Genomic DNA, 53,026 nt, shown 5'->3' on the forward strand with positions numbered 1-53,026 from the left:
ATCACTGGATTAGCCATTTTAGAACCGTGTGTTTATTAGTTTAAAGGAAGCAATCATGCTTGTACCTTTGACCTACGTAGGTCGACAAGCCAGTCGAAGTGATGGCCAGTCAAGGCGCATTGAGATATTGGAGGCAACATTAAGGTTAATCGTCGCTGAGGGCGTTCGTGGTGTGCGTCATAGGGCTGTAGCAGCAGAAGCAGGGGTTCCTTTAGCATCAACCACCTATTACTTTAAAGACATTAAAGACTTGATTAGTGATGCCCTCACTTTTTTTGCTGAAAAAACCTTGTGGATGAACAAGGCACTAGAAGAGCAATGTTATGAGTTACTCAATAACATGGCTCAAGTGAGTCAAAGCTTGTCTAAAGAGGCATTACAGGCATTGATCGTTGAAGGTTTAGCTGAATTTGTATGTGGGCATATAAGAGAGCAGCTAACGCATCCTGATGATCGTATTTTGGAGAATGCTTTTCATGAAGAAGCATTACGTAATCCACAACTTGCTACGTCGATTACCTTACTTGATGAAACGTTACTGCAAAGCATAAAAACATTTTTTAGTGCTTTGGGCTCTAAAACTGCTTACGAGGATGCACATCAAATTTTGGCTATTATTCGGTTACTTGAATATCAATTTTTACTCAGAAAAAGGGTAGATGAAGTGGTACTGAAAAGTGTGGTAGAAACTACGGTTAGTCATATCATTAGCGCAATAAAACCCCCACTCTAGTGCGTTAATATTGAAAATAAAAGCTTTCTGGTATTTTTCCATTTCTGTTTTATAAGTCTGATTTTAGTGATCGTATACCCCTCTCTATCAATTCTATAGGGCGTCGTGAGAGGGAACATTGATCAGGTTTGAGTTGGTTGATAATGTCAACAGATTGGGAAGCGGACATAAAAAATCCGAGACCTGAAAATAGGACTCGGATTTTGCAATATTTAGAAATTCAGTTAACTGCTTGAAAAATATAAATGATCGGCATTAACTCGATGAATGTCTTTTTATATCTCTGTTTAGCTAAACAAACTTAGAAAGCTTGAGTGAATGATACCCAGTAAGAACGACCAATAAGGTCATAAGTATTGTGATCATAATCACCACTAGCATCAAATCTTGGGTCTTCGTCGGTTAAGTTATTAACACCAGCCGACACACTGTTGTTCCAAGGCATATTGTATGTGTAGCTCACCGTATGGTACACAATAGAATCAATTTGATAGCTGCTGCCATCTTCGTTGTCATCTGTCGTTGATTGATGATCAATATAATCTGCTTGATAGAATAAACTATGATCCCCGACTAAGTAGTTAGCGGTAAAGTTGACGCGATCATCGGGGTAGTCTTGAGTACCGCTCCAGTTACGAGAGATAGTTTGTACGCCACCTTCAGGGCTTGAATCGGTATACTTAACATAATGCGACCAAGCAAGATCGAGTTTAAAATCACCCATTTCAGTTTCAAAGGTAGACGCAAACTTAGTATCAACACCTTGACGCTCACTAAGACCAATATTTTGTAAAACATTACTGATTGCCGTTAGCTTACCAGCACCATTCTGGCTCACTGATGTACCAGGGTAGATAGCACTGACATCTGATCGCGGTTGACCAGCATCATCAGCAGCTTTCCATAATTCAGCTTGAGTACGGGTGATCTCACTATTATTCAAAGAACTAATCAAACCATCAGTTTCTAGTGACCAGTAATCCACTGACATATTGAAGTTATCAGTGATATCCCACACCACACCGACGTTATAGCTTTCTGACTCTTCAGGGCCTAAGTTTTCATTGCGCTCAATTGAAACAGGAACATTGTCTTCAATATCACAACCATCAATGCCTAAGCCATCTTCATAGCACTTAAGATAGTTAGTTACATCATTATAGCCAACACTGGTCGATTGATTCAGATCTTCCAGCGTCGGTGCTCTAAAGCCAGTTCCCCATGAAGCACGAAGTAACAACGGCTCTAATACGTTATAGCGGACAGATACTTGTGGGTTAAACGTACCACCAAAATCAGAGTAATCATCATAACGAGCAGCAAGGTTTAGTTCTAAATTGTCGAGAATAGGGAAAGCCATTTCCATAAATATAGCTTTAACATCACGCTCACCACTGCCACCAGCACCGCCGCTACCACCGGCGATTAATCCTGCTTCATCAAGCGCATCAACTTGTGAGTCGAGCTTTTCTTCACGATACGATGCGCCAACATACAAACCTGTAGCGCCGCCAGAGAGTTCGAACAGTTCGAAACTTAGGCCGCCATCAACTTCTAATGCGCTACTTGTTAGGCGAGCATCTGAGTTGGCTGTTGCGCCACCTGGCATCTCTGAGTTTGGATCGCGTGGATCCCAACCTTCAAATGAGTTACTAGTATCATCCCAAGCACCGACAAGATCGGTTGTTGCACCAATCAATTGATAACCCGTTCCCCACTTAAATACATCATACTTGTTGTATGACACGGACGCGTTCCAATCGAAACTGTCTGTTGTGCCATCAAGACCCACTAAGAAATCATAGATATTATCGGTACTTTCACGAATACGATTACCCGCAGTATCAAAACGGTACAACATTGCACCGCCTTCAGGTACTGCACGAAGATCTAGCCCTTCAGCCGTTGTATACGCAGGCATTGCTTGTGGGAAGCTAACATAACCAGGAATAGGAGCAGACACGTCAGTTGTGGTATTTGACGCCCAATAGGCACGCGCTGTTAGCTCAATATCATCACTGATGTTGTATGAGTAATTTAGCAGCGTTGAAGTACGCTCTTGATCAACATCGTTATACGCAGCCTTAGTATAATCGTAGGCGCAAGAGGTTTCACCTGCATATTTACTATCTGTTAGTGGGCCTGTGAAGTTATCACCATACACATCTGCACAGTTTAAATCTGTATTAGTAAATGGAGTTTGGTATTCCCAGCCGCCATTAGGCCCCATGTCAATTGTACGGCCTGTTTGGCTTAGGCCAATCCAGCTTCTGTAGTCGCTTGGATCTTCTCCATCTTTTACATGAGCTGCTGTATATGGGCGATCAGCAAAGGTAATACCTGTTTTCTTGAAATGCTCAATAGTGAACATCAAGTTGCCTTTCTCTGAGCTCAGACCACCGGTAAATGATGCTGAGTGATTATCACCACCACCGTCGGCAGAAGGTTCTTCTGCGCGAAGCTTAACTTCGACACCTTCAAAATCTTTTTTCAAGATGATGTTGATCACACCTGCGATAGCATCAGTACCATAAATCGCAGAGGCACCATCAGATAAAATCTCAATACGTTCAACGGCTGCAGTTGGAATGGTATTGATGTTAGTGGCACCGCCACCTAAGACTGGAGACTTAGCCATACGCTTGCCATCAAGCAAAGTAAGAGTGTGGCTAGCAGATGCACCTTTAAGCTGAATTGTCGCTTGAGATGACCAACTGTTGTTTGATGTGCCGCCGTATGAACCAAATGAGTTCAGCGTTGATGCTCTAAGTGCATCACCTACAGTAGAGAAACCCGCAACGGCCATATCTTCAGCGGTAATGGTTGTTATAGGGCTTGCGCCTTCCATATCAACACGCTTTAGGCGTGAACCAGTAACTTCAATGCGTTCTACAGTATCATCACTTTCTGCAGCATAAACAGGTGTAGACAGGGCTACAACACCACCACATACCAAGCTAACTAGCTTAGCCACTTTATTAAATTTCATACTTCCATCTCCAATAATATATTTTTTATAAGTCCAATGTTCAGTCAACTTTGATGGTAAAGACCAAAAAAACACAACTAAAGAACATGGCTGCAACATTAGTAGCACATATTGTATTTTGCATGCAATATATTGTATTCCTTTGCGTTTGTTTTTATGCGTAAAAATGGAGTGATTATGCAATGGCTATTTGTTGGTGAAATATAAGCGTTTGATGAAATGCATTGTTAAAAACAATCAGTAGCCGCCGTCCAGTAAAGTGAATGGCAGTTATTCAGGGGGAATGGGAAAGGCTGTTTATTTGATGTTGTCTAGATTGAATGTAACTAGAAATGCAGTCTGAATAAAAAGTATTAAGATATGTCGGAATGGAATATACGAGATTTTCGAGGGTTAAAGTTTAACAAATGTAATAATAAAAAGGATCCAAGTACGCTAATGCCGATAGATTAAGCATATTCACTTTTCTCAAAGGGTTACGCCTGATTGCCGGAGGAAAGACCGAGTTCATCGAGGTTCTAGGAGCCAGCTCCGAGCCATGTTTAAGAATGATTTAAGGTGTCAATAAGGGCAAACCGACTTACAGCCTCATAATATGAGCTAAAACTCAACGGATACGGTAGATAGTCCCTTTAGCGCGTTAACTGCCACTTCTAGCGGTTTTTTGTCATTAACTTAATGTGCTTGGAGCAACAAATCGTTCGTTTTCTCTATCGTCTATGTAGATTATAGTAACAACATTAAACGCCAATTTATCCTTATATATTAGATCGTTATGCTAGATGTAAAGTTGTTAACTATAATCGTAATATCTATTTTTATCAGCGAGGTGGTTGGAGTCTGAATACATTTGTTTTTTCGATTATAAGAGGGCGCCAGTTAGTTAGGTCTTAATTTGATGAGATTTGCGTTGTTGATAGCCTCAATAGCTTGAAAGCTGGAATAAAAAAACCGAGACCTAGAAATAGGACTCGGATTCTGAAGCATCTAGAAGAGCAGTAGGCTGAACGATAAATGATCAGCTCTGATGCTTGGGTTTTAGTCTATAGGCTTATTGTTTACTGAAGGTTTTCAGCATCACTAAATTCGCCTTGGAACAGAGCTGAAGAAAGGTAGCGCTCTGCAGCTGATGGTAATATAACCACAATATTCTTACCTTCAAACTCTGGTAATGCGGCAATGCGGTTAGCAGCAACTACAGCAGCTCCCGATGAGATCCCAACTAAAATCCCTTCTTCTTGCATAAGACGATGCGCCATCTCAATCGAATCTTCATTAGAAACCGCTTCAACACGATCAATAAGGTCAAGATCTAAGTTACCTGGAATGAATCCGGCGCCGATACCTTGAATTTTATGTGGTCCAGGTTGAATCGTTTGACCCGCGAGCGTTTGCGCGATGACCGGTGAATCAATCGGCTCAACCGCTACTGAGGTAATCGCTTTGCCTTGGGTGTTCTTTATATAGCGGCTAATACCGGTAATTGTGCCACCAGTACCTACGCCAGCGACAATGACATCAACTTCGCCGTCAGTATCATTCCAAATTTCAGGGCCGGTCGTTTTCTCGTGAATTTCCGGGTTTGCAGGGTTATTAAACTGCTGCAATAGCACGAATTTTTCAGGTGCCGACTGACGAATTTCTTCTGCTTTGTCGATGGCGCCCTTCATTCCCTTAGCGCCCTCAGTCAGCACAACATTTGCACCTAATGCTTTAAGCAATTTACGGCGTTCTAAACTCATGGTGTTAGGCATGGTTAATGTCAGCTTATAACCTCTTGCTGCTGCAACGTAAGCAAGCGCGATACCTGTGTTACCTGATGTGGGTTCGATAAGCTCTTTGTCTTGGGTCAATATGCCTTTTTTCTCTGCGTCCCAAATCATATTCGCGCCAATACGGCACTTAATGCTAAAACTTGGGTTGCGCGCTTCAATCTTGGCAAGAACATTACCATTGCTAACACGGTTTAAACGGACCAGTGGGGTGTTACCGATTGTGTATGAATTATCTTCAAAAATTTTGCTCATGGGCTGCTTGCTCCTTAATATGCATGGGTAAAGCATAATCGTCTTTCGCGGCAATAGAAGTGATTGTTTGTTCTTCGTTATGCTTTTTGGTTATTAAAGGTATTACTGTTATATGTATTCAATAGTATTTCTATTGGATTCAATTGTTAACCTAACGTTAACGCGGTGGTAGTATACGCTTTTGAGTAAACAATCCGCCCTAGTGACTGGAAAGTATAGATGAATAAATCACACACCGATAATGCGATAGATCCTAAATCATTAGTCACTCCTTATGCCTTTAAAATAGCCCCAAATGTACTTTACAAACCGTTAGCTAGCCCTTTAAAACGTATATTAGCAATTATTGTCGACGGTTTGCTTGTTGCTGCTTTGGCCGAAAATGCGGGTTGGGTCTTTGTATTAATGGTCGCTATCACTGTGGTGGTCCAAAAAAGAAGCCGCACTATGGGGAAGGCTGTAAAGTGGGCACTTTACGCTTTGATGTTGGTTGGAATGATATTTGCGCTGGTAAATTACCAAGAGGAAAACCGCGATAGCATACAACAGAGCGGAGAAGTCCAAACGATAAACCCTCAAGGAGGTTCTGGTTCTGAAACGTTGCAAACATTGACAGAATTAAGCAATTACTTGCCTGAGATAATTTTTGCTAGTCAGTGCCAAGACTATGAATGCGCTCAACAACGTTTAGTTTCTGTTAAAGATGCGTTATCACATTCCAACCTATCGGCAATTGAGCAAACCCGAATATTACAAGAACTTATCAATGATCTGCCTTTATCTGAGCAAGAAAATAATGCATTGAATGCTCAGTTAATAGAAACAGCCATCAAAGAATTGCCGATAAAGAGCAATGATGAGTCTATCGCCGCTGAAGCCTTCATCGGAGACAGCGTAACAGATGCACCAGCGAAGGTTGATCAAGACGATTGGCAGGCAGAGGCTGATGATAGTGACTCAGGTTCGAACAGCGCTGAAGACCCCAAATCAAGCCCATTAGCTTGGTTAATCGGTTCACTCAATGATCTGGGATTAGGCTTTGGTTGGGCTGCTTTTTACTTCACGGTGTTTACGGCGTGGTTTGATGGACAAACACTGGGTAAGAAGCTGTTGGGGATCAGTGTTATTCAGCTCGATGGTTCCAAAATTACCTTATGGGCGGCCTTTGGGCGATATGGCGGTTATGCCGCTGGTTTTACTACTGGCTTATTAGGTTTCATCCAAATATTTTGGGACGCTAACAGACAAGCGATACAAGATAAGATTTCTGCCACCGTTGTTATTGATTTAAGAAAGATCCCACTTGAACATCCAGAGGACAAAATAACGGTTAACACGCTAAATGCACCCACTCATACAAAAGTTGCAGCTAAGTAGTATTATGTATACCGTTTCAGGCAAGTAAACGTTAAGCTGAATACGAAAAGAGACAACATGTTTCGTATGATCAACTATTTAATGGAATTGGTATTACAGATGTAGTTTTCCCTTTCGATATGGAAACTTAATCATTAAAGAGTCTTTTATAAAGGCCGATTAAGGGACGTAGAGAAGCTGTAAGGGATTTAAGGAGAGTGAAGTTGCGGATCTTAGTGGTTGAAGATAGCCAAGTTGTATCAAGGGTAATGCGTCATTTAATAACCCAAGAATTAGATTGTGTGGTCGATGTCGCTCCCGATATGGCGAGTGCGAAAAAGCTATTATTAGAAAATGATTACTTTGTCGCGGTAACGGATCTCAATCTTCCAGACGCGCAAGACGGAGAGATAGTAAAGCTGGTGCTTGCGCAGCAACTCCCTTGTATCGTATTAACGGGGAGCTGGAACCCTCAAGAACGTTCACGACTTTTGCAATTGGGTATCGTCGATTATGTGCTAAAAGAGAACCGCTTTAGCTATGAATATACGGCCAAGTTGGTAAAGCGTTTACAGCGTAACCAAAGCGTTAAAGTACTGGTAGCAGACGATTCATTAGTGAGTCGTAAGTTTATTCGCAGTTTATTAGAGCAGCATCTGTTTCAGGTTATCGAAGCCGATGACGGCTTAGCCGCGCTCGATATTCTCAAAGGTAACGCCGATATTAAACTGCTTATTACCGATTACAACATGCCACGATTAGATGGTTTTGGACTGATCATTAAAGTTAGAGAGCAGTTCAGTCGAGAAGATATGGCGATTATTGGTTTGTCGAGTGACAGTGATGAAAGTCTGTCGGCTCGATTTATTAAAAATGGCGCGAATGACTTCTTACAAAAGCCCTTTGTTCATGAAGAGTTCCATTGTCGGGTGCTCAACACGCTTGATGCCTTAGACATGATGGCAAAACTTTGGGAACAAGCCAATTTAGATTATCTTACCAATGTATTTAATCGACGTTATTTCTTTAGTTTATATGAAGACAAGTTACCTGTAATCGTTCGAAATCAAAGGATGCTGTCTTTAGGGTTAATGGATATCGACTTTTTCAAAAAAGTGAATGATACCTATGGCCATGATGTCGGTGATGAAGTTCTTATAGAATTCGCGGCGCGATTAAAGCAGTCTTTTTCACAGCACTTTACCGTAGCTAGATTCGGCGGTGAAGAGTTTGTTATTGGTTTTAAAGGACTTAGTGTCGAGAAAACATTTGCATTGTTAGACCGATTTAGAATGCAGCTGGAGAGCAAACCTGTAACGACCAGCAAAGGAGACTTGACGATTACTGTCAGCACTGGAGTCGCAAGTTTTATTGTGGGTGAGAGCGTTGACGACATGCTACAACGCGCTGATGTCGCATTATATGAAGCAAAATCGAGTGGACGTAATTTGGTGTGTATAGCGTAATATTAACCACGTGATTAAAATGATTAAGGGCTTAACGATTTTGTTTAAGCCCTTTTTGTTGGCTGCTTTATATTTTCAAAATACTGATTTATAATGTTATTATTTAAAGTTCTAGAGGATCCAGGCATAACTCATTTTCATGAAATAGGTTTCTTCAGTTTTCATTAATGAGTCAATAGAATCGTTAGATTTTAAGCCATCAGAGTAGCCTACATAAAATACGCTCTGTGGGTTAAGCTTGTAGCCATAAAGGATCTCGTTACCCAAGTCTTGCTGCACCTTATTCGGTGAGCTGTACAGGTAAAGGCTCGGATCTCTTTCAATATGGGTGTAAACGCTAGATAGTCGAATAAAGTTGTGAATATCGATATACCAGCTCAATCTTAGGTCACTTAAATTGGCGGTGAACAAGCGTGCGTCATCCACATCCATGGTGCGGTAGACATGCGACACATCGAGTTCTATCGAATCGGTTACATTCCAACTAACGCCTGGATTAAGCAGGAACTTAGTCCCCAATTGGTCATTAGCAAAATCGATACTATCACCGTAATCAATGTCCACTTCTAGAAACAATGTGCGAGTGGGTTTCATATTGGCGTAGAACCAGCCCATTGTTTCGTCAAACATCTGGCTGTTATTATTGACCGCTAGACTGGCGCTATCATGGCGTCTCCCCACACGTTGACGATTCGTTAACCCAAACGCAGTGTAGCTTTGCCATAACCCCTCAAATTCAAGCTTTCCTTCGGCTTCTTGTTCTAGTTTCTCACCCGCTTGATTATGGCTAATGTCCCAATCTCCACTGAGTCTAATTTTGTTGAAGCTGCTGTCTTGTGGATACCAGGTGTAGCCCCCCCCAATGACTAGTTTACTAAAATCGACTTTTTCAATAAAGCCTAAGTCAGCTCTAAAGTCCTCAGCCACTGACTGATACTGCGCTACAGTGTTCCAATTGCGGGTTTCATGCTCATACTTTGCTAAATACATATCACCATTAATGGCATCGGCACTATTTGTGCGCAAAACTCGCTCATTAATACCGCAGTCATTTAAATCACAATCGGTTTCCGGTAAACAGTCGCTGTTACTGCATAAGGTTTGTGACAACCCCAGTGGATACTGAGTATCAGAAACTACATATTGTCCGGTAAATGTATCTTGATCTGTGGGTTGGTACTTAACGTCAACACTGGTGACATAGTTATGATAGTTATCACTGGTTTTGGCAGTGACCAAGGCGCCCATTGACAGCTCCTTACCGACGTCATAACGGTAACGGCCTGCAAAGTTCTGACTTTTTTCATCAATAGTGGCGATATCAGAGCTTAAGTTGCCTGGTACCAGAAAATTAGTGGTGCTGTCGTTGGTCGCCAGTGTGGCAAAGGTATGGTCACCGACTCTACTCGTGAGTTTGAGTCCATAATCGGGGGAGACAATATTGCGGGTATGCAGCAGGTTTAATTGCGTATCAAAGTAATCTTTATTATCGAGGAAAAAGGCACGCTTCTCTGGATAAAATAGTGCAAAAGTGCTGTTAATATCGAGCTGACCAGCATCTGCTTCTACTTGGGAAAAATCAGGGTTTATGGTTGCACTTAATAAGGTACTTGGGGTGATCCCCCAGCGAATATCTAGACTAGGTTCAACGTTGTTTTCACTGTCCCAATCACTATTTAATGCATGTGGACGCAGGCTATTTCGATTAAAAACGACGGATGGAGTGATCTGTAAATCGTTGCCTTGCTCTAGATTCGTCATGCCGCTCATCACCCCAAATTGACACAGCTGACAACTGTTGTTTCGGTCAATTTTGTGGCTTGATATTCGATGCTGCTCATTTCGTGGGTAAAATCTAACCAGTTCGATGCCCCACTTTTTCTGGTCGGTATTATCAAAATTGAGAACTCTAAAGGGCAGTTCAATTTCAACTTGGTAGCCGGTTGCTGTTCGTGTTGCAGCAGAATACCAAATGCCATCCCAAGCATCACTTTCATCTCCGGTGAGTTCATTCTCAATCGAGTCGATTTGCACACCGTAGGCGTTAACAAAGAACTGATAAGCCAATCGAGCATCATTAAAAGTATCGAGCTTTATACCGACTAAATCATCACCCCAAACATTGTCACGATCACTCAGATTGGCTCTGATCTGAGAGGGGTTGGAGTCATAGGCAGTAAATGCTAGAAATAGGCTGGTATCGGTTGAGTAGAGCTTAACCTCCGTTTTTACGGGGGCGGTAATGTTTTCCCCAGGGCTGGTTTCGATTGTTATTTGAGTCGACACAGCATTTTTCCACTGTGGCTCATTAAATTCACCATCTACCTCAATGTTACCTGTGAGCGATGGAATTTGAATATTGAATTGACTTTCTTGTCCGGCGTTTGCCTTCAAGGAGCAGGTCGAAATAGCGACAAGCAGTGACGTCGCGAAAATAGTGGCTTTATTCATTTGTTTTTATTATTGAAAGCTAGGCGTTTAGGTGGGTGAATTGTAAAGGAAGTGCGTGTTAAAAAGGTAGGCTATTTGTTACAAATGTTGTCTGAGGGTAGGCAGTTGCTAACATTAGAGTAAACAACCGTTAAGCCATGAATCAACCTGGTTTAACGGCGTTAATCGGGTATTTACAGCGAGTTACTCTGGTGCGATAGCGCTGTTTTTGTATGCTTCACGATATTTATCAACCCACATTGAAGTAGCACCACAAATCGCTACTGGCATCACAACGAAGTTGAGGATTGGGATCATCGAAAACAGAGTGACTGCAGCACCAAAGCTGAAGCTAGTGCCTTTTGTTTGATTAAGGGCAAATTTCATCTCAGGGAAAGGCACTTTATGGTTATCAAAAGGATAGTCACAGTATTGAATTGCCATCATCCATGCACTAAAGAGAAACCATAAAACGGGCGCGACTGTTTGACCGACAAAAGGCAGTAAAAACAGCAGCAAAAAAACAATGGCGCGCGGCAGATAATATTTAAGTTTTATCCATTCTCGACCAAAAATCCGCGGTAAATCTTTGATTAAATCGATTCCCCCCCCAGTATTGAGCGGCTTGCCCGTTAAGAGCTGTTCTACCTTTTCCGCCAGCAAACCGTTAAACGGAGCCGCTAGCCAGTTCATCACTGAGCTAAACACAAAAGACAACACCACTAATAATGTCAGCACTGCTAGTGGCCATAAAAGAAAATTCAACCACGTTAAGTATTCAGGGAGTTGGCCCGTTAGCCAAGCGAATACTTGCTCCAATTGCCCGAAAGCAAAATAGATCAAGCCTGCAAAGATCACTAAGTTGATAGCAAGCGGGATAAACACAAAGCGCCTTAGTCCGGGTCGTTTAATTAAACTAAAGCCTTCTAAGAAGTAATTAACACCGCTTTTTTTTGTTACTGGATTGGTTTTATTCATAGAATTCTTTTTAGCTAAAATTGCGCATTAGCACGATTGTGAGTCAGTCGGATTTTATCCGCAAGTGAAAAGCCGTTAATCACTGATAAAAAACGTTACAAAATGCTGTTAGCTTTGGTAAAGTTAGCATCGGAATAACCCCATCAAACTTAGTCGCTAAATAAATTAGCGTGGAAGTGACCAAAACGGCATCATGAGACTTAAACAGATAAAACTTGCCGGATTCAAGTCATTCGTCGATCCAACCAAAATTCCCTTACCAAACCCTTTGAGCGCCATTATTGGTCCAAATGGTTGTGGAAAATCAAATATTATTGACGCTGTGCGCTGGGTGCTGGGTGAAAGCTCAGCTAAACATCTTCGTGGCGACTCTATGGTTGACGTTATTTTTAACGGTTCAACAGCGAGAAGACCAGTATCAGTCGCCAGTGTAGAGCTATTATTTGATAATCAAGATAATCGACTTGCTGGGGAATATGCCAGTTATCAAGAGATAGCGATAAAAAGGCAAGTGAGCCGAGATGGCGACTCTAATTATTTTCTAAATAATCAAAAGTGTCGTCGTAAAGATATTACCGATCTCTTTATGGGGACCGGGCTTGGCCCTCGAAGTTACGCCATTATCGAGCAGGGAACGATTTCTCGTCTAATTGAGTCCAAGCCGCAAGAGCTTAGGGTATTCATTGAAGAAGCTGCGGGGATCTCTCGCTATAAAGAGCGTCGACGTGAAACTGAAAACCGGATCCGACATACTCGAGAAAACCTATCACGGCTGGGCGATATTCGCTCTGAACTGGGTAAGCAATTAGAGAGGCTCGCTGAGCAAGCTCAAACGGCGAAGCAATATAGAGAGTTAAAGCAATCTGAACGTCAATGCGAATCTGAGCTGGTGGTATCTCGTTACCATGAGCTTAATCAGCAAATAGAGGGTTTTAACCTTCAGATTGGTAAGTTGGAAGTGCAGCAAGCCAGTCTATTAGCAGAGAAACAGACGCTTGAATTGAGTTTGACTGAGTTAAGCTTGCAATTAAGTGAGTTGGACAGCCGCGAGCATGAGCAAGTTGAAGCCTTTTACTTGTCCAAAACACATATTGCCAAGCTTGAGCAATCGATGAAACATCGTGAGCAGCAAAATGACAGTTTAAATCAACGACTGCGAGAGATCACAAAGCAAGTAGAGTTACATCAAACCGGACTCCATAGCGACAGTCAAACCCAGACTCAGCTTAAAGAACAACAGCAACAATCTCAGCCAGAAATGGAAGGTTTGCAACATCAAGTTGCCAACGAATCAGCTCAATTAGTACAAGCTACTCAACGCAATAGTGAGCTTTCAGAGCAGTTTCAGTTAGACAGTAGTACAGAGGCTAAAGCGCATTTAGCCGTTGAGATGAATCGAAGTAAACTTAATCACAGTGTCAATGAGTTTGCTCAAAAGCAAAAGCTCGTCGCTAGGCTGACGGAAAAAGCGCAACAGCTCAACGAAAAGCTTGCTGAGCTTAAGGCTAACGCGTTAACGAGTCAGTGCGATACGCTAATGACAGAGACCGAAGGTGAACAAGAGGTTTATGACGAGCTGAGTTTCAATATTGAAACTCGTCAAAGCGCAAGCGATGCGCTTAAAATTGAACTTGAATCCGTTAAAGTCAAATTAGCCGATGAAAAAGGGCGTTTGTCCGTAGTTTCGCAGTTACTGCCTAACGAAAATGACATTGCCTGCACTCAGCTATGGCAAGTTATTGAGGTGACTCCTGGTTGGGAGCGCTCGGTCGATTTATTACTGTCCAATGTGCTTAACTCTCCTGTACTCCTCGACGATGTTACTGAAATAACCACTGGGTTTAACGCTAACCCAATGACTAACCATGTGATTAATACGCCGGTGAATTTACAACCATGGTTAAGCCAGGTTAAATGGCTAGAAACTAAAGATGAAGCCATACAGCAACGCACGGTACTCGCTGAACATGAGATGTTTGCTACCGCCGACGGTTATCTTGTTGGGGCTGACTTTATCGTTGAAAAAACGGCGGAGTCAAGCTCGTTAGTGCAACTTAAGAATGAATACAGCGCACTTATCGAAGCCGTAGACAATACCGAAAACAACTTAAGCTCGTTGACACAAGCACTGTCTAAGCAAGCGCAAGAGCTAGAACCATTAGTCACAGTTCAGCAGCAAAAACATCAACAGATCCAAGCGCAAAAAGTGATTCTAGCGGGATTGCAGTCGCAAGTGAAAGCGATGCAACATGCTATAAATGACACTGATGAGCGGCACAAACAGTTACTGCAAGAGCTGACAGAAACCAGTCAAGAGCAGCAACAGCTATCGACTCAGAAAATGCAGTTACAACAGGATGCCCTAGCGTTACAACATACTTTTGAGCAAGCTCAAAAAAGAAAGCAGACCGCTGAAACCGACAAACTCGCGGCATCTACGTTGCTCAATAAACTTAAAGCCTTGCTAAGCAGCTCTGAGCAGTCACTTAAAACGCGACTTAAAACTGAACAAACTACCCAGACTCAACTCGCTTTAATAGGGCAAAAGGTTAATCACCAGCAGCAACGACTTGAAGAGCTTGAGCACAACGAAAAGCAAGTGCTAGCGCAACTGGGTGATAAAGAGAGTGGTAGCGCCAATCATAATACACTTCCAATAAAAACGCAGTTAGCGCAAGCATTGGAAGTTCAACAAGTGAAACAGCAAGCATTGAGTGGTATTAGACAGCAACAGGCAGGCCTTCAAGAACGGTGCGATAGCGCTGGAGCGAATAAAAAACAACAGCTTGTAAAGATTGAAGACTTGACTCAGAACATGAGCACGTTAAAGTTACGTCGTGAAGGTTTAAAAGGGCAAATCGACAGCCAGTTCAGCCTAATAAATGAGCAGGGTATCGATGTTGAGCAGGTATTGTTAAAACTCGATGCGAATCGTACCACTTTATGGCGTCAAAAAGAGTTAGAACGTTTACGAGCTCGAATAGTGCACTTAGGGGCGATAAACCTCGCCGCTATTGAAGAGTTTGATCAACAAAACGAGCGTAAAAGCTATTTAGATAGCCAAGATGAAGACTTAAATTCCGCATTGAGTAGCTTGGAAGAAGCGATTCGGAAAATTGATACCGAAACCAAAAGTAAATTTAAAGATACTTTTGAGAAAGTGAATAAAGATTTAGGCATTTTATTTCCAAAAGTATTTGGAGGCGGGAGTGCCTATTTAGCGTTAACGGGTGACGATCTTCTGGAAACCGGCGTCACGATTATGGCTCGGCCACCGGGTAAAAAGAATAGTACAATCCATCTTCTTTCTGGTGGAGAAAAAGCGTTAACGGCTTTATCATTAGTTTTTGCTATTTTCAGATTGAATCCAGCACCTTTTTGTATGTTGGACGAAGTTGATGCACCTTTGGATGATGCCAATGTTGAACGATTCTGTCGTTTAGTAAAAGAGATGTCCCAAAGCGTACAATTTATATATATTAGTCATAACAAGATCACCATGGAATTGGCCGATCAACTTATCGGTGTGACTATGCATGAGCCCGGCGTTTCGCGCATTGTGGCGGTAGATATCGATGAAGCGGTGGCGTTAGCCGACGCTGGATGAACATAGGAATTACAGGGTAACCAATGGAAAATTTGCAACTGGTATTGCTTCTTTTAGGGGCGATAGCGATTATTGCCGTACTTGTGCATGGTTTTTGGTCTATAAGAAAGCAACAACCTAAAGGGTTCAAACAAAGCCCTATGACCGATATCAATCGAGAGCGCAGAGATTCTCAAGGTTTCGATAACGATGGTATCGGCGAAGTGAGGATCATCAAGGCGCAAAGTGATGAATCAACGGTCACTGAGCAGAGCATTGAGCCATTAATGGCAGAAGCGGGCGCAACGGCTAATGTCGACACTGTATTTGAATCCAATGTTGATACCACATTTAGTTTAACTGAAGCGCCAACTCAAAAAGCCGCTCGCGCAGCAAAAACGACTCGAGTAGAGCCTTCTCTATCAGAAGCTGAACCTGACGTGCTTACGGAAGACACACCGATTCAACCGTCATTATTTGGTGCTGACGAATCAATATTAAGCACTGAAGCGGCCCAAGAAAGTTTTGTTGCAGACGAGGTAGAGCAAGAGCAACCTTTAGGTGAACCACAAGATGTGTTGGTATTACATGTGGTGGCTAAAGAGGGTGAAGAGCTTAACGGTGCAGAATTATTACCTTGCTTACTGACATTGAACTTTAAATTTGGTGAGATGAATATATTCCATCGCCATGAAGACAATGCAGGGACCGGGAAAGTGTTATTTTCAATGGCTAACATGGTTAAGCCTGGTGTATTTGACCCCGATAGCATGGAGCAGTTCTCGACCCAAGGCGTAGTGTTGTTTATGACATTACCTTGTCACGGCGACGCACTGAGAAACTTCTCTATTATGCTTAACTCAGCTCATCAAATTGCAGATGATCTCAGCGGCATTGTACTTGATGGTGGCCGCGATACGTGGCTCGATAGTACGAAACAGAATTATATTCAACGAATTAGAGCGCAGGTTTAACGCAGAGCCAACTTATTAGTTAAACCGGTTTTTAAAAGGTCGCTTCGGCGGCCTTTGTTATTATGTGGACAAAATAAATGCAAGCTATTGAACTAGAAATCGCAGCACTGACTAGCCAACTTAATCAGCACAATTACCATTACTATGTAGATGATAATCCTACTATTCCAGATGCTGAATACGATAGATTACTTAGACGCCTTAACGAACTTGAGATCCAATACCCTGAATTAGCGAGTGCAGCCTCTCCCACACAACGTGTTGGCGGTGAGGCGTTGGCGAAGTTTGATCAAATAACTCACTTAAAGCCGATGCTGAGTTTAGATAATGTGTTTGATGAAGCTGAATTTAGCGCATTTCATTCCAGAATTGCCGATAAAGTGGGTACGGACCTTAGTTATTGTTGCGAGCCTAAACTCGACGGTTTAGCGGTGAGTATTGTTTATCGTGATGGCGTATTTGAGCGTGCAGCCACCCGTGGCGATGGCCAAACGGGCGAAAATATCACTGAGAATGTACGTACTATAAAGTCGATACCATTAACGCTACGTGGTGATAAATTTCCTCCACTGGTTGAAGTTCGTGGTGAAGTGATTATGCCGCACCAAGCATTTGATGCACTTAACAAACGCGCATTAGCTAAAGGTGACAAGCTGTTTGTTAACCCTCGTAATGCGGCTGCAGGGAGTTTGCGTCAGTTAGACAGTAAAATTACAGCCAGTCGTGCCTTAGGTTTTTATGCTTATGCGTTAGGGGTGGTTGAGCCTGAAACGTGGGAGCTTGCCGACAGTCATTATGGCCAACTTGAACAATTACGCTCTTGGGGCGTGCCAGTCAGTCAAGAAGTTAACGTCTGCGACTCGATTGCCGAGGTGATGGAATATTACAATGATATTCAACTGCGTCGCAGTGGCTTAGCGTTTGAAATCGACGGTGTGGTGATTAAAGTTAATCAAATCGCGCATCAGTTGAGCCTTGGCTTTGTGGCTAAAGCCCCTCGTTGGGCTACCGCGTTTAAGTTTCCGGCACAAGAAGAGATGACGCTGTTAGAGGGCGTTGATTTCCAAGTCGGTCGTACCGGGGCTGTGACGCCAGTTGCACGTCTTAAACCGGTATTTGTCGGTGGCGTGACCGTCTCAAATGCCACATTGCATAATGCGGATGAAATCGCTCGTCTTGGGGTTAAAGTGGGCGACACGATTATTATCCGTCGCGCGGGTGATGTAATCCCACAAATCGTTGCAGTGGTGGCTGAAAAACGCCCTGAAAACGCTGAAGCTATCGAATTTCCCACGCAATGCCCAGTGTGTCAAAGCCTAGTGGAGCGTATTGAAGGTGAGGCGACAGCACGTTGCACTGGTGGACTGTTCTGTGAAGCACAGCGTAAAGAAGCCATTAAACATTTTGCCTCTCGAAAAGCGCTCGATATTGACGGTATGGGCGATAAAGTGGTTGAGCAGCTAATTGATAAGGAGCTAGTCGAAAGTCCTGCCGATCTGTTTAGGCTGACAGCATCAGCGATGACGATGCTTGAGCGCATGGGGATGAAGTCTGCGACTAAGCTTGTAGCTGCCATCAGTGTGGCAAAAGAGACCACCTTTTCCCGTTTTTTATATGCATTAGGGATCCGCGAGGTGGGCGAAGCGACGGCAGCAAACCTTGCCGCCTACTTTAAAACATTGGCTGCGCTTAAGGCCTCTAATGCAGAGGAATTTGTTAAAGTCGATGATGTTGGCACCATTGTCGCAGCACATCTTGAGCACTTTTTTGCACAGCCGCATAACCTAGAGGTTATTGATAAACTCATCGAAGCGGGCGTATCTTGGCCAGTGATTGAAGATGTTGCTGACGAGAACTTATCGCTGAAAGGGCAAACATGGGTATTAACAGGTACCTTAACGCAGCTTAACCGCAATGATGCGAAGGCACAGCTTCAAGCGTTAGGTGCAAAAGTCGCAGGCAGTGTATCGAAGAATACAGATTGTTTGGTTGCCGGCGCCGCAGCGGGCTCTAAGTTAACCAAAGCGCAAGAGCTTGGCGTAAAAGTGATTGATGAAGATGCATTGATTGTCATCTTGTCTTAAAAGTTATCATGGTCAATAAAAGCTCCTTTTTAAGGAGCTTTTTTGTGTCATAAAACTCAATCATTGAAATTGATAAGTCTGGCACCATATCTATCCTGTTGATGGTGACTTTTGCAATGGCAATGGCTTTAGTCTCGACGACGGATTTTGACTCAAAGGAGATGATTTGAATTTCAGCAATATTACTTGGCTTGACGATAAAGGCCATATTAAGCCCCCGCTGATGCTTTACCTGATATTGGTGTTTCTGGCACGGGGTTGGTGCATATTAGTGGCATCTTTAACACAAGCGAGCGATAGGGCTGGCTTGGTGGCGTTAATTTATCCACAAAAGTCCGATTTCTTGATGGCATTAATGGCGGGGGCGGGTGCCTTAGTGGTCTACGCGGTCATTATTGCGGAAAGAAAACGTACTCCTCAGTGGGTACAGCCTCTATTTCCTTACATGAAGTGGGTGTTACTGGCTTTATTGTGTATAGATGCCAGCTTACTGGTGCAACGGATATTACATTCGTACTATGTTTATAGCTGGAATGTGGGATTAGATGCGCTTTTTCTGTTTTGGAGCACGTTATATTTGTTTAATTCGAAGCGATTGACACATTATTTTTCTGATTGGACAGCACCGAATGAGTAGCCTGTGACTTTATATTTGGTTACGTCGCTAATCACACGGCTATGGATAGCGGCCTTATAGAATCGCACTTATCATGCTTTATCTTCCCGGGCTGCGAAAATGTTTAGCACCCTATTGCAGGTGGCGACAATCTTGTTTGATAACAGCCTTCGTGGACAGGCTGTAGCGCTGAATGATTTCAACCTGTCGGTATTTAATGCAAATTTATAGAATCATAGGCAAAAAAAAGACGCTGTATAAATACAGCGTCAAAAGAATCTGCAATATCGACAGCATTCGATATTATGATCCAGGGATATTAACGAAAACCTTCTTTAGTTAAGCCATAAGCAGCACTCGATTAAGACTCGCCTTAATAAAAGGACAATTGACAGTTTGCCTTTGAAAGTAATAGTCGGGGCTATCAACTCCAAAGAGCAGAATTAGAGTACAACAATTCATGATTGCATACAATATCCATTATCGGTATTGTTGGATCAGTAAGGGATGATTACGCTATAAGTTATAACTAATGGCTAAAGTGTTCATTCGTCATGGTTAAATACCCGGAAAACATCACCCTGTTAGAGGCTCGTTGGCCGACGTTAGAATGGCAGATGTTAGGATGGTTAGTCTAAATGTCATTGTGAGACTCGCTTCTGTTTTTAGCTATGTCAGTATTTGCAATGCACTGAGACGATGTTTGATCTCATATCAAGGTCGACAATCGTATCAGTGTTTATTAATCGTAACCGTCATAAAATTGACTTACTAACTGTTATTCACACCAGAAAGCTATTATTATCGAAATATGAGTAAGATCGATATTCCAATGCTTTAGCGTCACTTCAACTCAAGCTAAAGTCATTGGTCACAATCTCCTATTTCAAAAGTGAGGCGCTTTGTAGATTGAGTGCATTTCACTGGAGTAATCAGTAATGTCCAAAGGCGTTAAATTACCTTTGTCGCAGTTGATCGTTGGCTTAACGATTAAACTGCCATTGTCATGGACTAATCATCCTTTTGTGTTTAATCAATTTGAGATTGAAACCGGAGCACAGATAGAGTTGATTAAAAGCTTGAATATCTCATATGTGTATTTAATTGCAGGCAAAGAATTAATCACTACGACAGCTGCACAACCGGTAGCAACTGTGGTAGAACAGTCTGCAGAAGACTATGCAAAAGAGCAGCTTTCATCTCTACGAAAATCATTAAGAATTAGCCAGCAACGATTCCAAAAGTGCGGTGTAGAATGTCGCACTGCGTTTTCAAAAATGAGCGCTGAACCAGAGGGGGCTTATCGAGCGGCAGCGACGTTAGTTGAATCACTGATGGATCACATTAAGGAAACTCCAATACCGTGCCTTGCATTAGTCAATAGTGGTGAAGACAGCGCGATAACCGAGCATGGCGTATCCGTTGCTGTACTATCGATGATGTTGGGGCATTTACTGGACTGCCCAAATTCTGAGTTGCGTGATATGGCGATGGGGGCATTGTTTCATGATTTAGGGAAACTTAAAGTGCCTGATGTGATCCGGCGGAAAAAGTCGAATCTATCCGATCATGAAGTTAACTTTTTAAAGATGCACCCTAAGTTTGGCTATGACATGATGACCAAACAAAATCTATTTCCTGAAGCGGTGCTCGATATTGTATTACATCACCATGAATGGGCAGATGGCAGTGGTTACCCTGACGGACTGAAAGGGTCTGCAATCGCATTAAGCACACAAATCGTTGCCCTGGCAAATGATTTCGAGCTTTTACTAAAGGGGGGAGAAGGGCGTTCTCCGCAAGTCGCATTAGGCTATCTTTTTAAAAAAAGAGTGGGTAAGCATGCACCATCATTGATTTCGGCACTGGTTAAAGTGCTTGGGATCTATCCTCCCGGTACATTAGTGTTGCTATCAAATGCTCAAGTGGCAAAAGTGCTGGTCACCACCCCTTTAGTGAAGCAACCTCACGTGCTTGCATGTGATGAAAACGGTGAGAACACAACATTACGATATTTGATTAAAGAGAATATATCGATTGAGCGGGTCGTAAAGATTGATGAGTTAAGTAAAACAGCATTAACAAAATTAGACCCCAGTGCTGATATTAGTTTTTACTTCAGCCCATTGTGAATCAGTTTAAGTAAGGATAAAGATGATAAAGTCAGTTTGTATTGTGGGCTGTGGCTGGTTTGGCCTGCCGTTAGCACAGGCAATGGTTGCGCAAGGAATTAGGGTTAATGGTAGTAAACGCAACGCTGAAAATGCCGCTTTGCTTACTGAGCATGGTATTAATGGGTTTACATTAGACTTATCGCTCGACGAACAACTAGATCAAAATCAAGGCGCCATAAAAGTCGCGCTCAATACCGATTGTTTGGTGGTCAACATCCCGCCTAGTTTAAGAAAAGACCCTGACGGTTATTTAGTTAAGCTGGCAAGATTAAAAACCTTGATCCACGATATCACTTATCAAAAAATTATCTTTATCAGTACGACCGGAGTCTACCCTTCACTTGAAAAGCTGATGATTGAAAAAGATGCCGTTGCTCATTCTGAGGTTAGCGGCAAGCTGCTACAAGCCGAAGCCATGTTTTCAGCGCTAAGCCATAGTTGTATTGCTCGTTTTGCGGGTTTAGTTGGGCCTGAACGTCACCCTGGGCGTTTTCTGGCTGGTAAAACTGAACTGTCTCAGCCCGACGCACCCGTTAACATCGTTCATTTGAATGATTGCATACTTGCGGTCTCTAAATTAGTTTTTGAGCCGACCTCAAACGGGACATATAATGTTTGCGCGCCGAAGCATCCCGCTCGTCAGTCTTTTTATCAACAAGCGGCTTTAGACTTGGGCTTAGTTGCGCCACAATTCATAAAAGAGAGCGGTAGCGGAAAGATCATTAGTAGCGATAGATTAATGAAAGAGCTCAATTTTGAATATCAGTTCAGTGATCCCATGGATATGCTGGTTGTCTGTTAAATATTTAAGGAGTGTTATGAAGCAGTTTAAAGTCTTTTTAGGAAGTGCAATATTGGCGTTTTTCACCTTGTTACTGCCGTTACAAAGCGCACATGCCAAGGAATATGTAGAAGGTGTCGATTACGTTAAAATCAGTGGGATCCCTGAAGCACAAAAGCCAGTAATAAGAGAGTTCTTTTCCTATAATTGTGGTCATTGCTACAAGCAGGACCCGCTTTTTGAAAAGACGGCACATTTGCTTGAAAATGACATTCAATTTGAAAGAACCCCTGTTGGCGCTGGGCGTACGAGTTGGATATTAAGTCAAGAAGCCTACTATTTAGCGCAGAAATTCAGTGTCACTAAACAAGTTCATGGCAGTATCTTTAGCCGTATTCATGAAAAAGGGGACGCATTCACACGCCCTGACCAATTAAAATCATTTTTTGTTAGCCAAGGCTTAGATGCTAAAAAGATAGACGCAGCGATGAATTCTGCTGACGCTAAACTGGCCTTGATGAATTATGACACTCAAGCTCAATTAGCTGAAATTCGTGGCGTGCCGTCATTAGTCGTTAATGGCCAGTACCTGATTAAAGCACAACCTCAGTCACCTGAAGCGCTCGCAGAGTTGATTAAATATCTTAGTCAGCTTGAAGACTAAGCGTTAAATTGAGACTAGAAGCCCACTTAGAGTGGGCTTTTTTATGTCTATTATACCGTCGAGCAACAAACGCCAGCAGCCCATTTAGCATGATGCCTAATCAAGAGATCCCCGCTAGGGCGTTGTTTCCTAAACGCCCCTCGATACGATTACTTATCAAAACACACTTGAGTGTATTCTTGCATGCTAGGCATCCAGGTTGTTCCGTAAGTACAACCTTCATTCAAGTCATGAATGATAGCGTTAGTGGTTACGAACTCGTTGCCTTCATAAGGTGATTTAAGCAAAGGCTTTTGTAAGAACAAGTCTTTCAATGCGGCAACATCTTTAGTCGGGCTAAACTTGGCCGCAACTTCTGCATGTTCATTGCGCCATAGTGTCGTCTTAACTGCATAGTCAAACGCTTGTGCATCGCCGTTAGCGTAAGTATCAACAAGTGCCTGCTCTTGACCTATTGGGTGGTTAGTGTGAACCGTGTAACCACGCAGCGTACCATCAAGGACAATGTTCTTGCCTAGTTGGTTCTCAATGTGCATAACGTTACCTTTAAGGTCGCTTAAACCAAGAGCTACTGCAGAGTTAGTACGGATGTCCTGTAATGTATCTTTCGCAACGTTAGCATCATCGAACTTATTAGCCATAGCCATAGCTAAGCCACTCATAGGTACACCATCTTCAAGAGCACTTGCGTGGAACGCATCAACTGTATTAGCTGTAGTCGATAAACCACGACCCATAGCGATAGCGTTAAAGAAAGGTTCTGGAGCATGAACAATCAAGTCAGCACTTTTCAAAATAGCACCGTGACCACCTAGCGAGATAGGCATATCTTGGTTTTGACCTATGACACCGTTGTCCCAACCAATAGCAGTACAACCACGTGTTTTATCTGTACTTTCTTTAAGGTCGGCTAAGATATGCTTACCCACATCTTGTACCATCTTCGCAAACAAACCATCAGAAGCCCATGCTGCTAAATATGTCTCTTCAAGTGTGTAGCCTGTCGCTTCACCGATACCCTGGTAGTAGTTCAACAACCCAGGGAAGTCAGCTTTAAGTAAATCCATTGTCGCGATGATGCCTTTAAGTTCAGCTTCATTGTATTCATCGTTTAACTGAGCTAATTTACCTGCAATATCGTCCTTGTGTACGTTTGTGCCAAATGCTTCAACGTAACCTTTAACGACCTGCTTACCACCTTCAACTGTGAGTCCGTCAAATTTAATGACGGGTGTAGTCTCTTGCAGCATTTGTGTGTCATTTGGGTTGTAGAAGTCACCAACCAAATCGATAGTCACGCCGTTGACACCAGTAGAAGTTCGACCCGCTTCTGCCATTGCAGAACCAGAGAATAGAGAAACTATTGCGATTGCTAAGATTGCTTTTTTCATTTTTAATTCCTTTGCGGGCTTTGCCGCGACTAAGTTGTCAATGGAACGCTTTGGCTTTGCTTGGTTGCTAAGCCCTAATCAATGTTGATAATTTAATTGATAACGAAGTTTTATAACAATTACGTACTATTCGATTGTCGAATAGGAAGGGTGCGGAAATAGCAGGTAAATCCTTTTTGGCAATAATTGGGGCGGGAATGTCCATACGCATGCTAGCTCGATGAATGATGGAGTACGCTAAGAGAACTAGAACAGTGAGTTATTTAGTTGCGTATAAGAGGCTTTCATAAGCATTTTCAATGCCACAGAAATGTCTAATTCAACCTGATGGAGTCATATTTTTTTAAGTGAGTGAGGGGTAATAAGTGGGGCCAGACTCTGACGAACCCCCAACAATATTTCTGCCTCAATAGCAAAAAGCAGAGTGGTATCACTCTGCTTTTTAGCTTGGTCATTACTGACCACTTAGTTGACGAAATGAGTATTACTTAGTACGCAACTCGTTAATCACATCAACTGCATTGATTAACTGCTTTTGTAGGCTCGGTACGTCTGTATTTGTGTACCAGTCCGATAGGTAGATTACTGAGTAACCAGATTTAATGTCAGCAAAGCCAGTTTGGCCGAATGAACCATGAGAGTAGATGATGTCCTGATCTAGCATTGTATAAGACTGCATGTCGTACGTTGTAGGGCTTGCAGCGGCAAATACATCTTTAATTACAGGTGTAACGTTAAGTACGTCATTAGATGAGTCCTTTAACTCTTTATAGAAAGAACTACCCGCCTTGCCTTGTGCAATGTATCCAGTGAATAATGCATAATCGTATGCGCTTATGTTGATCCCGTATGATGGAGACGTTGTGCCATCGGACGTTTTAGCAATTTGAATTTCGTTATTACCACCGTAACTATTGTGTAGTTCAGAAATTAACTGCTCAAATGGCTTACCTTCAACCTTAGCGATTATGAGTGCTAGCGTATCTGAGTTTTGGTCAGTGTAGTCCCAGTTAGTTCCGCGCTCGAATGACGTTGCTTTAGCAGCCTTGATAGCATTCAAATGACCAATGGGTTCACCTGCATTTTGCAGTCCGATTTCTTTTTCCCACTCGTAGCCATTAGAGCCTGGTGTGTGGTAGTCGCTTAATGGTTCAATACCTGAGTTCATTGATGCCAATTCGCTGATAGTCGCTTCACCAATGATAGAACCTTCTAGCTCTGGCAAATAAGTCTTAGCTATCTCATCGAGTGAAAGCTTGCCAGAGTCAACAGCGTGGCTGAGCAATACACCAACGAAAGTCTTAGAGGCCGATTGCAAGTTATTTAGCATTCCGGCTTTAAAGCCATTATCGAAGTGCTCTGCTAGAACCTTACCATCTTTCATTACTACGAAAGCCTTAACCTGAGTATCGACCAGGACTTTTCGTAGCTCAGGTGAGATCTCAAAACCACCAATACGCTCAACTTTTACTGCGTTATCAGATGCAGGTAGCTTGTGAACGCCGTAACGTAAGAAGTCTGCAATATGTGCTGATGCGTATGTGTAATAAGGCCACTGTTGGAATGCATCGGCTGGAATTTCTTCTACCGTGTAACCTTCATAAAACTTAGACAAAGGGACTTTGTCTGCTGCAAAGGCTGTAAATGCAGCTCCAAAAGTTGTTGCTACTAGGACGGTTGCTAAGATTGCTTTTTTCATTGTTAATTCCTTTGCGGGCTGTGCCGCGACTAAGTTGTAAATGGAACGCTTCGGCTTTACTTGGTTACTAAGCCTAATCAATGTTGATAATTTAATTGATAACGAAGCTTTATAACAACCATGTACTATTCGATTTTGTAATAGGAGCGGTGCAGAACTGGCAGGCAAGTTGTTTTTGGCAATAATTAGGGCTGGAATGTCCATACGCATGCAGTCTAGATGAACGATGGAATGCGCTAGCGGGAACTAAGCGAACTAAAGCAGTGGGTTATTTAGTTGCGTATAAGAGGCTTGTTATAAGCATTTTCAATGCCACAGAAATGTCTAATTCGTTATATTTTCTTATCTATTAATGCTTGCTCAGTGAACCTATTAATATCTGTCCAATAGCGTACTTGAAAAACAACGCTCTGCTAAATCAGGCTTTGTGAAGTGGTATAGCGAATTTGGCCACTGTATTGGAGGTTAGATTATTGAGGTTAAATACAAACGGCTAAACCTCGAGATATATCCATGTAAAACACGTAATGGGGCATAAATGCGTTAGCTGCTGACCAAAGTGGTTCCAATGACATGCGGTCGGCGTATGTGCAGACGCTACTGAGACTCGCCGTAAACACATCCTTGTAGGCTCAACGAAAACGTCTGACCTCCAAGGATGGAGGGAATGCCAAATTCTGTAGGGAACAGAATTGGCCTGTTTTCGCAGGCATCAGCCGCATCTACACTGGGTTATAAAAGCGCAAACTCTCAGCATTTGAGATTTAAATTTAAGAACACAAAAGTTCCCGTTCCACAACATAATCATAAAACACCAATACCCCATCGGAAGTGTTAGGTTATTTCGAATAAGTACGAGGGAGATAACTTCGTCGGGGGCGTCATGGTGGATGCAAGGAGGATAGGCCGCTCTTTGGCATCTGACCCATATGGATATGGGAAATGTCTATATGATGTCGGGAACATCATTGACCATGCCATCGCGGCATTTGTGAATCAATTCACATCAGACGAGCAGTCCTTCTTGCTCTGGTGTGGGCGAAGCGCCACGACCTTAATCAAGCGGAGCTTGGTTGGGCATGTATGACTGAATCGTTTTGGTGCAAAAAAGAGTTAAGAAACTCAACCCATTACAGCCAAATCGAAGAGGCAGATGAGCAGGTGTAGATGCAGCTGTGGCCGTTGACAGCAAGGATGCTGTCGTCGAGCTTACAAGGATGTACTTGCAGCGTGTCACAGAAGTATCTGCATATGAGCACGCTGCAAGCGATAGATAACACAATGCAGGAATGATTTTCAAACACACCTCAAAATACCCATTCAGCCAGAAGCTCAAATTTAAACTAAGAGAATGTAATCAGTCTTCATTCGAAGGCTAGCCGGCTTTACTTCCCAAACCATCCGAAACTAATCCCCAAACCAAGCGACGCGCTACAGAATTCTTAGGATGAGAAACAGTCTCATTTGCCAAACCATGTGAAACATTTTGCCAAATTGTAACCAGTCATTAGGTATGGCAATTAGGGCATTGATCCGAGAATAGGTGAGATCTCGTAGGATCTGCTGGGAAAGTCATTAGTAGTAGGGCTTGAGTGATTTGATGCTGAGGTTGAATCTGGATTTAGTTAAATCGGATGATTTGGCAGTCTTAGTTCAATAGCGGCTTTAAGTTCGGTTACTTTGGCAAATAAAGATAAGGACTGTAATACAGTGATTAACAGCCCTTTAAACCCTGACTCTTCTACACAAATCCGAAAACAAGGCTGAATAGGAGCTTCAAGGTGATCCAGATAGTCGATAAGTTAGCTTTACATCTTAATCTTGACTATAAAATAATCAGCAAATATTAACGCAACATCAGCACGGTGCGAATTTATTCAATAAATGATTAATTTGTGCATATTTTAGTGCATAAAGATGTGACTAAGAGACAGCTTTAAACCTGGTTTAATAGAGATCTTTTCCGATCCAGACAACTTTGCCGATTATGTGGAGTTTGTCTATCTCATCAGCTTTCACTATCTGATCTTCATACTCCTTATTATCACTAATTAGAAGGATATCCCCATCAAAGCGCTTTTGTAGGCGTTTGGCATACAGCTCTTCACCAAAACGCAATACGAAGATACTGCCATCGGTCAGTTTCGTATCTGCGGTGTTCACTAATAGTGTGTTGTTAGTATGTATGGTCGGTTCCATTGAATCACCAGACGCAAAAACAACAGCTAGGCCGTCAGCTACAAATCCCCTGAACTTTAACCACTTACGTCTAAATGCCAAATGGCGCTTAATCTGTTCATCAGGGCATAGCTTTCCGTGGCCTGTGCTCACTGCAACATGATAGCCAGGGATAAGAATAAACTCTTCATTAAACTCACTAATGGCAACAGCTGTGGCTGTTTCAGAATCGTTGTGAGTATTCGGTAGTTCCTCCTCTCCAGCAAGTAACCAAGTAAGAGAAACGTTAGCTTGCTTTGCCATCAGTAGAGCTTTATCAATCTGCGGTAGCGATAAGCCTTTCAAATATTTTCGTAAAGCCCCTTCAGAGATATCTATAGCATTTGCGAAAGCGCGTACGCTTGTGTTGCCAATAGCCATTTCCAATCTTTCTGCAAACGTTTCTTTTCCCTTTGTTGGAAAAGAAACACTGTTGTCATTTTTCATTAATCGTTTCTTTTTGTCTATGTTGCTGAATTTAAATAATAAAAGCCATCTGTGATTACACTCGTAAAACATAAGGAAAGAAACAGAGCAAACATGCTTGACCTGCGTACAAATGTGATCGTATCATTACATTTGTACGCAGTGCGTATAAACGTTACTTTTCTTATGTTCCAGCAACTTGCGCAATGCGAACGAATTAAATGTTATCACAAATTTGTTAAATAAGGAGCGATCTAGATGGAGATTGAAAACGCTCATCAAGTCCATGCGGCGTTGATGAGAAGGGGACTTAGCTGCCGTTCATGGGCATTAAGGGAAGGCTACAATCCAAGAACGGTCCAAAAGTGCGTACAAATGTTTGCACCTGATACAGGCATTAAGCCCAAATGGGGCAAAGTGTCGCAGAGTATATTGCGTGACTTATCGGTTGAAATTAGTTTTGACTTGATGGGCTATCAGTATGGATAAGCAATATTTTACGCTTCAAGAGTTACTCAATGTGCCAGGCATGTACACCACAGTGCAGGGCAATCGAAAGCTTGCTAACCGTGAATGTTGGGCAAAGAAAAAGTGTGTTCAAGGTAAAGGCTTTGAATACTATATCGAGAGCCTACCTATTGAAACTCAAGCATACTTGCGGGCTAAGCTTGTAGAGAGTAATACAAGCCCAGTTACCGTTGCGGCCAAATCTACGTTAAAGCAAAAGTCAGCTCTCGCAATACAATCAAGGCATCAACGCATAAAGAGTAAAAGCCAAGGTTTAACTCAGTTTATGTGTCTGAATGAAACTAAGCAGGCAAAGGCCAGAGCACGCGAAAGAGTGATTAATAGCTTTGAGCAATTCATGGCACCGTATATTGATGCTGGTAATAAAGCGGATGGTATTAATGCTTTTGTTAAAGGCTTTAATTCAGCACTCATTTTACCCGATGAAGATGTACGTACTCACGTTAAACAAGCTGCTGAAAGAACGCTTTATCGCTGGTCTAAAGCTTATAGTCAGCAAGGTATAATCGGACTAACTGTGCAGTATAAAGCAGTCAAGCAGTCCAAAATTGATGAACAACCACGCTTGGGTGAATTCTTATTGGCGTTGGTCACTAAAAAACCACACCTATTAAAGCAAGCTAGCAAAGTGCGAGATATGGCTGTTGTTAGGGCTTTAGAGTATAGCTGGCAGTTGCCCTCTATAAGCTCGTTTAAACGCTGGTTAAACCAATATGCAGTAACCCATGAATTAGAACATGCATATACCACTAATCCCACTAAATACACAGACAAATACCGTCCACTATTTTCCACCATGTACCCACAGATTGATGGGCCTAACCAAGTGTGGGAGTTTGACTCAACTCCCACTGATATTGAGCTTAACGTTAATGGAAAACTCACCCGCCATAGTGTTGTAGCGGTGATAGATGCCTACACACATCGGGTTCAATTAATCGTATCGCCCACCTCTAATAGTGAGGCTATCTGCTTATTGCTTCGTAAAACGTTGCTTGAATGGGGAATACCCGAAGAGGGCGCGATCATGCGTACCGATAATGGTAGCGATTACGTGTCAAAGCGAACAACCACCATCTTCAACATGTTGGATTTAAAGATCTCTAAAGCGGCTGCATTTTCAGGTTGGGAAAAACCATTTATCGAGCGCTTCTTTGGCACCATGAGCCGTGTATTAATGGAAAAGATGCCAGGTTACATCGGCCATTGCGTTAACGATCGACAACAGATTGAAGCTATGCATAATTTTGCCAAGCGTATTGGTCAAGGAAAAAAGAAAGTCGAGGCCGAAAGACTACAGCTAGCCCTTACTCCAGAGCAGCTGCAGCAGGTACTGAATGACTACCTAGAGTTCGACTATCACCATGTTGAACATGACACCTTAGCTAAAACACCATTTGAGCTCTATGCAGAGTCCGGTTATCAAAAACGCGTGATCACCAATCCGCATGTGCTCGATACCTTGCTTAACTTTATTGGCACCGCCAAGGTCACTCGCGGCTATATCAAAGCCGGTGGTGTTAAATATACCGCACCTGAGCTAATGGAGGTTCATTGGCAGCGCCAACAGGTGAGGGTGTTTATCGATCCTAATGATATCGGTTGCGCCACGCTGTACCCCGAAGATAGCTGGCAAGAGTATGTAGACGCCGTCAACATGGATTTGGTCAATAAAGGGATCTCTCCTGTGGCCTTTCGTGAGCGTCGTAAGCAGACTCAGAAAGAGCTTGCCACCTTTCGTAAAACAGCCAAACGGTTGCAGGAAGAGTTTGGCATTAACACTCTTTATGCTGATGAACTGGCACAAAAGAAAGCCTATCGCGCCACTCTTACTCACTTCGAACAGATCACCAGTCACAACAATGCAGCCATTCATGGCCTAAGCAATGCCGCTATACAGAAACAAAATCAACTGAGTGAAACAGAACTCATGGCCATCGAGCGCCAACGTGAGGCAATGCAGATGCGACGAGAAAGTCAGGCTGTGCAGGAGAGTCGTATTGTACGTAGCGATCATGAGAAAGCAGCGATGCTCACAGCAAACTCGCTTGACCGTGAACTCAATGAAACAGAGCAAAAATGGCTTAAAAAATATCGACTGAATAACGTGTTGCAGCGTAATCGATTAGACAAAATTTTAAAACAGGCCAAGCAGCCCCACCGGCAAGTGAAATAGCTGCTCAACCTATAAACCCTGGTTAATGCCAGATTAAACCCAAGTAAAACCAAAGCAAACCTCAAGGAACGACATTATGAAACATAAGACAGTAGAAGTAAAAAACGTACTACGTACCCAAGACATGTTCTCGAATCTACAAAGTAGAAGTGAAATAACCCCTGGTATAGGACTTATTCATGGGGCCAGTGGATTCGGTAAAACCACCACCGTTACTTACATGTTTAATCAGCTTACTGCCATGGGGAACCTTCCGGTTTATGTACGTTGTTATGCCACTGACACCCCAAGCTCATTTCTAGCCAGAGTGATGAAGGAGCTAGGTTCAGAGCCAATGTACCCATTGCGTAAATCAGTGGACTTCATCACCGACACCATGAATGACCAACAGATAGCACTTTTCGTTGATGAAGCAGATCACATCATCGGGCAGGCCAAGACCATGGAAACCATCCGCGACCTTTACGACGCCACCGAGTTACCCGTAGTGCTTATCGGCATGGAGGAGATAGCACGTCGCATTAGCCACCGTAAACAACTGTTCAATCGTATCAGCGAGTGGGTGGAGTTTATGCCCGCTGATAATGAAGACGTCAGCATGTTTGCTTGTGAGCTTCTAGAGCAGGGGATCAAGGTCGGTGAAGACCTACTGGATTTTATCCGAGTGCGCAGTGGCGGCGAAGTTAGACGAATACTCATCGCCCTAGAAAAAATTGAACGCTTTGCCCTGACTAACGAAAAAGATTTCATCGATAAAGAGTTGTGGGGCGACGGTCAGTTGTTCCTAAATCATGGCCGTCGTTAGCGACTAAACATCGTTGATATCCGTGCGCTAATTCAATAATAAAAATCAAGGATAGAAGAATGGCTACCCTCGGAAACAACAGAAATGTAACGCATCAAGCGTGGGGATTGATGTGTAACAAAACTTCGTTTACGTGCAAAGAAATTGCACAGTTACTCAACGTTAAAACCAATAAGATTGTCGGTTTAACGAGAACATTATTAAGGAAGAATGCCATTGAGGTTGTTGAAAAAAGAGTAAAAGACAAAGGGTACATTTATCGAACGTGTATCGAACGCCAAATGCTCACTGTTGATCAACCCAAGGTAAGAAAAAGCCCTAGAAGAGTAAAAGCATCAACGCGTTCACAACAGCTATGGAATGCAATCAGGATCCATCGAGTGTTCACCGTCAACCTGTTAAAAACCACCACCGATGCATCTGAATCACTCATAAACAACTATGTATGGCATTTAGAGAAGAGTGGCTTAGTCAGGCGGGTGATGCGCACTAAAAATGCGACAGGAAAATCATGTGTGAAATTTCGGTTAATGATAGATCTCGGCCGTTTGTACCCCAGAACCCAGCGAGGCGGTATGTGGGATCAAAACAACCAAGTTTTCTACCCATTCAAGGATGACAATCATGAATAAATGGCAACACATTCTCAAAGAACAGGCCGCTGCTCATGGGCAAGAGCATGTTGGCAAGGAGCTCGGCGTCTCAAAAACAGTAGTGAGCCAGTTAATTAATGACAAATATCCTGGCGATCTAAAACGGATGCAGAAGCTTGTCGAAGGTGCCTACATGAACCGTATGGTGCATTGTCCCATTTTAGGCGACATAGCCCTACACCAATGTGACAAACACCAGGGGAATACCTCAACCAGCAACCCGATCCGCTTAAGGTTATATCGTGCTTGTCGAAGTGGCTGCGACCACTCAGTTTTGCCCATAAAAAAGCAGTTTAAACGTATTGCCATGACCGTAAATACAGATGCCACAGCAGCTAAACGTTATAGCGCCGACGCGGTATACAGCCGATTAGAGCGTCAATCAGTTACAGACGGTGGTGGCCTAAGGCAGCTGTGTGAGTTGCTAAAGCAAGAGCTAAAAGCCATGGAATTACGTTACAACCGGCTACTCACACAAGGTCAGCCAAGTGCTGCATCGAGTAATTTAACGAGGAGTGAAAATGAAAAATAAATTTGATGTCGTCACAGCGTTGCGTCTTCGCGGGATGCGGGTCATTAGCAATAAAAACAAAGTGATCCTGATAGCTCACCCAAGTCGTGACTTTAAACAAGACGCCATCGAGATCATCGAAAACGTTAAAGGTATTCGCCGCCGTTGTCATGTGATCCAATTCGCTGGCTTTTGTATCCGTTGGATAGACGATTAGCCATGGGTTCTACCTACAACTCAAGCAGCAAGCCAACCGTAAGTACTAAATTAATCAAGAGGAAACAAGCATGAACAACCAAGATCATGATCAAAGCCAAAGGCAAACTATCCCCGCTGGTTTTCGACAAAATGCCTTAGGGCACCTAGTCCCCGATGAGCAGATAAAACCCGTCGACAAAATACGTGACGATGTGGTGACTGATATTGTCACCGCCGCCAAGGTACTACGTCAGGCCATGCTGGATTTTAAGCTGGCAACCATGGGACAGATCATCGACTTTGTCGATCTCAGTGCCAGCGAATACGGCGTCAAATTTGGAGGCAGTAAAGGTAATGTGTCGTTAACTAGCTTTGACGGACAATATCAAATACGTCGCGCCGTAGGTGAACATCGAGTGTTTGACGAACGCATTCAAACAGCTAAAGCGCTGATAGATGAGTGTATCCACTCCTGGTCAGGGGGAGCCGACACACGTTTGATGGCCATGGTAGAGCACGCGTTCCGAGTCGATCAACAAGGGCGCATAAACGTCAACCAAGTACTGAGCCTACGTCAACTCGATATCGATGACACTAAATGGAAACAAGCGATGGAAGCCATTGCCGATGCGATACAAGTCACCGGCACCAGTGAATACCTGCGTTTATACGAGCGTATGCCCAGTGGTAAATACAACCAGCTTCCAATGGACATTAGTTCACTTTAATCATCATCCAGCAACTAACGCCAAGGGCTGTAACAGCAACCACAGCCCAGCGTTTAATCAGGAGGCAATATGCATCCATATGTACCAGCGCCAAACAACAGCCACAAAAAACGACTCATCACGCTGATTAATGTTGCCAAAGCTAACTTAAATCTGGATGAGCAGCTTTACAGAGTCATGCTAAAGACCAGTACCGGCAAAGACTCATTGCGTGCCATGAGCCTGCCAGAGCTAGAGCAAGCATTAGAGGGCTTCAAACAGAAAGGGTTTAAACCGGTAACAAAGAAAAGTAAAAACCAGTTTAAAGGGCGTTTAAGCCCTGCATCGGGTCAGAGTAAAGTGCCACAAATCGATAAAATCCGTGCAATCTGGATCACCATGTACCAGCACAATATTATTAACGATCGCAGTGAAACGGCACTCGATGCCTATGTACGTCGCATAACTAAAGGCGCTAAGGCTGAAAAAACGCACACAGCAGAAAAAGAACAGGGCGTCGACAGTACCGCTTGGCTCACCGAAACCCTAGCGAATAGAGTACTAGAAAGCCTAAAACAGTGGCATAAGCGCGTACTACTTCAACGTTTAAAAGACAGCGAACAATTACTACATATACAGCACGATCAATTGTCCAGTTATAACCACATTGTTGAGCTATATTTAATGCAAGCCAACGGAGGGCTATCTTATGAATAAGATGATAGATAAACAACAAATGGATTTAATTCATAGCAGTGCTTTTGAGCTCGAACAGGCACTCGAAACCCTACAAACACTCAAACCAGACGAGCGAACCGACTTTATAAAGCGCTGGCCATCAACTCTGCAAAGCCTCTGTGAGCTGATGCGAGTCACCCTTGAGGGGCAAAAGGTCGGTAATGCTCTGGCCATTAGCGAAGCCTTAGCCACCACTTTAAGCACTTATCTTGGTGGCCGCGACCTTTATATCCCCAATGGCGAACGCCTCAAAGATGCCCTGCGTGATATCCGCATTTGGCGTGAATTTAAAGGTAATAATCTAGAGCCGTTGTCGCGTGATTATGGCCTTACTGAGCGCCGAGTGAGTCAGATCATTGCAGAGCAGAGAGCGGCGTTTGTGGCGAGGAAGCAGAGGAGATTGTTTTGACTACTGAGCTGCGATCCAAGTGTTTTGATTAAACAATTCTCTAGCCCTTACTGAAGAGGGTTGAGGAGGTAAATGAGATATGAGGTTTATAGCTTCTATCTTGTTGAAAATAAAATATTTATGTGAGAGTATCAGTTATAAAATTAGCCATAATTTAGGTGTTAAACCTAATATAGTAGCCATAAATGAGCAGACGTAAACCAACTGATAATGAGAAGAACTATCTATTGCAAGAAGTGAATAGCGTGTGTCCTATGCCTTATTGTAAAAAACCACTTACTGAAGTTGTCGGTGGTAAAAACTTTAATCGCTTCCAAGTTGCTCATATTTATCCAAGCTCGCCAACTCCAAGCGAAAAAGATTTGCTTAAAGATGTAGAACTTTTACACGAAGATACAGAAAGTATCGATAATATGATCGCACTATGCCAACCTTGCCACGATAAGTATGATAAACCTCGTACTGTTGAGGGCTATCAAGATATGTGTAAGCTAAAATTACACATTAAAAAGAAGGCAATGATTTCTAATCAATGGTTTACAGTTCAGCTCGAACAAGAAATTATTGATGTTATTAATAATTTGTCTGGGCTTAGCGAGGAAGAGTTAAGCTCTGCTGGTGAACTAAGTCATAGTCCTAAAAGAGTGCATGAAAAAACTAATGATGGCGTTGATAAGTCAATTGGCCTTGTACTAAGAAGAAGTATAGAAACGAATGTGGTTGCATATTACAACGTGATTAAAGAGCAATTTGAAGAGCTAGATAGGGACGAACCGTATAAATCGGAAGCCATTTATGGTCAGATCAAGCTCATTAACGTCAAGCTTAAGCAGCAAGGGTTAAGTAAGCTGCAAGTTTATGGGGAGCTAAAAAATTGGTTGAAAAATGTAACAAATACAGAAGATGAGGCTGCAATAGATATTATTGCATCATTTTTTGTTCAAAATTGTGAGGCTTTAGAATGATCACACCATCTAAGTCGACACCGTTAGAAAATTCTATGATTTACAAGATGACATACATCATTAGTCAAGACTTTGAGTGTATTAGCCTTTCTGAATTGTATAAAAAAACTAAGAAGCATTTTGATTCAATTGATGAGTTTATCTGGTCAATAGATGTCCTTTATATATTAGATAAAATTGATTTGGATGATGGGAAAGGAGTTATCAGGAAATGTTAAAATTTATTTCCAGTCCAGCTATATCTCGCGAAAAGGTTACTTTCAATAAAGATTTAAGTGTGGTGGTGGGTCCTAGTGACGGTACTAATTCAATCGGTAAATCATCATTTTTACTCCTCATTGACTTCGCTTTTGGTGGTGAAAGCCTCTTGAAGTCAGATGCTAATATCTTAGAGCATGTTGGAAATTTTGAACTATCGCTAGGGTTTGAGTTTGATTCGACTGAACAGCTATTTATACGAGAAATTGCGAACCCAAATAAAGTTAAAAAGTGGATTGGTGATAAGTATATAGAAATTACTCTTGAAGAGTTTAAGCAATACCTCTGTAAAAATTACGGGTTTGATGAGTATTTCCCTTCATTTAGGCAAACAGTTGGCCCTTTCACAAGGGTCTATGGCAGGGGGACTGATAACCCTAATGCTCCGCTTGCTGCAAGGCTGGGAGAGGCTAAGCGAGAAGGCACTGCTGTGCTTTTGAAAATTTTTAGAAAATATAAGTTGATCGCAGCTTTTGACATAAAAAAGGCAGAAATAGAAGAAAGAATCTCCAATATTAAGAGTGCTTTTAAAACTGATGTTGTAAAGCAATTAAAGAAAAAAGAACTAAAAGATGCAGAGTTAGAACTTAAAAATACTCAGAAGCATATTGGAGTTATTAAATCTTCACTAGATGATAGTACAATTAATTATAATAACCTTCTTTCAGATATTAATCTGAAAAGGCAAGAGGGGATAGACTCTCTTATGAGAGATAAGCGTAGTTTCGAGTCACAATTATCACGTGTGGACCGAAACTTGAGCCTTTCCTCTAAAGTTAATAAGCGGCACTTTAATCGATTAGTGGAGTTCTTTCCTGGGGTAAATGAAAGTCGCCTAGAGCAAATTGAAAATTTTCATGGAAAAGTCTCTCAATATCTTAAGAAGGATATTAATGAAGAAAAAGAACAGTTAGGTGAAGGTATTACTGAGGTCATTGGGGCTGCAGAGGCGCTACGTGATAAAATTAGGAGCTCAACAAATGCTAGTAGCTCGACAGGGCAATTGGTTGATGAGTTACTTTCAGAGCATCTAAAAGTCACGAACCTACAAAACCAAATAAACTTCAACTATGCATCAAACAGTGCCGTAGATGAAAAAAAGCACATAGCGGAAGAGAGTAAGGATATATTAATTTCATGTCTGGGCGACATTCAAGCTGAGGTGAATGAGTTGCTGTCAGAATATATTGCAATTTTTTACTCGGAAGGTAGCGCTGTTCCAACGTTGAGCTTTAATAAGGATAGTTACACATTCTCTCATGGCAAAGATATCGGTACAGGCAAGTCATATGCAAATATGATTTCTTTGGATTTGACCCTTTTGAATAAAACGGCATTACCCTATCTTATCCATGACACGATAGTGTTTAAGCAGATTCAGGTCCTAGCAACTGAAAATATTATTAATGAGTATATTGGTCAATCAAAACAAGTGTTTATTGCGCTGGATGAAATAACTCGGTTTAGTATTGAAACTCAGAATAAAATTATCTCTAAGAGAGTTATTGAATTGACTTATGAAAAGCCAGCATTTAAGAAAATCTGGGGTACACGGGATACAGTTTCTCACTAAATTTTAAATTCTATGAGTTTGGACTTTAATCCCGAAACCTTTCCAATCCTGCTAAACACCTGAAACCGAGACAATGAACCTATGTTCCTTGTCTCGGTTTTTTTATGGCTCATCATCAAGCATTTATAGCAACTAAGTTAAACCAGCATTTAAGTCAGCTCTTTACTCCGAGCTTTGAACTGGCTTTTAAATGGATACTCTCTGCTGAAGGTGGACACTCTAACCATGCTGCCGACCGTGGCGGTGAAACGCTATATGGCCTCAGTCGTCGTGCCTATCCAAATCTTGATTTCAATACCCTTACTCTAGATAAAGCAAAGCGTATCTATCACCGTGATTATTGGCGTGTGTGTCGCTGTGATGAGTTGCCAAATGTATTAGCGATTGCCGTGTTTGATGCTGCGGTAAACCATGGGCCAAGCTTGGCTGTTGAGATGCTGCAGCGTGCAATAAAGGCCAAGCCAGACGGTATTCTCGGCCCTAATACTTTGGCGGCAATCGACCGCCATAATCATAACGACTTACTGACGTTGTATTTAGCTCGACGTGGGCGAAAATATGCCCGGATCGTAATTAATGATCCTAGCCAAGCAGTATTTTTATTGGGCTGGATGCATCGCATCACTAAACTCCAGTTCGCTATCTATCAAGCGGCTAACCGTTACGGCTGGCCTGGGTGGCAGTATAGAGCTGCTATACAAACTCCAATACGAGCTTCCGCATGAATCGCCGTCAATTAGTACGTTATCAAACGGGACGGCAGCAGCGTTTGGTGTTCGAGTCACAGCATGAATCTACTGCATTCACCTCAGCGCCTTGCCCTCTCTACAGTCACGATGCCACCTGGCAAAGCCAGTTTCGTCTGGGCTGGAACAGTGTTAACTGGGTCGATATTCAGGCCGAGCGGTTAAAGCGTAGAGCGCAGCACTCTAATTCAACGTCTGGCATTGCTAGGCAATCCCTCAACGAGATCCATCAAATGCTAAGGAGCCATTCATGAGCTGGTTTGACGATTTTGATTTAGGTAAAACCATATCGGCCATAGCGCCGCTGGCGGGTAAGATCATCGGTGGTCCATTTGCTGCTTTAGGTATTTCCGCGGTGCAGCTGGCACTGGGCAGTGATGAGACAGAGCCTGAAGCGTTAGCCAAGCAGATAAAGAACGCGACTCCAGAGCAGATTATTGCTCTGCGCAACATCGATGCAGGGCTCAAGATGCAGCTCAAAGAACTCAACATTAAAGAGCAAGATCTGCAGTACCAAGACAGAGCTAATGCCCGTGAACTGTTTAAGCAAAATAGTTGGCCACAAATATTGCTGTCAGCCTTGTTTGTACTGGGTTACTTCACCATCACGGGTCTACTCGCTTATTACGCAGTCAATGCCGCTGAAGGGGTAGACATCAACCCTTTACTGTTCGGCATGCTTAGCACTGTGATTGGCGTATTGACCGCCGCCATTCCACAGATCCTTAACTTCTGGTTTGGTTCCTCTAAAGGAAGCCAAGACAAAAATCAGATGATGAGCCATCAGCAAGGCTTGTTGAGTAAAGGGCCATTCAATATTGGGATAGCTAAATGAGTGACCAGTTTGATAGAGCGAGTGAGCTAGAGCAGCTTCATCGCGATGACGCATTGGCTAACCAGCAAAGCCATAACCATCAAATAGAACAGCCTTATGAGCATGATGGTGTGCGTTACTGTTTGAGTTGTCACTGCTCAATTGGGACTGACAGATTAGTTGCAAACCTACAGGCAGTGCGTTGTGTGCCATGTCAGCAACAGCACGAATAAAGGAGCTAGATGTGCTTGAGTTTATCAAAAACTACTGGGTGCAGATCTACGCCACCATCTCACTGGTCTTGTTGTGTGCAAACTGGATTCTGGCAAAAACCTACGCTAAGCAAGACAATATCCAACGGTTAGAGAAGCGCGTCGACAAGCTAGAAAACGATATAGAGCAACTGCCAAGCAAAGATGATTTCCATCACCTAGATAAGAACCTGGTCGAGGTTAATGCCCAATTAAAAGCGGTATCTCCCCAGCTTAAATCGCTGCAGCGCATGACTGAAATGCTCACCGAGAATGAACTAAGAGAGAAAAGCTAATGGCACTAATTGATATTAAAAATGAACACCAGCGCCGTTCAATACTGACGGCGCTGGGTGCCATGGTGGGCTTTGGTGCTAACCATTCAATGGTGCGCGATACCTGTGCCAGTTTTGGTGTAGAAATGAGTAACGACACGGTTAAAACCCAGCTCTATTGGCTTGAAGAACAAGGGTTAGTCTTGGTGAAACCTCAAGGTAACTATTTAATTGCCGAGCTTAAGTCTCGCGGTCAGGATGTGGTTGACGGCCTCACGTTTGTGCCAGGCATTAAACGCCCCAGAGCCGGTGATTAGCCATGACTAACAAGAAGCCTGTGGCATCTAGCGCTGAAAATCCTACCCGAGGTCGTCGTTCTAAAGTCGACTTGCTGCCCGATGCGATCCGCAAGACCTTAGACTCTGGCTTACGAGATGGGTCTATTACCCAAATGGAGTTGCTCAACGAGGTTAATGCACTGATTGAAGCTGCTGGCTTACCGGAGGAACAGCTGCTTTCCCGCGCAGGTTTAAATCGTTATGCCAGCAAGATGGAAGCAGTGGGAAAAAGTTTGCGTGAAATGCGTGAGATAACCCAAGTCTGGACAGCTGAATTGGGCGATAAGCCCACCGGTGAAGTCACCAAACTGATATTAGAAATGGCCCGTTCGCAACTGTTTAAAGCCCTATTAAACGAAGATGGCGAAGCGGCAGATGTGGGCATGATTAAAGATGCCATGCTCGCGGTGCAGCGCCTCGAATCGGCTGCGATGGCGAGTCATAAACGCGAGAAAGAGATCCGTAAGGTCTTCGCCGAAGAAGCCGCCAATGCTGCAGTGAAAGTGGCGAGCCAGGCAGGACTATCAACCGATGCTGTTAACTCGATTAAACGTCAAATATTGGGTATCGCATAGTGAATACAGCACAGATTGAAACTCACCCGCAGGGCTCAGAAGTCGCTAAGGCTGTGCAAGCTGAGATGGAACAATTTGACTCGGCCGAGGTGTTGCTGGCGTACCAGAAACGCTGGATAGCGGATTTGTCACCACTTAAAATTGCCGAAAAATCCCGTCGTACCGGTTTGACCTGGGCTGAAGCAGCAGATGGTGTACTCACCGCAGCAGCTGCACGTAATGCGGGTGGTACAAATCACTTCTATGTCGGCTCAAATAAGGAGATGGCGCGTGAATTTATTGATGCGGCTGCCATGTGGGCCAAAGCGTTTAACAAGGCTGCAGGTGAAATTCAGGAAGAGATCTTTCGTGATGAGGATGAAGACAAAGACATTCTCACCTTCGCTATTTATTTCGACTCTGGCTTTAAGATCCAAGCGTTGTCATCCAATCCCTCTAATCTGCGTGGTATGCAGGGTAACGTCACCATTGACGAAGCAGCGTTTCATGACCGTTTAGGTGAAGTGCTTAAAGCGGCATTAGCGTTGACTATGTGGGGCGCTAAGGTACGACTTATCAGTACCCATAACGGTACAGATAACCAATTTAACGAACTAATTAATGATTCCCGGGCGGGTAAAAAAGATTACAGCGTGCATCGTATTACACTCGACGATGCCTGTGCTGAGGGCTTGTATCAACGTATCTGCCAAATTCGTAAGCTTGAGTGGAGTCAGCAGTTAGAGGATGACTGGAAAGCGGGGCTGCTTAAGGCAACCGCCTGCGAAGAGGATGCGCTTGAAGAGTATGGCTGCGTGCCAAAGCAGGGCGGTGGTACCTACATCAAGCGAGTACTCATTGAAGAGGCAATGGTCAAAGATAAATCCATTCCGATTATTACCTTTAAGGCTCCCGAGGACTTTGAAACCTGGTCTGAGGCCCACCGTAATATTCAAGTTAAAGAGTGGTGTGAGCAGATAAAGCCACAGCTAGAAAAGCTTAATCCGCTGTGGAATCACGCTTTTGGTGAAGATTTTGCTCGCCGTGGTGATTTGTCGATATTTCTGCCGTTAGAGATAGCCCCTGATTTAAGTAAACGCACGCCATTTGTGGTGGAGCTGGCCAAGCTGACCTATGACGCCCAGCGAGAAATATTGTTCTACATCTGCGACAACTTACCGCGTCTTCAGGGCATGGCCTTTGATGCCACTGGGAACGGTGGTTATTTGGCTGAGGCCGCGATGTTCCGCTATGGCACCGACATGGTCGAACAAGTGATGATAAGCGAAGCCTGGTATCGCGAGTGGATGCCCAAGCTCAAAGCCGAGTTTGAAGATCTTAACCTCAGCATTCCTAGGCATCAGGACATTGTCGATGACATGGCCAAAATTAAAGTCAGCAACGGCACCCCGAAAATAGATAAAGGCTCAGACAAGAGCGCCACCACAGGTCAACAGCGCCACGGTGACTTTGCAGTGGCCTTAGCCATGGGCATACGTGCCAGTTGGATGGAGGGTGGCGTGATTGAGTTTACCGCTATTCCTGGCAAAGGCAGCGCTGACGATGATGACTTTGATGAAGAGAGTGATTACCACAGTTTTGACCGAGGAGCTTATTAAGCATGGCCATAGAACCCAACAAAACAGTTGAGACTGATAGAAACGGCACCCGCTTTAGCGTCAAAGAACTAAGCGCGAAAGTGTTAGTCAAATCGCAGACCGACAATGCCAAGTTAGGGCACCTGCATAGCCATTATGCTCAGCACCCGAGCCGTGGCTTAACACCGGCTAAACTTGCCCGAATATTGAGCCAAGCTGAACAAGGCGACCTTATCGCGCAGTGTGAGCTTGCCGAAGACATGGAAGAAAAAGATGGCCATATCTTCTCAGAATTGCAAAAGCGCCGCCGCAGCTTACTCGATGTTGAATGGCAGATAGTACCGCCGCGTAATGCCTCTACAGCCGAGATTAAAGACGCTGATATGTTGGCGGAGCAGCTTGAAGACATGCAGATCTTAGACGATCTCATCTTCGATATGAGTGATGCTATCTTAAAAGGCTTTTCAAATAATGAAATCGTCTGGCAGCAACAGGGCAAGCTGTGGTTACCCGAAGCCTTTAATTATAAAGATCCTAGTTGGTTCATGACGGGCCAAACTAATGCGAGTACCACAAACAGTGTTAACAACATTGTTGACCGTAACGAGCTGCGGCTGCGCGATAACACCCTTGAAGGTGCAACCTTACAGCCCTTTGGTTGGGTCAGTCATGTGCATAAAACTAAGTCGGGTTATCTGGGGCGTAACGGCTTAGCCCGCGTGTTAGCTTGGCCGTTCCTGTTTAAAAACTACGGTGTGCGTGACTTAGCCGAATTTTTAGAGATCTATGGCTTGCCACTACGCCTAGGTAAATATCCCACTGGGGCGGATAAAACAGAGAAGGCAACCCTACTGCGAGCGGTGATGAGTATTGGCCACAACGCGGGTGGCATTATCCCTAAAGGCATGGAAATTGATTTTAAAGAGGCGGCTAAGGGGAATAAAGACCCGTTTGAGTACATGATCTCTTTAATGGAGAAAACCATATCTAAAACCATTTTGGGAGGCACCTTAACCAGCCAGGCAGACGGTAAAAGCTCGACTAATGCGTTGGGGAATGTCCATAACGAAGTGCGTCAAGAGCTACGGGACTCAGATCTTAAACAGATAGGTAACACCTTAAGCCGTGACTTAGTGCTGCCGATGTACATGCTCAATGGTAAGAGTTATCGCACACCGAACCGTAGCCCGCGCCTGGTATTTAACGTGGTTGAGGCCGAAGATCTTAAGGGCTATGCCGAATCTCTGCCTAAGCTGGTCGATATTGGTTTTGCTATTCCTCAAGCCTGGGCTCAGGACAAATTGCAGATCCCCGTGGCGCAGAAAGATGAGGTGATGCTAACTAAGCAGGCAAAAGCGGAACCTAAACCTAAAAGTGCAGGATTAGCCTTTGAGGAACCGCAGGCCAAACTCAAGCAGATGGCCATCAAGCGGATCGTGGCACTTAAATCTCAAAGCGAAAACGCACGGCAAGAAGTCGATGATGTTGATCTTATGTCTGCAACCTTGCAGGCCAACATGTCGCCCATATTGGCTGGTTTTACCGATGAAGTGCGTAAATTAGTCGAGAGTGCGGATTCGTTGGAGACACTGCAAGTTAGCTTAAATGAGTTAGATCTCAGTATCGATGAAGCCAGTGAAGTGTTGCAGCTAGCCTTAGTGGCTGCTGATTTAGCGGGCCAGTATGATGTTAACGATGATGTGAGTGAGGCATAACTAATGCCTTCAAGCGCCCGTGATGGCTCATTGCCTTTTAATGAACAGATCACCTTTTTTCGCAATAAGCTCAATGTGCCTACTGAGTCCTGGACGGAGCTTTGGCGGCATGGGCATAACTCGGGTTTTAGTGTAGCTGGGGCGATGAAAGATGATCTGCTTAATGACTTTAGGCGTGCGGTTGATGCAGCCATAGCTGATGGGAAATCACTGACCTGGTTTAAAAAAGAGTTTAATAATATCGTCGCCAAACATGGCTGGCAGCATACAGGCAAGGCTGGCTGGCGCGCTAAGGTGATCTTCGACACCAATATGCGCCAGAGCTATAACGCCGGTCGCTATGAGCAGCTGCAGCAGTTTGACTATTGGCGCTATGCTCACGGTGACAGCCGTTATCCTCGTGAATTGCATCTTAAGTGGCATGACACCTTGCTGCCGAAGTCAGATGTTTGGTGGCAAACTCATTTCCCACAAAATGGCTGGGGCTGTAAATGTCGTATCTATGGTGTGAGTCAGTCAGAGCTTGAACGGAAGGGCTTAACCACCGCTGCTGCGCCGAACGATGGCCTTCGTGACTGGACCGACAAAACCACCGGTGAAGTGCATCAAATCCCAAAGGGGATTGATCCAGGCTTTGATTACATTCCTAAGCGTTCGGCTAACCAGACTAAGCAACAACAACTTGCTAAACAAAAGGCTCCGGTTTATCAAGTGCCAGAGCGTCTGGTACCTACAGCCTTTAGTACCGTTAAAGGTGTCAATGTCGATGGTCTTAATCAAGTGCTCAGTGCTATTTCAAAAAACAGCTCAGCCCCGCAAGTCGCTAGATTGGGTGAATTCCTTAAAATTCACGATATTAGAAGTGTTTTTGTTAAGCAGGCTGAAATGGGTCTCTACAACAAAGGGGCAAAAGATATTGAGCAAGCAGTACTTGGTTATCTTAAACCGAGTGAATACAATCCCAGATATCTCTATGCTATAAGGGGTTATAAAAACACCCGAGGCTTTACCTCAAAGCACTTTGACCATGTTGTGGTAAAAGTCGCTAGCACCACAACGTTGTCTAAAGTGGATGTAAACGAGCTGCGTCAATTGGTTGCCTTAGCTCATGAATTTTACAAGCGCGGGAAACCTGAGTTTTCAATGTCCCATATCGTTAGAACCTATGGTGAGAGTAAAGGTCACAGCGGAACCATTGTGACTTGGTTACACGAGTTAGGTCATCAAGTGCATTATAAAGCGGGTGGCCCATCAGCTCCGGCATTTCAAGGACTGACCCGCTATGGCGGGACTAATTCAGCAGAATGGCATGCCGAGCACTTTGCCGCTTGGTTGTTAAACCGTAATGCCTTGGCAGAATTTAATGCAGATATTGCCAACTATTTTGATAAGCTAGTTGAACAAGCTATCGCTAATGGAGCTAATAATGGATAAGACCTTAGCTGCAATGCTCGACAGAGCCGATGCAGACCCACAGCAAGGGTTACCAACTCCTTTGGTTGATGCCGCGTTGGAGATAGTTAACGATGTAACGTTAAGCTATTTAGAAAAGCAGCAGCAAATCGATACATTACAACAGCAAGCTAAAGGCCGTGAGTTGGAGTTGTTTGGTGAGGTATGGGAAAGCCTTCATGTCATCACGCCACTTGAGGAGATAACAGCTGACGATGGAGAGCAATCTATTGGAAAACCCAAGTAAATGGCTGGCACTCATATCAAGGTCGAAGCTAGGGGCCGTACAGCAATAACCAAAGCCCTTAATAACCTGCTCAAACAAAGCGGTAACCTAACGCCTGCACTGGGTGACATTGGTGAGTACTTGCTTGAATCCACTCAGCAGCGCTTTATCGAACAACAAGCCCCTAATGGTTCACTCTGGGCCGAACTCAGTAGTACTACAGTTGAGCGAAAAATAAAAAAGGGTCAACGGACCGACCGCATTCTCACCGAGTCAGGTACTTTGGCTGATAGCCTGCATTATCAGATTGGTCGCAATCAACTAGAACTGGGTAGTAATCAAGAATACGCTGCCATGCAACAGTTTGGCGGGCTCACAAGCGCGAAGAGTATGATGCCTAATCAAGAGATCGTCGCGAGAGAGTTTCTAGGGGTTGCACCGTTTGAGCGGGAGGAAGTTATGGATATAATAGCGGCACATCTTGGTAAGAGACTGCAAAGTTAGTGTGAAGCTCTAAGTTATTTCTGCTTCAAAGTTTGTTAGAGGTTTAGCTCCAAACTTGGACTATTTATTGGTTTACTTAAACTAAGTTAGTAGTCCAAGTTGAAACAGAGACTATTTACGTTGCTTTCCATAAAACTTCAAGTCAAAATAATGGTATATTTAAAGTAATTATTTCCTAATTAGCCCTCTATGATCACTAGCATTCAATTAGAAAACTTTAAACTCTTCTCTGAAGACACTTTCGAGTTTAACCCTGAGTTCAACCTTATCGCAGGGGTGAATGGTAGTGGTAAAAGCTCTCTTCTCAAGGCATTAGCTATATCATTAGCTGGATGGGCACATGCTTACATTAAGAGTGATAGGAATCTTCGGATAATCGAGGATAATGAAGTACGAGAAATTGAGAGAGACGGTCGCTTTGACTTGACTAAAAAAACATCAATTAGTGCGGCTGGCGTTTTTCCAATCATCAGTCGAAGGGGGTATTCAATTAACGGTAAAGTTAACTGGAAACGTTATAGAGAAGAAGGTTCTACCACTACGTATCTAACTGGTGGGATTCGATATGAGAATCGTTATGATGGCTCTTACTCCCCAACGGAATATAATCTCAATTTATCGACTCTAGGTAGTGATGTTTTAAGGTACATAGAGGGGAATAATCATTTTGATTTACCAGTGATTGCATTTTACGAATGTGACAGATTGTGGATTTCAAAAGGAAATATTGATATTGAAAACTCTGCTTCAAAGCAGTTTTCACGATTTGATCCCTATTTAGATTGTTTCCATACAGGTGCTGATGATAAAGCTATTGGCGAATGGTTACTAAAACTAGAATTAAGTGAGATACAAAAAAAAGCACCAAGCCCAATGAAGTCAGCAATCGAATTCGCTGCAAAAGCAGCTATGGAAAATTGTGTCGGATTCGGGTTTGATTTTGACGAATCAAGAGTGATGGTTCGTTTTGAAGATGGCAGTTCAACGCCTTTCGAACACCTTAGTGATGGGCAAAGAACAATATTAGGTTTATTTTGTGATATAGCGAGAAGAGCAGCTATTCTTAATCCGCACTTAAAAGAAAATATTTGCTCAGAAACCAAGGGAGTAATTTTAATAGATGAGCTTGATCTACATTTACACCCTAAATGGCAAAGAAGAGTTATTGAAGACCTAAGAACAATATTCCCTAAAATGCAGTTTATATGTACAACTCATTCTACTTTTTTGATCCAATCATTACGTAATAGTAGTGAATTAATAATGATGGATGGCGAACCATTATTAGATTATAACAATAAGGGGATTGAAGAAATTGCTCGCAACATGGGCGTTTCTAGTCCTCAAGTGTCACAACTATATGAAAAAATGAAAAATACTGCTCATGATTTTTTAGAAACCCTTGATAATGAGGATCTAACACCAGAAGAATTTCATGAACGTTTCAATGCCCAGTTAGCTAGTATTATTGCACCATACTCTAACAACCCGGCGTATCAAGCATTTCTTGAAAGAAAGTATGCTCTTAAGACTGAGAAGGGACTATGAGACCAGTATCTAAAGGCAACGCTCCTGTAGGTGTTGTTTTTATGAAATATCGAGAGTCTTTTGATTATCTATTAGATAGAATAGGAATTGGTGAATATAGAAATATTAAGTTAGCTCAGTATTGTAGTTACTGTGAGAGAGTAATTCCCACTAATCTTGCTGTTGAGCATATAGAACCAAAGAAAGGAGCATATGCTCAACCGCAGTTAGAAAACTCTTGGACTAATTTTCTACTCGCATGTGTAAATTGTAACTCTAAGAAAGGTTCAAAAAGAATTCAATTTAATATGCTGTATCTTCCTGATCGAGACAATACTTTTCATGCTTTCGAGTACCGCCATAATGGTGAAGTCTACCCTAGTTCTACATTAAATAACGCTCAAAAGGCTATCGCTGTAAATACAATTAATTTGGTAGGTTTAAATGAACCTATTGATACTGATGTAGATGGTGTAGCAAAAGACAGACGAACACAGCGTTTAAATGCTATGGCTTTGGCTTTGGATTCATTGGAAGACTTAAAAACAGCCCCTCAAAATCAAACAATACAAAACCTAATAGTGAAAGGCATGTTGACTAGTGGTTATTTCAGTATTTGGATGGCAGTATTTAATGGCTACCCTAGCATTAGACAGTTGTTTATAGATTCAATTCGAGGTACTCGGCAGAGTGGATGTTTTGATGCGAATGGAAATGTCCTGCACCCTCATCCAAACCCAGACAACTTACAACTTGGTGGGAAAATCTAATTCTGATTTGCATCATCGGCACAGGCCTATATCTAGAGTGAGTTTACCTTAATTAATTTAATCCATTAACTGTCGATATTTTTTTCCGAAAAGCATTTATGTCTTAGAACGATCACTCTAAGACTGTGATCACCAAGGAACTTTGTCGTATCTTTAACTATTAAGCGACTTTATGAGTAGTTAATTTATGTTTTGTAGACTTGGTTATAGTGGGTAAGTCAGGCACTATCTCTTCATGAAATCCTTGCTTAAACCTTTCTATGAATCTTATTAAAACTGTACTTCCTTTTGTCTTATTGGCTTTTAGTTCAGCAACTAGCGCTGCGGGTAATACATCCAATGACTCATTCAACAAAGCAAAGAAAATGCTTGAGCGTGCGGTCTATCAAGATCATCGCGTTACCATCTACAGTGGCGCTACATTTGATGCGAAGAAGAATATAAAGGTTCCCCTAAGCTTTGTGACTGATAAACATGTCAAGCGTGCCAAAAGAGTAGAATGGGAGTATGTGGTATAGATAGAGAGCTCGTTGTGAATAAGTCTTGTATGTTTTGACTAAGTGACTCGACTTATAGTTTGATATGTATCTAGTGAATCCCCCTCAAGCGTATCGTAAGCACTTTAAGTCTGACCTTGAAGCATGAGATACCAACAAGTCTTCATTTATCAACCGTGATTGGTTTAAACAGCTTTTAAACACTATCAGGTACTCATCTTCGTGAACAAAGGCAGTGATTATGGATAATCATTGTAATATGATGTTGTAAGTTATCGAAAATCATAAGGATGTGTATTAGTGCAAAATGTATTTATTCTTGCGCTCTCTCTCATGTTGGCGGCGTGCGCAGCACCAACTCGAACCGACAAGGATGAGTTTTTTGTGGTCTCCTCAGGTAATGTGCCTATAGAAAAAGTCCCGCACTTCGTTGATTGCTTAACCGATGGTTTCAATAGGGCACATTCCGGCTTAACTAATTTTGAAGTCCGTCAATCATTACGGGCGACAGGTTATCGTGTCGAAACATACACAGGGAGCTTTAACTATCTTCTCATGAGTGCTGATATTTTCAATGATGGTAATGTGGTGTTAAATGAAAGCAGTGCAGCAGCATTAATCAATACGAATGGTGAGAAAGATGCTTTTGTTGGCTGTCTGGCCGAGTTTAAGGTTAACGTTTAAATGAATAGTAATAATCAGGTCAAAAATGACAGTGAAGCCAAAGGTGAGGATACAGAAATTGGTACTTTACCAATGTGGCTTAAAGTCTCACTGGTTTTTGTTTTAAGTATAGCGATTAGTATTTTGTTTTTGTACTTCGGCAAGTTCAATGGCCCGTTAGGAACTCAGGAAACGTTTGCTCAATTTGGTGATTTTCTCGGCGGAACTCTCAACCCTATTCTTGGTTTTGCTACGATCGGTTTGCTTATTTGGTCTATTAACATTCAGATGAAAGAGTTGCGGTTAACTCGAGAAGAGCTTGCTGCTACAAAGAGTGAAGCGGAAAAGAGCCGTTTAGCGTTAGAAGGGCAGGTTTTACACTTGAAAAAAGAGTCCTATTTAAATGAATTAACCCGTGTATTAAAGGAACAAAATAGTAAATACAATGAATTGATTAAGCAGCCTGTTGCAAGTCAAAGTGAAGTTTCTTATGCTATATATGGCAAATCATACCCCCCTAAATTGATTATCTGCTGCCATAACCTAATTGAAAGTGAATGGGATGGAGAGACCTTTACAAGCTCACAAAAAGAGGCGTGTACTAAATATGTAAATAGAAAAATGCGAACTGGTGGATATGAAACTAAACAATGGAATGATATTACTCGTAGTCTTATAAGTGTATTTCTTTTAACAGTTGAATATCACCAGTTAAGTGAAAACTCTTATTTAAGTGGTATTTATATTTATGAGCTCTCGTTTAAAATTGGTAATTTGACACAATTAGTTGGTGATTCAGCCTTGATACAATGTGACGATGTTTTAAAGAGTATTCTTGAATCAGAAGACATGATGAAAAGCCTAGAAGAAGCGATAAGTGACTTATTCAAAAACTAGTCGTTAAACATTCCTATAACTACATTTTTACTTAAACAAGGAATACTTCCCGAAACCTTTCCAATCCCTACCTAGCCAATAGCCCCGCATCATGGGGCTATGAAAACATTAAACCTCTCATCCAACTCTATTGCTGCTCTGTCAGCTATGCACAATCTTACATCTGTTGATGGTGAGTCTGTAGCAGTACTGACTTTCGCTTTTGATGGTGAGACGGCCCAGCTCGGCATTAACAACAATAATAACAACAGCTCTCGCGTGCAGCTGCTGCCTGATGGTGAGTTTGCGGCTAAAGATGGGCGGCCCTTCGAAGTGCCTGGTGGCAAGTGGTTAATGGATGCATTGGCCTATTCCAACATTCAAACCAACGTCACTGAACGCAGCAACGACTTTCATTTTGACTACGAACATCAAACCTTAAACAGCGATGCTAATGGCAAACCTGCACCCGCTGCTGGGTGGTTCAATGAGCTTGAGTATGTGCCTGGTGAAGGCTTGTTTGCACTTAATGTCGATTGGACTTCTGCTGCAGCCAAGTTCATTGCCAATAAAGAGTATCGCTACACCTCCGCTGTTTTTAGCTATGACGCCCAATCTGGACGCCCATTGGCGTTGCTGCACGTTGCTTTAACCAATGACCCCGCCCTTGATGGCATGAAAGCGATTGCGGCACTCAAACAGGGGGCGCTTAACGCCAGTGCTCACTCCAATTCTGCTAATCCAAATATTCCCTCTCAATCAACACAAGGAAACAAACCCATGAATAACGCATTAACGCTGTTGCTTGGCTTGTTGGGTATCGATGCGCCCAGCGATTTAAGTGACGCTGCAGCTCTGAAAGCGGTCACCGACACAGCCACCACGACTATTGCAGCCCTAAAGGTAAAAGCCGATAAGGCAAGCACCTTGGAGGCTGAGCTTAATACGGCGAACGAGTCTGTTGCGGCCCTTAAAGCGGGTGGCGCTGATAGCAAAGGCGGCGAAGTGGACTTGAGTAAGTACGTGCCTAAAGCCACTTATGACGCCACCGTCACCGCGATGGCTGCGCTAAAAGCCGGCAATGATAAAGATTCGGTTGAGCAACTACTTAAAGATAACGCTGACAAGGTGCTTGAGGCTGAAACCGACTATCTCACCAGCTTTGGTCAGCAACAAGGTGTAGCCGCCCTTAAAAACATGCTCGAAGCCCGCCCAGCGATTGCCGCGCTTAAAACTACCCAGACCCAAGGCAAACAAAAGCCTGGGGAAGAGGGCGAGCAACTGAGTACTGATCAGCTCGCGGTTTGTAAAAATATGGGACTCACGACTGATGAGTTCAAAGCTTCGATGAATAAGGAGGATGCGTAATGGCGTTAACTAAAGACCGTCCAACCCCGACACGTGCCAATCGTGACCGCCATGATCCTATGGCAGCAGCGGTGCTGTTTTATGCTGGCGCAATTGTAATGCTCGATGCTTCGGGCAATGCCGTACCAGGACAAACAGCCATAGGATTGAAATCCCGTGGTGTGGCGACGCAGCAGATAAGCAACCTTGGCGGCATTGCAGGGGCTGAGTCAGTGCCCAGCGTTAACGGTTGCCATCGTTTTATCAATGACAGCTCAATCACTCGCGCCGATATCGGTAACACGGCTTATGTAATCGATGATGAGACCGTGGCGAAAACTGACGGAGGTAGCACTCGCAGCGCTCTGGGAAATATCGTTGATGTTGATGCTATCGGCGTGTGGGTTGATATCGCATAACTGTCCGTTTTATTCGTAAGCCATTAACCCATTCATTCGTTAGGAGCGAAACCCATGATCATCAATAAAGCCAATTTATCATCGCTGTTTACGGCGATTAAAACGTCCTTTAACAAGGGATTAAAAGACACTACGCCAACCTGGAACAAAGTGGCGACTCTGGTGCCATCCACCACCAGTACCACTACGTATGCTTGGCTGGGCCAGTTTCCACGTATGCGTGAATGGTTAGGTGACCGCCAACTTAAAAGCTTGGCCTTGCATGACTACAGCGTTAAGAACAAGAAGTTTGAATCGAGTGTTGCCATTCCGCGTGACGACATCGATGACGATACCTATGGC

At 43.1% G+C, this 53,026-nt stretch carries 50 protein-coding genes; 42 read left to right on the forward strand and 8 right to left on the reverse strand.

The window, feature by feature from the left end; genetic code table 11:
- Nucleotides 1-55 precede the first annotated feature (55 nt).
- On the forward strand, nucleotides 56-733 hold the full coding sequence (locus CXF86_RS13840; protein WP_102039242.1) for a TetR/AcrR family transcriptional regulator: 678 nt from the start codon (nucleotides 56-58) through the stop codon (nucleotides 731-733).
- 301 nt (nucleotides 734-1,034) lie between these two features.
- Here CXF86_RS13840 and CXF86_RS13845 read toward each other — a convergent pair whose 3' ends face one another.
- Nucleotides 1,035-3,722, reverse strand: coding sequence for a TonB-dependent receptor domain-containing protein (locus CXF86_RS13845; RefSeq protein ID WP_102039243.1), 2,688 nt, complete (start codon nucleotides 3,720-3,722; stop codon nucleotides 1,035-1,037).
- 1,058 nt (nucleotides 3,723-4,780) lie between these two features.
- Entirely contained in the window at nucleotides 4,781-5,749 is a 969-nt protein-coding gene (gene cysK / locus CXF86_RS13850; protein WP_101092142.1) for a cysteine synthase A, read from the reverse strand.
- A 219-nt stretch (nucleotides 5,750-5,968) separates the two neighbouring features.
- On the opposite strand from cysK, the gene CXF86_RS13855 reads away from it, so the two are divergent.
- The gene (locus CXF86_RS13855; RefSeq protein WP_102039244.1) at nucleotides 5,969-7,126 is read left to right on the forward strand and encodes an RDD family protein; all 1,158 of its coding nucleotides are present in this window, start codon (nucleotides 5,969-5,971) and stop codon (nucleotides 7,124-7,126) included.
- Nucleotides 7,127-7,329: 203 nt separating this feature from the next.
- Nucleotides 7,330-8,571: a GGDEF domain-containing response regulator gene (locus tag CXF86_RS13860; protein ID WP_101092144.1), complete on the forward strand. Its 1,242-nt coding sequence runs from the start codon at nucleotides 7,330-7,332 to the stop codon at nucleotides 8,569-8,571.
- A 111-nt stretch (nucleotides 8,572-8,682) separates the two neighbouring features.
- Here the strand turns inward: CXF86_RS13860 and CXF86_RS13865 are convergent, their stop codons facing one another.
- Together CXF86_RS13865 and cysZ are read right to left on the reverse strand one after the other, a co-directional pair.
- On the reverse strand, nucleotides 8,683-11,022 hold the full coding sequence (locus CXF86_RS13865) for a carbohydrate binding family 9 domain-containing protein (RefSeq protein ID WP_102039245.1): 2,340 nt from the start codon (nucleotides 11,020-11,022) through the stop codon (nucleotides 8,683-8,685).
- 183 nt (nucleotides 11,023-11,205) lie between these two features.
- Nucleotides 11,206-11,979, reverse strand: coding sequence for a sulfate transporter CysZ (gene cysZ / locus CXF86_RS13870; RefSeq protein ID WP_101092146.1), 774 nt, complete (start codon nucleotides 11,977-11,979; stop codon nucleotides 11,206-11,208).
- A gap of 193 nt (nucleotides 11,980-12,172) precedes the next feature.
- Between cysZ and CXF86_RS13875 the strand changes: the two genes are divergently transcribed.
- The 3 genes from CXF86_RS13875 (at nucleotide 12,173) to ligA (ending at nucleotide 18,623) form a co-directional block, all read left to right on the forward strand.
- Nucleotides 12,173-15,586, forward strand: a complete 3,414-nt coding sequence (locus tag CXF86_RS13875) for a chromosome segregation protein SMC (protein ID WP_102039246.1) — start codon at nucleotides 12,173-12,175, stop codon at nucleotides 15,584-15,586.
- 23 nt (nucleotides 15,587-15,609) lie between these two features.
- Nucleotides 15,610-16,539 carry a cell division protein ZipA gene (gene zipA / locus CXF86_RS13880; protein ID WP_102039247.1) on the forward strand — a complete coding sequence of 310 codons (930 nt, stop codon included), beginning with the start codon at nucleotides 15,610-15,612 and terminating at the stop codon, nucleotides 16,537-16,539.
- A gap of 77 nt (nucleotides 16,540-16,616) precedes the next feature.
- Complete coding sequence (gene ligA / locus CXF86_RS13885) at nucleotides 16,617-18,623, forward strand: NAD-dependent DNA ligase LigA (RefSeq protein WP_101092149.1); 2,007 nt, start codon at nucleotides 16,617-16,619, stop codon at nucleotides 18,621-18,623.
- Here the strand turns inward: ligA and CXF86_RS22770 are convergent.
- Entirely contained in the window at nucleotides 18,610-18,831 is a 222-nt protein-coding gene (locus CXF86_RS22770) for a hypothetical protein (RefSeq protein ID WP_102043951.1), read from the reverse strand. The two genes, ligA and CXF86_RS22770, sit on opposite strands and share 14 nt — an antisense overlap.
- Here CXF86_RS22770 and CXF86_RS13890 point away from each other — a divergent pair.
- From CXF86_RS13890 to CXF86_RS13905, 4 genes are all read left to right on the forward strand, one after another.
- A complete protein-coding gene (locus CXF86_RS13890) occupies nucleotides 18,790-19,260 on the forward strand; it encodes a DUF2919 domain-containing protein (RefSeq protein WP_102039248.1) in 471 nt (156 codons plus the stop codon). The two genes, CXF86_RS22770 and CXF86_RS13890, sit on opposite strands and share 42 nt — an antisense overlap.
- A gap of 917 nt (nucleotides 19,261-20,177) precedes the next feature.
- Entirely contained in the window at nucleotides 20,178-21,371 is a 1,194-nt protein-coding gene (locus CXF86_RS13895; RefSeq protein WP_102039249.1) for a cyclic di-GMP phosphodiesterase, read from the forward strand.
- A 22-nt stretch (nucleotides 21,372-21,393) separates the two neighbouring features.
- Nucleotides 21,394-22,215, forward strand: a complete 822-nt coding sequence (locus CXF86_RS13900) for an SDR family oxidoreductase (RefSeq protein WP_102039250.1) — start codon at nucleotides 21,394-21,396, stop codon at nucleotides 22,213-22,215.
- A gap of 16 nt (nucleotides 22,216-22,231) precedes the next feature.
- Nucleotides 22,232-22,858, forward strand: coding sequence for a thiol:disulfide interchange protein DsbA/DsbL (locus tag CXF86_RS13905; RefSeq protein ID WP_101092153.1), 627 nt, complete (start codon nucleotides 22,232-22,234; stop codon nucleotides 22,856-22,858).
- A gap of 149 nt (nucleotides 22,859-23,007) precedes the next feature.
- Here the strand turns inward: CXF86_RS13905 and CXF86_RS13910 are convergent, their stop codons facing one another.
- The 3 genes from CXF86_RS13910 to CXF86_RS13920 all read right to left on the reverse strand — a co-directional run bounded on the left by CXF86_RS13910 (nucleotide 23,008) and on the right by CXF86_RS13920 (nucleotide 28,612).
- Complete coding sequence (locus CXF86_RS13910) at nucleotides 23,008-24,249, reverse strand: C45 family peptidase (RefSeq protein WP_101092154.1); 1,242 nt, start codon at nucleotides 24,247-24,249, stop codon at nucleotides 23,008-23,010.
- A gap of 484 nt (nucleotides 24,250-24,733) precedes the next feature.
- Nucleotides 24,734-25,948: a serine hydrolase domain-containing protein gene (locus CXF86_RS13915; RefSeq protein WP_157822931.1), complete on the reverse strand. Its 1,215-nt coding sequence runs from the start codon at nucleotides 25,946-25,948 to the stop codon at nucleotides 24,734-24,736.
- Nucleotides 25,949-27,895: 1,947 nt separating this feature from the next.
- Nucleotides 27,896-28,612 carry an XRE family transcriptional regulator gene (locus tag CXF86_RS13920; protein ID WP_102039251.1) on the reverse strand — a complete coding sequence of 239 codons (717 nt, stop codon included), beginning with the start codon at nucleotides 28,610-28,612 and terminating at the stop codon, nucleotides 27,896-27,898.
- A 237-nt stretch (nucleotides 28,613-28,849) separates the two neighbouring features.
- Here CXF86_RS13920 and CXF86_RS13925 point away from each other — a divergent pair, with 237 nt between their 5' ends.
- From CXF86_RS13925 to CXF86_RS14080, 32 genes are all read left to right on the forward strand, one after another.
- On the forward strand, nucleotides 28,850-29,080 hold the full coding sequence (locus tag CXF86_RS13925; protein ID WP_102039252.1) for a helix-turn-helix domain-containing protein: 231 nt from the start codon (nucleotides 28,850-28,852) through the stop codon (nucleotides 29,078-29,080).
- Nucleotides 29,073-31,295 carry a DNA-binding protein gene (locus tag CXF86_RS13930; RefSeq protein ID WP_102039253.1) on the forward strand — a complete coding sequence of 741 codons (2,223 nt, stop codon included), beginning with the start codon at nucleotides 29,073-29,075 and terminating at the stop codon, nucleotides 31,293-31,295. The genes CXF86_RS13925 and CXF86_RS13930 overlap by 8 nt, the downstream gene beginning before the upstream one ends.
- 76 nt (nucleotides 31,296-31,371) lie before the next feature.
- Entirely contained in the window at nucleotides 31,372-32,100 is a 729-nt protein-coding gene (locus tag CXF86_RS13935; protein ID WP_102039254.1) for an AAA family ATPase, read from the forward strand.
- Nucleotides 32,101-32,159: 59 nt separating this feature from the next.
- Nucleotides 32,160-32,732: a hypothetical protein gene (locus CXF86_RS13940; protein ID WP_102039255.1), complete on the forward strand. Its 573-nt coding sequence runs from the start codon at nucleotides 32,160-32,162 to the stop codon at nucleotides 32,730-32,732.
- Entirely contained in the window at nucleotides 32,725-33,285 is a 561-nt protein-coding gene (locus CXF86_RS13945; protein ID WP_102039256.1) for a helix-turn-helix domain-containing protein, read from the forward strand. Before CXF86_RS13940 ends, CXF86_RS13945 begins: the two co-directional genes overlap by 8 nt.
- Nucleotides 33,275-33,481 carry a hypothetical protein gene (locus CXF86_RS13950; RefSeq protein ID WP_102039257.1) on the forward strand — a complete coding sequence of 69 codons (207 nt, stop codon included), beginning with the start codon at nucleotides 33,275-33,277 and terminating at the stop codon, nucleotides 33,479-33,481. The genes CXF86_RS13945 and CXF86_RS13950 overlap by 11 nt, the downstream gene beginning before the upstream one ends.
- Before the next feature lie 70 nt (nucleotides 33,482-33,551).
- On the forward strand, nucleotides 33,552-34,190 hold the full coding sequence (locus CXF86_RS13955; protein ID WP_102039258.1) for a DUF3164 family protein: 639 nt from the start codon (nucleotides 33,552-33,554) through the stop codon (nucleotides 34,188-34,190).
- A 69-nt stretch (nucleotides 34,191-34,259) separates the two neighbouring features.
- Nucleotides 34,260-34,886 (forward strand): gp16 family protein, encoded by a 627-nt coding sequence (locus CXF86_RS13960; protein WP_102039259.1) that lies wholly within the window; start codon nucleotides 34,260-34,262, stop codon nucleotides 34,884-34,886.
- Nucleotides 34,879-35,316 carry a Mor transcription activator family protein gene (locus CXF86_RS13965; RefSeq protein ID WP_102039260.1) on the forward strand — a complete coding sequence of 146 codons (438 nt, stop codon included), beginning with the start codon at nucleotides 34,879-34,881 and terminating at the stop codon, nucleotides 35,314-35,316. Before CXF86_RS13960 ends, CXF86_RS13965 begins: the two co-directional genes overlap by 8 nt.
- 185 nt (nucleotides 35,317-35,501) lie before the next feature.
- The gene (locus CXF86_RS13970; RefSeq protein WP_102039261.1) at nucleotides 35,502-36,281 is read left to right on the forward strand and encodes an ABC-three component system protein; all 780 of its coding nucleotides are present in this window, start codon (nucleotides 35,502-35,504) and stop codon (nucleotides 36,279-36,281) included.
- Nucleotides 36,278-36,499 carry an ABC-three component system middle component 7 gene (locus CXF86_RS23205; protein ID WP_102039262.1) on the forward strand — a complete coding sequence of 74 codons (222 nt, stop codon included), beginning with the start codon at nucleotides 36,278-36,280 and terminating at the stop codon, nucleotides 36,497-36,499. Before CXF86_RS13970 ends, CXF86_RS23205 begins: the two co-directional genes overlap by 4 nt.
- On the forward strand, nucleotides 36,493-38,112 hold the full coding sequence (locus tag CXF86_RS13980; protein WP_102039263.1) for a DUF2326 domain-containing protein: 1,620 nt from the start codon (nucleotides 36,493-36,495) through the stop codon (nucleotides 38,110-38,112). The genes CXF86_RS23205 and CXF86_RS13980 overlap by 7 nt, the downstream gene beginning before the upstream one ends.
- A gap of 104 nt (nucleotides 38,113-38,216) precedes the next feature.
- On the forward strand, nucleotides 38,217-38,837 hold the full coding sequence (locus CXF86_RS13985; protein ID WP_102039264.1) for a glycoside hydrolase family 108 protein: 621 nt from the start codon (nucleotides 38,217-38,219) through the stop codon (nucleotides 38,835-38,837).
- Nucleotides 38,834-39,112, forward strand: a complete 279-nt coding sequence (locus tag CXF86_RS13990) for a hypothetical protein (RefSeq protein ID WP_102039265.1) — start codon at nucleotides 38,834-38,836, stop codon at nucleotides 39,110-39,112. The genes CXF86_RS13985 and CXF86_RS13990 overlap by 4 nt, the downstream gene beginning before the upstream one ends.
- The gene (locus CXF86_RS13995; protein WP_102039266.1) at nucleotides 39,109-39,693 is read left to right on the forward strand and encodes a hypothetical protein; all 585 of its coding nucleotides are present in this window, start codon (nucleotides 39,109-39,111) and stop codon (nucleotides 39,691-39,693) included. Before CXF86_RS13990 ends, CXF86_RS13995 begins: the two co-directional genes overlap by 4 nt.
- The gene (locus CXF86_RS14000) at nucleotides 39,690-39,905 is read left to right on the forward strand and encodes a TraR/DksA C4-type zinc finger protein (RefSeq protein WP_102039267.1); all 216 of its coding nucleotides are present in this window, start codon (nucleotides 39,690-39,692) and stop codon (nucleotides 39,903-39,905) included. Before CXF86_RS13995 ends, CXF86_RS14000 begins: the two co-directional genes overlap by 4 nt.
- A gap of 11 nt (nucleotides 39,906-39,916) precedes the next feature.
- Nucleotides 39,917-40,219 (forward strand): DUF2730 family protein, encoded by a 303-nt coding sequence (locus tag CXF86_RS14005; RefSeq protein WP_180961071.1) that lies wholly within the window; start codon nucleotides 39,917-39,919, stop codon nucleotides 40,217-40,219.
- Nucleotides 40,219-40,515: a VpaChn25_0724 family phage protein gene (locus tag CXF86_RS14010; protein WP_102039269.1), complete on the forward strand. Its 297-nt coding sequence runs from the start codon at nucleotides 40,219-40,221 to the stop codon at nucleotides 40,513-40,515. The genes CXF86_RS14005 and CXF86_RS14010 overlap by 1 nt, the downstream gene beginning before the upstream one ends.
- A gap of 2 nt (nucleotides 40,516-40,517) precedes the next feature.
- Nucleotides 40,518-41,111 (forward strand): DUF3486 family protein, encoded by a 594-nt coding sequence (locus CXF86_RS14015; RefSeq protein WP_102039270.1) that lies wholly within the window; start codon nucleotides 40,518-40,520, stop codon nucleotides 41,109-41,111.
- A gap of 65 nt (nucleotides 41,112-41,176) precedes the next feature.
- Complete coding sequence (locus CXF86_RS14020; RefSeq protein ID WP_102039281.1) at nucleotides 41,177-42,709, forward strand: terminase large subunit domain-containing protein; 1,533 nt, start codon at nucleotides 41,177-41,179, stop codon at nucleotides 42,707-42,709.
- 2 nt (nucleotides 42,710-42,711) lie between these two features.
- Entirely contained in the window at nucleotides 42,712-44,403 is a 1,692-nt protein-coding gene (locus tag CXF86_RS14025; RefSeq protein WP_102039271.1) for a DUF935 domain-containing protein, read from the forward strand.
- Between the two features lie 3 nt (nucleotides 44,404-44,406).
- Complete coding sequence (locus tag CXF86_RS14030) at nucleotides 44,407-45,837, forward strand: phage minor head protein (protein WP_102039272.1); 1,431 nt, start codon at nucleotides 44,407-44,409, stop codon at nucleotides 45,835-45,837.
- Nucleotides 45,830-46,102 (forward strand): hypothetical protein, encoded by a 273-nt coding sequence (locus CXF86_RS14035; RefSeq protein ID WP_102039273.1) that lies wholly within the window; start codon nucleotides 45,830-45,832, stop codon nucleotides 46,100-46,102. The genes CXF86_RS14030 and CXF86_RS14035 overlap by 8 nt, the downstream gene beginning before the upstream one ends.
- A complete protein-coding gene (locus CXF86_RS14040; protein WP_102039274.1) occupies nucleotides 46,103-46,585 on the forward strand; it encodes a phage virion morphogenesis protein in 483 nt (160 codons plus the stop codon).
- 189 nt (nucleotides 46,586-46,774) lie between these two features.
- On the forward strand, nucleotides 46,775-48,133 hold the full coding sequence (locus CXF86_RS14045) for an AAA family ATPase (RefSeq protein WP_102039275.1): 1,359 nt from the start codon (nucleotides 46,775-46,777) through the stop codon (nucleotides 48,131-48,133).
- The gene (locus CXF86_RS14050) at nucleotides 48,130-48,882 is read left to right on the forward strand and encodes an HNH endonuclease (RefSeq protein WP_102039276.1); all 753 of its coding nucleotides are present in this window, start codon (nucleotides 48,130-48,132) and stop codon (nucleotides 48,880-48,882) included. Before CXF86_RS14045 ends, CXF86_RS14050 begins: the two co-directional genes overlap by 4 nt.
- Nucleotides 48,883-49,142: 260 nt before the next feature.
- Complete coding sequence (locus CXF86_RS14055; RefSeq protein ID WP_180961072.1) at nucleotides 49,143-49,400, forward strand: HNH endonuclease family protein; 258 nt, start codon at nucleotides 49,143-49,145, stop codon at nucleotides 49,398-49,400.
- A 279-nt stretch (nucleotides 49,401-49,679) separates the two neighbouring features.
- The gene (locus tag CXF86_RS14060; protein ID WP_102039277.1) at nucleotides 49,680-50,063 is read left to right on the forward strand and encodes a hypothetical protein; all 384 of its coding nucleotides are present in this window, start codon (nucleotides 49,680-49,682) and stop codon (nucleotides 50,061-50,063) included.
- Nucleotides 50,064-50,939, forward strand: coding sequence for a hypothetical protein (locus tag CXF86_RS14065; protein ID WP_102039278.1), 876 nt, complete (start codon nucleotides 50,064-50,066; stop codon nucleotides 50,937-50,939).
- Nucleotides 50,940-51,038: 99 nt separating this feature from the next.
- Complete coding sequence (locus CXF86_RS14070; RefSeq protein WP_219622739.1) at nucleotides 51,039-52,286, forward strand: phage protease; 1,248 nt, start codon at nucleotides 51,039-51,041, stop codon at nucleotides 52,284-52,286.
- Nucleotides 52,286-52,684 (forward strand): hypothetical protein, encoded by a 399-nt coding sequence (locus CXF86_RS14075; protein WP_102039279.1) that lies wholly within the window; start codon nucleotides 52,286-52,288, stop codon nucleotides 52,682-52,684. Before CXF86_RS14070 ends, CXF86_RS14075 begins: the two co-directional genes overlap by 1 nt.
- Nucleotides 52,685-52,738: 54 nt before the next feature.
- A partial coding sequence (locus CXF86_RS14080) for a Mu-like prophage major head subunit gpT family protein (RefSeq protein WP_180961073.1) occupies nucleotides 52,739-53,026 on the forward strand: 288 nt, incomplete at its 3' end.

The sequence above is a fragment of the Shewanella sp. GutCb genome (genome assembly GCF_002836135.1).
Classification (GTDB): domain Bacteria; phylum Pseudomonadota; class Gammaproteobacteria; order Enterobacterales; family Shewanellaceae; genus Shewanella.

Bases quoted from the DNA above. Each gene is read 5' to 3' on its own strand.
- CXF86_RS13920 (WP_102039251.1), bottom strand. From the start codon at position 28,612: ATGAAAAATGACAACAGTGTTTCTTTTCCAACAAAGGGAAAAGAAACG.
- CXF86_RS13965 (WP_102039260.1), top strand. From the start codon at position 34,879: ATGAATAAGATGATAGATAAACAACAAATGGATTTAATTCATAGCAGT.
- cysK (WP_101092142.1), bottom strand. From the start codon at position 5,749: ATGAGCAAAATTTTTGAAGATAATTCATACACAATCGGTAACACCCCA.
- CXF86_RS13930 (WP_102039253.1), top strand. From the start codon at position 29,073: ATGGATAAGCAATATTTTACGCTTCAAGAGTTACTCAATGTGCCAGGC.
- CXF86_RS14070 (WP_219622739.1), top strand. From the start codon at position 51,039: ATGAAAACATTAAACCTCTCATCCAACTCTATTGCTGCTCTGTCAGCT.
- CXF86_RS13855 (WP_102039244.1), top strand. From the start codon at position 5,969: ATGAATAAATCACACACCGATAATGCGATAGATCCTAAATCATTAGTC.
- CXF86_RS13900 (WP_102039250.1), top strand. From the start codon at position 21,394: ATGATAAAGTCAGTTTGTATTGTGGGCTGTGGCTGGTTTGGCCTGCCG.
- CXF86_RS14020 (WP_102039281.1), top strand. From the start codon at position 41,177: ATGGAACAATTTGACTCGGCCGAGGTGTTGCTGGCGTACCAGAAACGC.
- CXF86_RS13940 (WP_102039255.1), top strand. From the start codon at position 32,160: ATGGCTACCCTCGGAAACAACAGAAATGTAACGCATCAAGCGTGGGGA.
- CXF86_RS13905 (WP_101092153.1), top strand. From the start codon at position 22,232: ATGAAGCAGTTTAAAGTCTTTTTAGGAAGTGCAATATTGGCGTTTTTC.
- CXF86_RS13910 (WP_101092154.1), bottom strand. From the start codon at position 24,249: ATGAAAAAAGCAATCTTAGCAATCGCAATAGTTTCTCTATTCTCTGGT.
- CXF86_RS14015 (WP_102039270.1), top strand. From the start codon at position 40,518: ATGACTAACAAGAAGCCTGTGGCATCTAGCGCTGAAAATCCTACCCGA.
- CXF86_RS13980 (WP_102039263.1), top strand. From the start codon at position 36,493: ATGTTAAAATTTATTTCCAGTCCAGCTATATCTCGCGAAAAGGTTACT.
- CXF86_RS13970 (WP_102039261.1), top strand. From the start codon at position 35,502: ATGAGCAGACGTAAACCAACTGATAATGAGAAGAACTATCTATTGCAA.
- CXF86_RS13865 (WP_102039245.1), bottom strand. From the start codon at position 11,022: ATGAATAAAGCCACTATTTTCGCGACGTCACTGCTTGTCGCTATTTCG.
- CXF86_RS23205 (WP_102039262.1), top strand. From the start codon at position 36,278: ATGATCACACCATCTAAGTCGACACCGTTAGAAAATTCTATGATTTAC.
- CXF86_RS14065 (WP_102039278.1), top strand. From the start codon at position 50,064: ATGAATAGTAATAATCAGGTCAAAAATGACAGTGAAGCCAAAGGTGAG.
- CXF86_RS13990 (WP_102039265.1), top strand. From the start codon at position 38,834: ATGAATCGCCGTCAATTAGTACGTTATCAAACGGGACGGCAGCAGCGT.
- CXF86_RS13925 (WP_102039252.1), top strand. From the start codon at position 28,850: ATGGAGATTGAAAACGCTCATCAAGTCCATGCGGCGTTGATGAGAAGG.
- zipA (WP_102039247.1), top strand. From the start codon at position 15,610: ATGGAAAATTTGCAACTGGTATTGCTTCTTTTAGGGGCGATAGCGATT.
- CXF86_RS13960 (WP_102039259.1), top strand. From the start codon at position 34,260: ATGCATCCATATGTACCAGCGCCAAACAACAGCCACAAAAAACGACTC.
- CXF86_RS14050 (WP_102039276.1), top strand. From the start codon at position 48,130: ATGAGACCAGTATCTAAAGGCAACGCTCCTGTAGGTGTTGTTTTTATG.
- CXF86_RS13895 (WP_102039249.1), top strand. From the start codon at position 20,178: ATGTCCAAAGGCGTTAAATTACCTTTGTCGCAGTTGATCGTTGGCTTA.
- cysZ (WP_101092146.1), bottom strand. From the start codon at position 11,979: ATGAATAAAACCAATCCAGTAACAAAAAAAAGCGGTGTTAATTACTTC.
- CXF86_RS13955 (WP_102039258.1), top strand. From the start codon at position 33,552: ATGAACAACCAAGATCATGATCAAAGCCAAAGGCAAACTATCCCCGCT.
- CXF86_RS14025 (WP_102039271.1), top strand. From the start codon at position 42,712: ATGGCCATAGAACCCAACAAAACAGTTGAGACTGATAGAAACGGCACC.
- CXF86_RS13840 (WP_102039242.1), top strand. From the start codon at position 56: ATGCTTGTACCTTTGACCTACGTAGGTCGACAAGCCAGTCGAAGTGAT.
- CXF86_RS14035 (WP_102039273.1), top strand. From the start codon at position 45,830: ATGGATAAGACCTTAGCTGCAATGCTCGACAGAGCCGATGCAGACCCA.
- CXF86_RS22770 (WP_102043951.1), bottom strand. From the start codon at position 18,831: ATGGCCTTTATCGTCAAGCCAAGTAATATTGCTGAAATTCAAATCATC.
- CXF86_RS13985 (WP_102039264.1), top strand. From the start codon at position 38,217: ATGGCTCATCATCAAGCATTTATAGCAACTAAGTTAAACCAGCATTTA.
- CXF86_RS13950 (WP_102039257.1), top strand. From the start codon at position 33,275: ATGAAAAATAAATTTGATGTCGTCACAGCGTTGCGTCTTCGCGGGATG.
- CXF86_RS14045 (WP_102039275.1), top strand. From the start codon at position 46,775: ATGATCACTAGCATTCAATTAGAAAACTTTAAACTCTTCTCTGAAGAC.
- ligA (WP_101092149.1), top strand. From the start codon at position 16,617: ATGCAAGCTATTGAACTAGAAATCGCAGCACTGACTAGCCAACTTAAT.
- CXF86_RS14075 (WP_102039279.1), top strand. From the start codon at position 52,286: ATGGCGTTAACTAAAGACCGTCCAACCCCGACACGTGCCAATCGTGAC.
- CXF86_RS13945 (WP_102039256.1), top strand. From the start codon at position 32,725: ATGAATAAATGGCAACACATTCTCAAAGAACAGGCCGCTGCTCATGGG.
- CXF86_RS14055 (WP_180961072.1), top strand. From the start codon at position 49,143: ATGAATCTTATTAAAACTGTACTTCCTTTTGTCTTATTGGCTTTTAGT.
- CXF86_RS13845 (WP_102039243.1), bottom strand. From the start codon at position 3,722: ATGAAATTTAATAAAGTGGCTAAGCTAGTTAGCTTGGTATGTGGTGGT.
- CXF86_RS13915 (WP_157822931.1), bottom strand. From the start codon at position 25,948: ATGAAAAAAGCAATCTTAGCAACCGTCCTAGTAGCAACAACTTTTGGA.
- CXF86_RS13935 (WP_102039254.1), top strand. From the start codon at position 31,372: ATGAAACATAAGACAGTAGAAGTAAAAAACGTACTACGTACCCAAGAC.
- CXF86_RS13875 (WP_102039246.1), top strand. From the start codon at position 12,173: ATGAGACTTAAACAGATAAAACTTGCCGGATTCAAGTCATTCGTCGAT.
- CXF86_RS14000 (WP_102039267.1), top strand. From the start codon at position 39,690: ATGAGTGACCAGTTTGATAGAGCGAGTGAGCTAGAGCAGCTTCATCGC.
- CXF86_RS14030 (WP_102039272.1), top strand. From the start codon at position 44,407: ATGCCTTCAAGCGCCCGTGATGGCTCATTGCCTTTTAATGAACAGATC.
- CXF86_RS14040 (WP_102039274.1), top strand. From the start codon at position 46,103: ATGGCTGGCACTCATATCAAGGTCGAAGCTAGGGGCCGTACAGCAATA.
- CXF86_RS14010 (WP_102039269.1), top strand. From the start codon at position 40,219: ATGGCACTAATTGATATTAAAAATGAACACCAGCGCCGTTCAATACTG.
- CXF86_RS13995 (WP_102039266.1), top strand. From the start codon at position 39,109: ATGAGCTGGTTTGACGATTTTGATTTAGGTAAAACCATATCGGCCATA.